General features: G+C 69.0%; 61 protein-coding genes, 1 pseudogene and 1 riboswitch (1 of these 63 only partly in view). Of the genes and pseudogenes, 30 read left to right on the forward strand and 32 right to left on the reverse strand.

The features are described from left to right. Positions 1–128: 128 nt before the first annotated feature. The 6 genes from ABD357_RS11615 to hisN all read right to left on the reverse strand — a co-directional run bounded on the left by ABD357_RS11615 (position 129) and on the right by hisN (position 4,945). A complete protein-coding gene (locus ABD357_RS11615) occupies positions 129–1,259 on the reverse strand; it encodes an ABC transporter substrate-binding protein (RefSeq protein WP_344389569.1) in 1,131 nt (376 codons plus the stop codon). Beyond that, a complete protein-coding gene (locus ABD357_RS11620) occupies positions 1,256–2,128 on the reverse strand; it encodes an ABC transporter permease (RefSeq protein WP_344389570.1) in 873 nt (290 codons plus the stop codon). The genes ABD357_RS11615 and ABD357_RS11620 overlap by 4 nt, the downstream gene beginning before the upstream one ends. Beyond that, positions 2,125–2,892, reverse strand: a complete 768-nt coding sequence (locus tag ABD357_RS11625; RefSeq protein ID WP_344389571.1) for an ABC transporter ATP-binding protein — start codon at positions 2,890–2,892, stop codon at positions 2,125–2,127. Before ABD357_RS11625 ends, ABD357_RS11620 begins: the two co-directional genes overlap by 4 nt. A gap of 140 nt (positions 2,893–3,032) precedes the next feature. Beyond that, a complete protein-coding gene (locus ABD357_RS11630; protein WP_344389572.1) occupies positions 3,033–3,449 on the reverse strand; it encodes a Fur family transcriptional regulator in 417 nt (138 codons plus the stop codon). A gap of 140 nt (positions 3,450–3,589) precedes the next feature. Further along, on the reverse strand, positions 3,590–3,982 hold the full coding sequence (locus ABD357_RS11635) for a CBS domain-containing protein (protein WP_344389573.1): 393 nt from the start codon (positions 3,980–3,982) through the stop codon (positions 3,590–3,592). 162 nt (positions 3,983–4,144) lie between these two features. Further along, on the reverse strand, positions 4,145–4,945 hold the full coding sequence (gene hisN, locus ABD357_RS11640; RefSeq protein ID WP_344389574.1) for a histidinol-phosphatase: 801 nt from the start codon (positions 4,943–4,945) through the stop codon (positions 4,145–4,147). A gap of 199 nt (positions 4,946–5,144) precedes the next feature. Between hisN and ABD357_RS11645 the strand changes: the two genes are divergently transcribed. After that, positions 5,145–5,756 (forward strand): TetR/AcrR family transcriptional regulator, encoded by a 612-nt coding sequence (locus ABD357_RS11645; protein WP_344389575.1) that lies wholly within the window; start codon positions 5,145–5,147, stop codon positions 5,754–5,756. A gap of 257 nt (positions 5,757–6,013) precedes the next feature. Here the strand turns inward: ABD357_RS11645 and ABD357_RS11650 are convergent, their stop codons facing one another. From ABD357_RS11650 to ABD357_RS11665, 4 genes are all read right to left on the reverse strand, one after another. Beyond that, on the reverse strand, positions 6,014–6,337 hold the full coding sequence (locus ABD357_RS11650; protein WP_344389577.1) for a DMT family transporter: 324 nt from the start codon (positions 6,335–6,337) through the stop codon (positions 6,014–6,016). Between the two features lie 121 nt (positions 6,338–6,458). Next, positions 6,459–7,469 (reverse strand): ribosome small subunit-dependent GTPase A, encoded by a 1,011-nt coding sequence (gene rsgA, locus ABD357_RS11655; RefSeq protein ID WP_344389578.1) that lies wholly within the window; start codon positions 7,467–7,469, stop codon positions 6,459–6,461. A 16-nt stretch (positions 7,470–7,485) separates the two neighbouring features. After that, positions 7,486–8,802, reverse strand: coding sequence for a 3-phosphoshikimate 1-carboxyvinyltransferase (aroA, locus tag ABD357_RS11660; protein WP_344389579.1), 1,317 nt, complete (start codon positions 8,800–8,802; stop codon positions 7,486–7,488). Positions 8,803–8,884: 82 nt separating this feature from the next. Then, complete coding sequence (locus ABD357_RS11665; protein ID WP_344389580.1) at positions 8,885–9,607, reverse strand: M50 family metallopeptidase; 723 nt, start codon at positions 9,605–9,607, stop codon at positions 8,885–8,887. Between the two features lie 50 nt (positions 9,608–9,657). On the opposite strand from ABD357_RS11665, the gene ABD357_RS11670 reads away from it, so the two are divergent. The 4 genes from ABD357_RS11670 (at position 9,658) to rsrA (ending at position 12,487) form a co-directional block, all read left to right on the forward strand. Then, entirely contained in the window at positions 9,658–10,473 is an 816-nt protein-coding gene (locus ABD357_RS11670; protein WP_344389581.1) for an SOS response-associated peptidase, read from the forward strand. A gap of 1 nt (position 10,474) precedes the next feature. Then, positions 10,475–11,119 (forward strand): alpha/beta hydrolase family protein, encoded by a 645-nt coding sequence (locus ABD357_RS11675; protein WP_344389583.1) that lies wholly within the window; start codon positions 10,475–10,477, stop codon positions 11,117–11,119. 385 nt (positions 11,120–11,504) lie between these two features. Then, positions 11,505–12,188 (forward strand): RNA polymerase sigma factor SigR, encoded by a 684-nt coding sequence (gene sigR, locus ABD357_RS11680; RefSeq protein WP_344389585.1) that lies wholly within the window; start codon positions 11,505–11,507, stop codon positions 12,186–12,188. Further along, on the forward strand, positions 12,185–12,487 hold the full coding sequence (gene rsrA, locus ABD357_RS11685; protein WP_344389587.1) for a mycothiol system anti-sigma-R factor: 303 nt from the start codon (positions 12,185–12,187) through the stop codon (positions 12,485–12,487). The genes sigR and rsrA overlap by 4 nt, the downstream gene beginning before the upstream one ends. A gap of 96 nt (positions 12,488–12,583) precedes the next feature. Here rsrA and ABD357_RS11690 read toward each other — a convergent pair whose 3' ends face one another. Then, on the reverse strand, positions 12,584–12,949 hold the full coding sequence (locus tag ABD357_RS11690; protein WP_344389589.1) for a hypothetical protein: 366 nt from the start codon (positions 12,947–12,949) through the stop codon (positions 12,584–12,586). Between the two features lie 152 nt (positions 12,950–13,101). Between ABD357_RS11690 and ABD357_RS11695 the strand changes: the two genes are divergently transcribed. The 8 genes from ABD357_RS11695 to ABD357_RS11730 all read left to right on the forward strand — a co-directional run bounded on the left by ABD357_RS11695 (position 13,102) and on the right by ABD357_RS11730 (position 19,936). Further along, positions 13,102–13,476 carry a hypothetical protein gene (locus ABD357_RS11695; RefSeq protein ID WP_344389590.1) on the forward strand — a complete coding sequence of 125 codons (375 nt, stop codon included), beginning with the start codon at positions 13,102–13,104 and terminating at the stop codon, positions 13,474–13,476. After that, on the forward strand, positions 13,473–14,312 hold the full coding sequence (locus ABD357_RS11700) for a hypothetical protein (RefSeq protein WP_344389591.1): 840 nt from the start codon (positions 13,473–13,475) through the stop codon (positions 14,310–14,312). The genes ABD357_RS11695 and ABD357_RS11700 overlap by 4 nt, the downstream gene beginning before the upstream one ends. Then, positions 14,312–14,671, forward strand: a complete 360-nt coding sequence (locus ABD357_RS11705) for a hypothetical protein (protein ID WP_344389592.1) — start codon at positions 14,312–14,314, stop codon at positions 14,669–14,671. The genes ABD357_RS11700 and ABD357_RS11705 overlap by 1 nt, the downstream gene beginning before the upstream one ends. A 136-nt stretch (positions 14,672–14,807) precedes the next feature. Continuing rightward, on the forward strand, positions 14,808–15,197 hold the full coding sequence (locus tag ABD357_RS11710; protein WP_344389594.1) for a roadblock/LC7 domain-containing protein: 390 nt from the start codon (positions 14,808–14,810) through the stop codon (positions 15,195–15,197). A 146-nt stretch (positions 15,198–15,343) separates the two neighbouring features. After that, positions 15,344–16,324, forward strand: coding sequence for a tetratricopeptide repeat protein (locus tag ABD357_RS11715; RefSeq protein WP_344389596.1), 981 nt, complete (start codon positions 15,344–15,346; stop codon positions 16,322–16,324). Between the two features lie 127 nt (positions 16,325–16,451). Further along, positions 16,452–17,102 carry a peptide deformylase gene (gene def / locus ABD357_RS11720; RefSeq protein WP_344389598.1) on the forward strand — a complete coding sequence of 217 codons (651 nt, stop codon included), beginning with the start codon at positions 16,452–16,454 and terminating at the stop codon, positions 17,100–17,102. 378 nt (positions 17,103–17,480) lie between these two features. Further along, on the forward strand, positions 17,481–18,566 hold the full coding sequence (gene cyc1, locus ABD357_RS11725; protein ID WP_344389600.1) for an epi-isozizaene synthase: 1,086 nt from the start codon (positions 17,481–17,483) through the stop codon (positions 18,564–18,566). Beyond that, positions 18,563–19,936, forward strand: a complete 1,374-nt coding sequence (locus tag ABD357_RS11730) for a bifunctional albaflavenone monooxygenase/terpene synthase (RefSeq protein ID WP_344389602.1) — start codon at positions 18,563–18,565, stop codon at positions 19,934–19,936. The genes cyc1 and ABD357_RS11730 overlap by 4 nt, the downstream gene beginning before the upstream one ends. 27 nt (positions 19,937–19,963) lie before the next feature. On the opposite strand, the gene ABD357_RS11735 is transcribed toward ABD357_RS11730, so the two are convergent. Continuing rightward, positions 19,964–20,941, reverse strand: coding sequence for a helix-turn-helix domain-containing protein (locus ABD357_RS11735; RefSeq protein ID WP_344389604.1), 978 nt, complete (start codon positions 20,939–20,941; stop codon positions 19,964–19,966). Between the two features lie 94 nt (positions 20,942–21,035). Here ABD357_RS11735 and ABD357_RS11740 point away from each other — a divergent pair, with 94 nt between their 5' ends. After that, positions 21,036–21,272, forward strand: a complete 237-nt coding sequence (locus ABD357_RS11740) for a hypothetical protein (RefSeq protein WP_344389605.1) — start codon at positions 21,036–21,038, stop codon at positions 21,270–21,272. Here ABD357_RS11740 and ABD357_RS11745 read toward each other — a convergent pair. From ABD357_RS11745 to ABD357_RS11785, 9 genes are all read right to left on the reverse strand, one after another. Next, positions 21,185–22,141, reverse strand: coding sequence for a ribonucleotide-diphosphate reductase subunit beta (locus ABD357_RS11745; RefSeq protein ID WP_344389759.1), 957 nt, complete (start codon positions 22,139–22,141; stop codon positions 21,185–21,187). The genes ABD357_RS11740 and ABD357_RS11745 overlap by 88 nt on opposite strands. 62 nt (positions 22,142–22,203) lie before the next feature. Continuing rightward, positions 22,204–24,612: a ribonucleoside-diphosphate reductase subunit alpha gene (locus tag ABD357_RS11750; RefSeq protein ID WP_344389606.1), complete on the reverse strand. Its 2,409-nt coding sequence runs from the start codon at positions 24,610–24,612 to the stop codon at positions 22,204–22,206. A 144-nt stretch (positions 24,613–24,756) separates the two neighbouring features. After that, positions 24,757–24,897: riboswitch (cobalamin riboswitch) on the reverse strand. 89 nt (positions 24,898–24,986) lie between these two features. Continuing rightward, positions 24,987–25,493 carry a GNAT family N-acetyltransferase gene (locus ABD357_RS11755; RefSeq protein ID WP_344389608.1) on the reverse strand — a complete coding sequence of 169 codons (507 nt, stop codon included), beginning with the start codon at positions 25,491–25,493 and terminating at the stop codon, positions 24,987–24,989. A 73-nt stretch (positions 25,494–25,566) separates the two neighbouring features. Further along, positions 25,567–26,556 (reverse strand): nucleoside hydrolase, encoded by a 990-nt coding sequence (locus ABD357_RS11760; protein ID WP_344389610.1) that lies wholly within the window; start codon positions 26,554–26,556, stop codon positions 25,567–25,569. A gap of 268 nt (positions 26,557–26,824) precedes the next feature. Next, positions 26,825–28,459: a monocarboxylate uptake permease MctP gene (gene mctP / locus ABD357_RS11765; protein WP_344389612.1), complete on the reverse strand. Its 1,635-nt coding sequence runs from the start codon at positions 28,457–28,459 to the stop codon at positions 26,825–26,827. Next, positions 28,456–28,764 carry a DUF3311 domain-containing protein gene (locus ABD357_RS11770; protein ID WP_344389614.1) on the reverse strand — a complete coding sequence of 103 codons (309 nt, stop codon included), beginning with the start codon at positions 28,762–28,764 and terminating at the stop codon, positions 28,456–28,458. The genes mctP and ABD357_RS11770 overlap by 4 nt, the downstream gene beginning before the upstream one ends. Positions 28,765–28,908: 144 nt before the next feature. Then, positions 28,909–29,109: a CstA-like transporter-associated (seleno)protein gene (locus ABD357_RS11775; RefSeq protein ID WP_189320768.1), complete on the reverse strand. Its 201-nt coding sequence runs from the start codon at positions 29,107–29,109 to the stop codon at positions 28,909–28,911. Next, the gene (locus ABD357_RS11780; RefSeq protein WP_344389618.1) at positions 29,081–31,219 is read right to left on the reverse strand and encodes a carbon starvation CstA family protein; all 2,139 of its coding nucleotides are present in this window, start codon (positions 31,217–31,219) and stop codon (positions 29,081–29,083) included. Before ABD357_RS11780 ends, ABD357_RS11775 begins: the two co-directional genes overlap by 29 nt. A gap of 191 nt (positions 31,220–31,410) precedes the next feature. Continuing rightward, entirely contained in the window at positions 31,411–32,175 is a 765-nt protein-coding gene (locus ABD357_RS11785) for a GntR family transcriptional regulator (protein WP_344389620.1), read from the reverse strand. A 342-nt stretch (positions 32,176–32,517) separates the two neighbouring features. Between ABD357_RS11785 and ABD357_RS11790 the strand changes: the two genes are divergently transcribed. From ABD357_RS11790 to ABD357_RS11815, 6 genes are all read left to right on the forward strand, one after another. Beyond that, a complete protein-coding gene (locus tag ABD357_RS11790; RefSeq protein ID WP_344389622.1) occupies positions 32,518–33,819 on the forward strand; it encodes a sugar ABC transporter substrate-binding protein in 1,302 nt (433 codons plus the stop codon). Positions 33,820–33,906: 87 nt separating this feature from the next. Beyond that, positions 33,907–34,899: a carbohydrate ABC transporter permease gene (locus tag ABD357_RS11795; protein ID WP_344389624.1), complete on the forward strand. Its 993-nt coding sequence runs from the start codon at positions 33,907–33,909 to the stop codon at positions 34,897–34,899. Continuing rightward, positions 34,896–35,807, forward strand: a complete 912-nt coding sequence (locus ABD357_RS11800; protein WP_344389626.1) for a carbohydrate ABC transporter permease — start codon at positions 34,896–34,898, stop codon at positions 35,805–35,807. The genes ABD357_RS11795 and ABD357_RS11800 overlap by 4 nt, the downstream gene beginning before the upstream one ends. Before the next feature lie 8 nt (positions 35,808–35,815). Continuing rightward, complete coding sequence (locus ABD357_RS11805; RefSeq protein ID WP_344389628.1) at positions 35,816–37,357, forward strand: glycoside hydrolase family 3 protein; 1,542 nt, start codon at positions 35,816–35,818, stop codon at positions 37,355–37,357. A gap of 66 nt (positions 37,358–37,423) precedes the next feature. Then, positions 37,424–37,672: a helix-turn-helix transcriptional regulator gene (locus ABD357_RS11810; protein WP_344389630.1), complete on the forward strand. Its 249-nt coding sequence runs from the start codon at positions 37,424–37,426 to the stop codon at positions 37,670–37,672. Then, positions 37,669–38,214: a hypothetical protein gene (locus tag ABD357_RS11815; protein WP_344389632.1), complete on the forward strand. Its 546-nt coding sequence runs from the start codon at positions 37,669–37,671 to the stop codon at positions 38,212–38,214. Before ABD357_RS11810 ends, ABD357_RS11815 begins: the two co-directional genes overlap by 4 nt. Here the strand turns inward: ABD357_RS11815 and nagB are convergent. Next, the gene (nagB, locus tag ABD357_RS11820; RefSeq protein WP_344389634.1) at positions 38,211–38,996 is read right to left on the reverse strand and encodes a glucosamine-6-phosphate deaminase; all 786 of its coding nucleotides are present in this window, start codon (positions 38,994–38,996) and stop codon (positions 38,211–38,213) included. The two genes, ABD357_RS11815 and nagB, sit on opposite strands and share 4 nt — an antisense overlap. A gap of 523 nt (positions 38,997–39,519) precedes the next feature. On the opposite strand from nagB, the gene ABD357_RS11825 reads away from it, so the two are divergent. Next, the gene (locus ABD357_RS11825) at positions 39,520–40,983 is read left to right on the forward strand and encodes a sensor histidine kinase (RefSeq protein ID WP_344389761.1); all 1,464 of its coding nucleotides are present in this window, start codon (positions 39,520–39,522) and stop codon (positions 40,981–40,983) included. Between the two features lie 164 nt (positions 40,984–41,147). On the opposite strand, the gene ABD357_RS11830 is transcribed toward ABD357_RS11825, so the two are convergent. Continuing rightward, positions 41,148–41,405, reverse strand: a complete 258-nt coding sequence (locus ABD357_RS11830; protein WP_016639615.1) for a WhiB family transcriptional regulator — start codon at positions 41,403–41,405, stop codon at positions 41,148–41,150. Between the two features lie 316 nt (positions 41,406–41,721). Then, positions 41,722–42,690 carry a diacylglycerol/lipid kinase family protein gene (locus tag ABD357_RS11835; protein ID WP_344389636.1) on the reverse strand — a complete coding sequence of 323 codons (969 nt, stop codon included), beginning with the start codon at positions 42,688–42,690 and terminating at the stop codon, positions 41,722–41,724. 90 nt (positions 42,691–42,780) lie between these two features. Here ABD357_RS11835 and ABD357_RS11840 point away from each other — a divergent pair, with 90 nt between their 5' ends. Further along, positions 42,781–43,230, forward strand: a complete 450-nt coding sequence (locus tag ABD357_RS11840) for a hypothetical protein (protein ID WP_344389638.1) — start codon at positions 42,781–42,783, stop codon at positions 43,228–43,230. A gap of 166 nt (positions 43,231–43,396) precedes the next feature. Here the strand turns inward: ABD357_RS11840 and ABD357_RS11845 are convergent, their stop codons facing one another. The 3 genes from ABD357_RS11845 to ABD357_RS11855 form a co-directional block, all read right to left on the reverse strand. Beyond that, on the reverse strand, positions 43,397–44,476 hold the full coding sequence (locus ABD357_RS11845) for an RNA polymerase sigma factor SigF (RefSeq protein WP_425584819.1): 1,080 nt from the start codon (positions 44,474–44,476) through the stop codon (positions 43,397–43,399). Positions 44,477–44,493: 17 nt separating this feature from the next. After that, the gene (locus tag ABD357_RS11850; RefSeq protein ID WP_033320057.1) at positions 44,494–44,907 is read right to left on the reverse strand and encodes an ATP-binding protein; all 414 of its coding nucleotides are present in this window, start codon (positions 44,905–44,907) and stop codon (positions 44,494–44,496) included. 253 nt (positions 44,908–45,160) lie between these two features. Beyond that, complete coding sequence (locus tag ABD357_RS11855; protein WP_344389643.1) at positions 45,161–45,421, reverse strand: UBP-type zinc finger domain-containing protein; 261 nt, start codon at positions 45,419–45,421, stop codon at positions 45,161–45,163. Between the two features lie 61 nt (positions 45,422–45,482). Here ABD357_RS11855 and ABD357_RS11860 point away from each other — a divergent pair, with 61 nt between their 5' ends. After that, positions 45,483–47,081 carry a Na+/H+ antiporter gene (locus ABD357_RS11860; RefSeq protein ID WP_344389645.1) on the forward strand — a complete coding sequence of 533 codons (1,599 nt, stop codon included), beginning with the start codon at positions 45,483–45,485 and terminating at the stop codon, positions 47,079–47,081. Between the two features lie 13 nt (positions 47,082–47,094). On the opposite strand, the gene ABD357_RS11865 is transcribed toward ABD357_RS11860, so the two are convergent. The 3 genes from ABD357_RS11865 to ABD357_RS11875 form a co-directional block, all read right to left on the reverse strand. Next, on the reverse strand, positions 47,095–48,003 hold the full coding sequence (locus tag ABD357_RS11865) for a 1-aminocyclopropane-1-carboxylate deaminase/D-cysteine desulfhydrase (protein WP_344389647.1): 909 nt from the start codon (positions 48,001–48,003) through the stop codon (positions 47,095–47,097). Positions 48,004–48,014: 11 nt separating this feature from the next. Continuing rightward, on the reverse strand, positions 48,015–48,605 hold the full coding sequence (locus tag ABD357_RS11870; protein WP_344389649.1) for an N-acetylmuramoyl-L-alanine amidase: 591 nt from the start codon (positions 48,603–48,605) through the stop codon (positions 48,015–48,017). A gap of 171 nt (positions 48,606–48,776) precedes the next feature. Next, positions 48,777–49,010, reverse strand: coding sequence for a hypothetical protein (locus tag ABD357_RS11875; RefSeq protein ID WP_344389650.1), 234 nt, complete (start codon positions 49,008–49,010; stop codon positions 48,777–48,779). Positions 49,011–49,252: 242 nt separating this feature from the next. Between ABD357_RS11875 and ABD357_RS11880 the strand changes: the two genes are divergently transcribed. After that, positions 49,253–49,864, forward strand: a complete 612-nt coding sequence (locus tag ABD357_RS11880) for a GNAT family N-acetyltransferase (protein ID WP_344389652.1) — start codon at positions 49,253–49,255, stop codon at positions 49,862–49,864. A 25-nt stretch (positions 49,865–49,889) separates the two neighbouring features. Here ABD357_RS11880 and ABD357_RS11885 read toward each other — a convergent pair whose 3' ends face one another. Beyond that, positions 49,890–50,123 carry a hypothetical protein gene (locus ABD357_RS11885; protein WP_344389654.1) on the reverse strand — a complete coding sequence of 78 codons (234 nt, stop codon included), beginning with the start codon at positions 50,121–50,123 and terminating at the stop codon, positions 49,890–49,892. A 40-nt stretch (positions 50,124–50,163) separates the two neighbouring features. On the opposite strand from ABD357_RS11885, the pseudogene ABD357_RS11890 reads away from it, so the two are divergent. The 5 genes and pseudogenes from ABD357_RS11890 to ABD357_RS11910 all read left to right on the forward strand — a co-directional run. Then, positions 50,164–50,502 (forward strand): annotated as a pseudogene (locus ABD357_RS11890) (dihydrofolate reductase family protein); the annotation flags it as partial. A gap of 54 nt (positions 50,503–50,556) precedes the next feature. Next, a complete protein-coding gene (locus tag ABD357_RS11895; protein ID WP_344389655.1) occupies positions 50,557–50,778 on the forward strand; it encodes a hypothetical protein in 222 nt (73 codons plus the stop codon). Between the two features lie 116 nt (positions 50,779–50,894). Further along, positions 50,895–51,308 carry a YciI family protein gene (locus ABD357_RS11900; RefSeq protein WP_344389657.1) on the forward strand — a complete coding sequence of 138 codons (414 nt, stop codon included), beginning with the start codon at positions 50,895–50,897 and terminating at the stop codon, positions 51,306–51,308. Between the two features lie 13 nt (positions 51,309–51,321). Then, positions 51,322–52,554: an RNA polymerase sigma factor gene (locus ABD357_RS11905; RefSeq protein WP_344389658.1), complete on the forward strand. Its 1,233-nt coding sequence runs from the start codon at positions 51,322–51,324 to the stop codon at positions 52,552–52,554. Between the two features lie 10 nt (positions 52,555–52,564). Next, positions 52,565–52,900 (forward strand): DUF952 domain-containing protein, encoded by a 336-nt coding sequence (locus ABD357_RS11910; RefSeq protein WP_344389659.1) that lies wholly within the window; start codon positions 52,565–52,567, stop codon positions 52,898–52,900. A 7-nt stretch (positions 52,901–52,907) separates the two neighbouring features. Here ABD357_RS11910 and ABD357_RS11915 read toward each other — a convergent pair whose 3' ends face one another. After that, complete coding sequence (locus tag ABD357_RS11915) at positions 52,908–53,651, reverse strand: VOC family protein (RefSeq protein WP_344389762.1); 744 nt, start codon at positions 53,649–53,651, stop codon at positions 52,908–52,910. Positions 53,652–53,936: 285 nt separating this feature from the next. Here ABD357_RS11915 and ABD357_RS11920 point away from each other — a divergent pair, with 285 nt between their 5' ends. Beyond that, a protein-coding gene (locus tag ABD357_RS11920; RefSeq protein ID WP_344389660.1) for a gas vesicle protein GvpO crosses the window boundary here: on the forward strand, positions 53,937–54,003 show its beginning. Its footprint extends 320 nt past the window's final position; only the first 67 of its 387 coding nucleotides appear in the window; it begins with the start codon at positions 53,937–53,939; its stop codon lies beyond the right edge, outside the window.

The following is a 54,003-nucleotide window of genomic DNA, read 5'->3' on the forward strand; positions in this document are numbered from 1 at the left end:
TGGCAACGGTTGAGATCAGCTGGATGAACCGCCGGATGCGTGGCCCGCATGTCCGGTGGTGTGAGAGGAGGGACGGGCGACCCGTCCCTCCTACTCGATTTGTGATGGCGCTCTACGACCGGGTGTATTCACGGCCGGTGGCCCACCGCCTCCCCGTACAGCGCACGGTCGACCAGCCGGGACTCCGGAAGCGGATCGCCGTCCGAGACGCCCGCCGCGCGGTACGCGGACTGGAGGCGGTTCGTCGTCCCCGCGCGGATCTCCCAGTCGATGCGGAGGGAGGGCGTCGACTCCAGGACCGTACGGTCCGTCTTCATGAGCTTGGCCAGCTCGGCCACGAAGGCAGGGTCCTTCTTGTAGTCGTCGGCGAAGTAGGTGTTGATGGTGCGGATGTACGCCCGCAGCAGCGCAACCCCGGCGTCCACATCGTCCGTCAGCAGGTTCGGGCCGAACAACATGCCGCCCAGGGGCTCGCCGGCCGGCTGGCCGCCGAGGAAGGCGTAGCGGTCGTCGCCGTCGACCTTGCGCCAGACAGGGTCGAGAAGCCAGGCGGAGTCGACACCTCCGTTCTGGAGGGCAGTCAGGACGTCGGCCGAGCCGAGCGCCTGGAACCGGACCTTGTCGAGGCCGCCGCCGTGCTTCTTCAGGGCCTGGTTCATCGGATACGCGATGACCGACCCCTTGCCGATCATCGTGCCGAGCTTGCGGTCGGCCATGGGAACGCGCGACGCGCTCTCGCCGTCCTCCAGCCGCACCCACAGGCCGCTCTTCGACTTCGGGTCGGGCGAGAAGTTCCCGGCGACCCACTTGATGTCGAAGCCGCTGTTGACGCCATTGATCACGGCGGCCTCGGGAGCGGCCCACTGGGCGTCGATGTCGCCCTTCGCGAGCAGCGGCAGCGCGTCCGGCGTCGGCAGCACCCTCAACGTGACGTCGAGGCCTTCCTTCTTGAACTCGCCCTTTGCCAGGGCCACTTGAAGCGGAGCCACGTACTCCGCGCTGAGTGTGCCGGTTGCGATCGTCAGCTTCCGGCGCTCGGTCAAGGGCTGTGGGGCCGGGGTGCCCTTGGCGCAGCGCGCGGGGGTACGGTCCGCCGCCAGGTCGGCCGGATCCGTCCAGCTCCCCTCCCCGCAGCCGGACACCGCCTTGATGGTGCGAGGCTCGGACGCCCCAGCACCCTCCCCGGAGTCCTGGGCGGCGCACCCCGACGCAACCAGCAGCGCACCCGCCACCAGGGCACCTTGCACCGAACGCCTCATGACTGCCCCCTTCCCCGGTCGCGCGGCGCCCACGGAGTGAGCAACCGCCCCAGAATCCGCACCAGTTCGGAAAAGACGACGCCGAGTACGGCGACGCAGACGATCCCGACGAACATCACGTCGTTCTGGAAGAGCGCCCGCGAGTCGAAGATCAGATGGCCCAGACCGTTCGCCGCGGCGATCTGCTCCGAGGCGACGATGACCAGCACCGCCACCCCCGCCGCGATCCGGGCGCCCACCAGGACCGCGGGCAGTGAGGCCGGCAGCAGCACATGCCGGAACATCTGCCAGGACGAGGCCCCGAAGACCTGTCCCGCGTCGCGATACCCGGCCGGTATCGACATCACGGCCGACATCGTGGAGATCCACACGAAGAAGAAGACGGTGGCCGCCACCAGCGCCACCTGCGGGCCCTCGCCGAGCCCGAACATGTTCAGGAAGATCGGAAGCAGGGCCAGCTTCGGTACGACGTACAGCGCGTCCAGAAGCGGCTCGAGTGCCGCGCGTACGAGGGAGAGCGAGCCCATCAGCAGGCCCAGCGCGTAGCCCGAGGCCGTGCCGATCGCGTACCCGGCCAGTACGCGCTTGAGAGTGGCCCACACGTCCGGCCACAGGTCGCCGGCCGCAGCGCGGTCCCAGCCGTCGGCCAGGATCGTGGTGGGGGCCGGGTAGACGCGGTCGTCGATCCAGGCCTGGGCGGCGGCCAGCTGCCACAGCAGGACCAGCACCAGGGGCACAGCGACGGCGAGGGACAGCTCCAGGGTGCGGCGTCTGCGGTGGGTGCGTACGGGGTGCAGCTCGCGTGGGCCCGGGCGGCGGACCAGTACGGGTGACGAATCGGTACGCTCCTTGCGTACGGCCGTGTTCATGCGGGCACCGCCTCCGGACGCAGCAGCTGCCACAACTCGCTCTTCAGGGCGGTGAATTCGGGAGCCGAGCGGACCTCGCCGGAGCGCGGGCGCGGGAACGGCGGGCGGCGTTCGGCGATGAACCGGCCCGGGCGCGCGGACATCACCAGGACGCGGTCGCCGAGGAAGATCGCCTCTTCCAGGCTGTGCGTGATGAAGAGGGTGGTCGTGCGGGTCGTCTGGGTGAGCTCCAGGAGCTCGTCCTGGAGGATCATGCGCAGCTGGGCGTCGAGCGCGGCGAACGGCTCGTCCATCAGCAGGATTTCGGGCTCCACGGCCAGCGCGCGGGCGATCGCCACGCGCTGGCGCATGCCGCCGGAGAGCGTGGCGGGGTACGCGGAGGCGAAGTCCGCGAGGCCGAGGCGCGCGAGCCAGTCGCGGGCCCGGGCGTTCGCCTCGCGGCGCGGGAGGCGCTGGATGTCCAGGCCGAAGCGGACGTTCGCGAGGACGCTCTTCCAGTCGTAGATGCCGTAGTCCTGGAAGATCATGGCGGCCGGGCGGGAGCTGGTGGTGCGGATCGCCAACTCGCCCGTGCTGGGGCGCAACAGACCTGAGGCGATCCGCAGGAGCGTGGACTTTCCGCAGCCGGACGGGCCGACGATGCAGACGAACTCGCCGGGAGCGACGGTCAGGTCCAGCGGGCCCAGGGCGTCCACGGCGCCGGGGCCCCGGCCGAAGGTCCGGCTCAGATCAGTGGCTTGGAGTTTGGGGTGCGGCTCTCCCACGGTGTCTCCTCGCGGAGTGCGGTACGGACTGGTGGGCGCCGTCGACGATATGACGGCCCGTCAGATTCGGGAAGTCCGCGCGCAGCAGAAAGCCCCGGCTCCCATGGGGTGCCGGGGCTTCGAGGAGTCGTGTCTGCGGATCAGGCCGCCGCGCAGTTCGGGCACACGCCCCGGTATGTCACCTCGACGGCCGAGACCGAGAATCCGAAGCGCTCGGAGTCGGGGAGGTCGGCAAGGGGGTTGCCGCTCGGGTGGACGTCGCGGATCGCGCCGCACTGGGCGCAGACCAGGTGGTGGTGCGGACGGTGCGCGTTCGGGTCGTACCGCTTGGCGCGTTTGTCCGTGGCGACTTCCATCACCTCGCCGAGTGAGACCAGCTCACCCAGCGTGTTGTAGACGGTCGCGCGGGAGATCTCGGGCAGCTTGGCGACGGCGCGCGCATGGACCTCGTCGGCCGTCAGGTGGACGTGGTCGCCGTCGAGGACCTCGGCCACGACGCGGCGCTGCGCGGTCATGCGCCAGCCACGTCCGCGCAGTCGTTCCAACAGGTCACTCATAAAGCGCAGTCTAACAGCAGTTGAGGCCAATCCCGAACGGGTGTGATTTTGGAGCTCTACTGGACTTGGACTTTATCCAGGGTAGGAGTGGAGGCGGGCCGGGCCGGTCCCCCTTGCGCGGGTCCGGCCCGCCCTGCCGCTCAGGCCGGTGCGTGCTGCCGCAGCGGAGCCCAGCAGCGGATGATGTCGCGGACCGAGACGATGCCGATGGGCTCGCCCTGGTCGAGGACGATCAGGTGCCGGAAGCCGCCGTGCGCCATGGCGTGCGCCGCCTCCTCCAGCGTCCAGGACGGCGCGGCGAACACGACGTCGGTGGTGGTGTGGGCGTGGGCCCGCTCGGCGTCCGGGCTCTGGCCCAGGCCGACGGAGTTGAGGATGTCGCGCTCGGTGAGAATGCCGAGCCCGCTGTCGTCGGGGTCGAGGACCACGGCTGCGCCGATACGTCGTGCGGACATCAGCGCGGCGGCCTGCCGGAGGGTGTGATCGGGTCCGATGGTGAGGACCACCGTGCTCATGGCGTCACGGACGAGCATGGATGGAGCCACCTCCTACGAATCCGGCTTGAGAGCGGATTCACATGTTCACAAGTGGGGGGACTCTCAGAGTCGCAGTTAAAGGGGGAGTCAACAAGAGGGCGGGTACGAGCGCTTTGGGGTGCGCTGTCCTCCGGTTAGCGCCGGTGGTCTCAGTCGGCCTCAGTAGCGGTGGTTGAGATAGCCCAGCAGCTCGTCGTGCAGGAGGCCGTTCGACGCGGCGGCGTTCCCGCTGTGCGGGCCCGGGCGGCCGTCGAGGCCGGTGAAGCTGCCGCCCGCCTCGGTCACGATGATCGCGTTCGCCGCCATGTCCCACAGCGACAGCTCGGGCTCCGCGCAGATGTCGACCGAGCCCTCGGCGACCATCATGTACGGCCAGAAGTCGCCGTACGCGCGCGTGCGCCACACCTCGCGGGTCAGGTCCAGGAAGCCGTCCAGCAGGCTCCGCTCCTCCCAGCCGCCCAGCGAGGAGTACGCGAAGGAGGCGTCCGACATGCGCGAGACCCGCGAGACATGCAACCGGGACGCAGAGGTCAGACTGCGCCCGCTGAACGCGCCGTGCCCCTTCGCGGCCCACCAGCGGCGGCCGAGCGCGGGCGCGGAGACCACGCCGACGACGGGCTGGTAGCCGCCCTCGCTCGCCTCCATCAGTGCGATCAGGGTGGCCCATACCGGCACCCCGCGTACGTAGTTCTTGGTGCCGTCGATCGGGTCGATCACCCAGCGGCGGGGGCCCGTGCCCTCGACGCCGTACTCCTCGCCGAGGACCGCGTCCCGCGGGCGGGCCCGCTGGAGGTGGCCGCGGATCAGCTCCTCGGCGGCCTTGTCGGCCTCGCTCACCGGCGTCAGGTCCGGCTTGGTCTCGACCTTGAGGTCGAGCGCCTTGAAGCGGTCCATGGTCGCGGCGTCGGCGGCGTCCGCCAGGACGTGGGCGAGGCGCAGGTCATCGCGGTAGTCGGGCATGGCTGCACCGTATCTGCCCCGTTCGGCCGGGGGCCATACCGTCCGGGTGGTCCCTACAGGACCTCCCCTGCCGGATCGGTGATCACTTCCTCCGCGCATGGCGGCGACGTACGCCCCCTTGATGCCGCCGCGAACCCTTGACAGTGGCCCCATGCGCGTCAACTCTGAGCGGCAGAGCCGATCGCCCAGGGAGGCGACGATGCCTGCAGCACGCGAATCCCTCCTCGACGCCGCTTATACGTCGCTCGCGCGCCGTCCGTGGTCCGCGGTGCGGATGGTCGATGTGGCCGCCGTGGCCGGGGTCTCCCGGCAGACCCTGTACAACGAGTTCGGCAGCAAGGAAGGGCTCGCACGGGCCCTCGTACGTCGGGAGGCCGACGCCTACCTCGCGGGCGTGGAGCGCGCTCTGGTCAGCCATGGCGAGCCGCGCGAGCGGTTGGCGGCGATCGCGGAGTGGACCGCTTCGGCGGCTCGCGGGAACCCCTTGGTGCGGGCCGTGCTCACCGGGTGCTGGAGCGAGCGGCTGCCGTCGCCGACGCTGTCCGCGGTGCCGTCCTCCTCCGCCGTGCCGGCGCAGCGGCGGGCCGACGGGCCGCTGCCGTCGCCGGGGGACTTCGTGCAGGTGGTGCGCGACCGGGCGGTTGCGGCGCTCACGGCTGTGGGGGCTACGAAGTCGGAGACGGCGGAGTTGGCGCGGGCCTGTGAGCTGGTGGTGCGGCTGGGGTTGTCGTGCGTGGTGGCTCCCGCCGGGGAAGGAGGGACCGTGGGGCTGGTCCGGGACGCCTTAGCCACTGTGCGGGTGGTGAGTTGACGCGGTTGCGCACCGCTGGACGCGCTGGTTAGAAGCGGTCGCGCTCCGCTGAAGCGCCGGTTCGAAGCTGCGGGTTCGTTGTGGCTGGTCGCTCCCCACTCTCGGCTTCTCTCCCACTCTCGGCTTCGCTCGAGCGGGGGACCCCCATGAGCGGGGGACCCCCATCGCGGCGGAGCCGCATATGTCACAGCCCCGCGCCCCTGAAGGAGCGCTGCCGGAGCCGCAAATCGATACGGCTCGCGCCCCTTATGGAGCGCTCAGTGCGCCGAGCCCGACAGCTGTAGTCCGATCACTCCCACGATCACCAGCGTGATCGAGACGATCTTCAAGGTGGAGACCAGGTCGCCCAGGAAGACCATGCCGTAGATCGCGGTGCCGGCCGCGCCGATGCCCGTCCAGACTGCGTACGCGGGGCCGACGTCGAGCTTCTTCAGAGCGAGGGTGAGGAGACCGAAGCTGCCCAGGGCGAAGATGCAGAAGGCGATCGTCGGCCAGAGTCTGGTGAAACCGTGCGAGAGCTTCAGACAGACGGCGAAGCCGGTCTCCAAGAGTCCGGCGACCACAACCAGCAGCCACGCCATGTGATGCCCTCCCACGTTCCGTGACCGCTTCGTCTGGCTTGGGTCCCGCTTGGTGCGATTATGCCTTTACCGTCGTGGCGCCGATGCAAACAAAACTGAGGTCACCGGCGATCAGTTGCCATCAGTCGCCCTCGCGCCGCTCACGCGTGGCGAGCAGCCTGCGCAGCGAGTACAGCCGGGCCGGATCCGCGTGGCCGTCGGCCACCCACTCGTCCAGCGCGCAGTCCGGCTCGTCGTGGCTGCACGCGCGCGGGCAGCCCTCGGTGCCCGGCTCCAGGTCGGGGAACGCGTGGATGACCCGGGACGGGTCCACGTGATGCAGCCCGAAGGACCGTACGCCGGGAGTGTCGATCAACCAGCCGTCATCCTCGGGCAACGGCAGCGCGAGCGCCGACGTCGTCGTGTGCCGTCCGCGTCCCGTCACCGCGTTGACCACCCCCGTCGAGCGTCGTCGCTCCTTGGCCACGAGCGCGTTGACCAGCGTCGTCTTGCCGACGCCCGAGTGCCCGACGAACGCCGTGACCTTGCCGTCCAACTGCTTGCGCACCCGGTCCACGGCCTCCCCGCTCTCCAGTTCCGCACGGCTGGTCACGACATACGGAACACCCAACGCCCCGTACAGCTCAAGGAGTTCGTCCGGCGGGGCGAGGTCCGACTTGGTGAGCACGAGCAGCGGGTCGAGTCCGCCGTCGTACGCGGCGACCAGGCAGCGGTCGATCAGGCGCGGGCGCGGCTCCGGGTCGGCGAGGGCGGTGACGATGGCCAGCTGGTCGGCGTTGGCCACGACGACGCGCTCGTACGGATCGTCGTCGTCGGCCGTGCGCCGCAGGACCGAGGTGCGCGGCTCGATGCGGACGATGCGGGCCAGGGTGTCCTTCTTGCCGGTGAGGTCGCCGACGATGGCCACCCGGTCACCGACGATCGCTGCCTTGCGGCCCAGTTCGCGGGCCTTCATGGCGTACACCACCCGGTCCTCGACGAGACACGTCAGCCGGCCCCGGTCGACGGTGAGGACCATGCCCTCGGCGGCGTCCTCGTGCTTGGGCCGGATGTTCGTACGCGGCCTGCTGCCCTTGCGGCCGGGGCGGGTGCGGATGTCGTCCTCGTCGGTGTGCTTGCCGTAGCGGCGCATGCTCCGTGTCCGCCCGTCAGTTCCCGAGCATTCCGGTCCACAGGTCGGGGAAGTCCGGCAGGGTCTTCGCCGTCGTCGCCACGTTCTCGATCTGTACGTCCGGCACGGCGAGACCGATGACGGCCCCCGCGGTGGCCATGCGGTGGTCGTCGTAGGTGTGGAAGACCCCGCCGTGCAGCGGACGCGGGCGGATGTGCAGTCCGTCGGCGGTCTCGGTGACGTCGCCGCCCAGCTCGTTGATCTCCTTGGTGAGCGCGGCAAGCCGGTCCGTCTCGTGCAGGCGCAGATGGGCCACGCCCCGGAGGGTGGACGGCGAGTCGGCGAGGGCCGCCACCGCCGCGATGCCGGGGGTCAGCTCGCCGACCTCGCCGAGATCCACCTCGATGCCGTGGATCGCGCCGGAGCCGCTGAACTCCAGGCCCCGGTCGGTCAGTTCGCAGGAACCGCCCATCTCGGTGAAGATCTCCCGCAGCCTGTCACCGGGCTGGGTGGTGTGCACGGGCCAGTCCGGGACGACGACCCGGCCGCCGGTGACCAGGGCCGCCGCGAGGAACGGCTGGGCGTTCGACAGGTCGGGCTCGACCGTCAGATCGCGGCCGAGCAGCGCGCCGGGCGTGACCCGCCAGACGTTCGGCTCGCCGCCCGACTCCGGGGTGTCCACCTGGGCGCCGACCGACCGCAGCATGTCGACGGTCATCCGGATGTGCGGCATGGAGGGCAGCGTCGAGCCGGTGTGCCGTACCTCGACGCCCTGGTTGAAGCGTGGCCCGGACAGCAGCAGCGCGCTCACGAACTGGCTGGACGAGGACGCGTCGATCTCCACCGGCCCGCCCTCCAGTGCCCCGCCGCCGTGCACGGTCAGCGGCAGCGCGCCGCGCCCGTCGTCGTCGATACGGGCACCCAGGGCGCGCAGGGCGTCGATCACGCCGTGCAGGGGGCGCTCGTACGAACGCGGGTCGCCGTCGAAGCGGATGGGGCCGTCGGCGAGTGTGGCGACCGGCGGCAGGAAGCGCATCACCGTGCCGGCGTTGCCGACGTCGACCGTGGCCGGGCCGTGCAGGCCCGAGGGGATGACACGCCAGGCCTCGCCGGAGCCGTCCGGCCCAACGCCCTCCTCGATGCCGACGCCCATGGCACGCAGGGCGTCGGCCATCAGCACGGTGTCGCGGGAGCGCAGGGGGCGGCGCAGCCAGCCGGGCTCGGCCGCGAGGGCGGCCAGCACCAGGGCCCGGTTGGTGACCGACTTGGACCCGGGCACGTGGACCGTCGCGTCGACGGCTCCGCTCGCGTGCGGGGCGGGCCAGAGGGCGGTGTTCGCAGGGTTCGGGGCCATGGCCCCACTCTAGTAGTCGGCCGTGGTTCGAGTGCGGGAGCGTTGTGGCTGGTCGCGCCCCATGGGGAGGGCGCGCCGTGCTTCAGACCTGCAGAAGCCACCCGCCCCCGCCTATCAGCGAGCACAGCGACACCGCGTGGAACAGGAACAGCCACATACCGGCCGGGACATGGGTCAGCCGGGACAGCTGGTCCGCGTCCGAGTCCCCCGCGCCGCCCCGGCTGCGCTTGGCCTGTAGCTCGAACGCGGGACGGACCCCGCCCAGCAGCAGGAACCAGACCACCGCGTACGCGAACGCCGCCTGCACCTGAGGGCCCGTCAACCAGGACACCACCACGAACGTGCCGCCGGTGAGGAGCACCGTGAGCGCGCCGTACGCGTTGCGGATCATCACCAGCATCGCCACGAGGAGCAGCGTGGCCAGCCACAGGAGCGCGGTGATGTGGCCCGCGGCGAGGAGCGCGGCGCCGCCGAGGCCCAGCAGCGGGGGAGCGGTGTAGCCGGCCGCCGCGGTGAGGATCATGCCGAGACCGGTCGGCTTGCCGCGGCTGACCGTGAGGCCGCTGGTGTCGGAGTGCAGCCGTATACCGCTGAGGCTGCGGCCGGTGAGCAGCGCGATCAGACCGTGGCCGCCCTCGTGGGCGATGGTGATGGCGTTGCGCGAGAGCCGCCACAGGCCGTGCGGGACGATCACGGCGAGAGCGGCGACCAGGGTGGCGACGACCACCCAGATGTCGGGGTCGGGCTGGCTGCCGAAAACCTCGTCCCAGAGGGTGGCCAGCGAGGTGGCTGCGATGGCTTCCATTGCGGCGGAGGTCTCCTCTTGGTGGCGCCAAGTCTGGCAGTGTGGCACGTATGTGCGGACGTTATGCGTCGAGTCGTAGGCCTGAGGATCTCGCAGGAATCTTTGAAGTCGAGAAGTGGGAGCCGGAGGAACAGTTCGAAGCCGACTACAACGTGGCTCCCACCAAGGACGTCTACGCGGTACTCGACCGTCCTCTTAAGGACGTCGAAGACCCGAAGCCGGTTCGCCAGCTGCGCCGGCTCAAGTGGGGCCTGGTGCCGTCCTGGTCGAAGACGCCCGAAGGCGGCGCCCGGATGATCAACGCCCGTGCGGAGACCGTCCACGAGAAGCCCTCGTACCGGCGGGCCTTCTCCTCCCGGCGCTGCATCATCCCCGCCGACGGCTACTACGAGTGGGTGACCGGCAAGGCCGAGCGCGATCTGGAGGCCGAGGGCAAGAAGAAACGGCCGCGCAAGCAGCCGTACTTCGTACTGCCCGCCGATGGTTCCGTCTTCGCGATGGCCGGGCTGTACGAGTTCTGGCGGGACAAGACGCTGCCCGACGACCATCCGCACTCCTGGTGGGTGACCTGCTCGGTCATCACGACCGAGGCGGAGAAGTCGCCCCTCGCGGTGGCCCCGGCCGACGGCCCGCACACCCTGGCCGACATCCATCCCCGTATGCCCTTGATGCTCACGCCCGACCGCTGGGACTCCTGGCTCGATCCGTCCCGCACGGACGCCGAGGACCTGCGCTCCCTGCTCGAGCCGCCTCCGCCGGGGCTGATGCGCGCGTACCCCGTCTCCACGGCGGTCAGCAACGTACGCAACAACGGCCCGGAGCTGCTGAAGGAGCTGGAGGCGCCCGAAGAGGGCACACTCTTTTGATGTGACGCAGAGCAACGCACTTGTAGAGCTTGTGGAGACGGACGCGGGTACGGCCCGCGTCACCTGGCACAGGGCGAAGCAGGCGCGGCTGGTGCTCGCCGCGAGCCACGGGGCCGGCGGCGGCATCGAGGCGCGGGATCTGAGCGCCCTCGCCGCCGAGCTGCCCGCGCACGGCGTGACCGTCGCCCTCGTCGAGCAGCCCTGGCGGGTGGCGGGCAAGAAGCTGGCGCCCGCGCCGAAGACGCTCGACGTGGGCTGGCGCGGGATCTGGCCGACGCTCGCCGGACCCGGTCTGCCGGTCGTGGCGGGCGGTCGCAGCGCGGGCGCCCGCGTGGCCTGTCGCACGGCGCTGGAACTGGGCGCCGCCGCCGTTCTCGCCCTCGGCTTCCCGCTCCACCCGCCGGGCAAGCCGGAGAAGTCGCGCGCCGACGAGCTGCTCGGGGCCGGTGTGCCCACGCTCGTGGTCCAGGGCGGCAACGACCCGTTCGGGAAGCCGGAGGAGTTCCCGGAAGGCGCTTACGACCTCGTGGAGGTGCCGTACGGAGATCACGGTTTCGCCGTGCCCAAGCGTGCCGAGATCGGTCAGGAGCAGGCGCTGGGGATCCTCACCGAGGGGGTCGTGAAGTGGCTTGCGTCACTCGCGTAGGCCTGGGTCACGGGGCGGGAATGATGCGGTAGCGACCTCTGTTGAGAGCGGCAGAAGTACTCACACCCAGTACTTGCCGTTCGTAGGAGAGGAAGTCCGCCGCATGGGTTCGACCATCTGCCCGCCCGCCTCCCACCACCACCCTGTGGACGGGCTGCGCCCGGCAGAGTCTGATTCGAACCGTCCCGGTGCAACTGACCTGGACTGGTCGGTCCTGCATGCGGCAAAGACCGGCCCCGTACGGGCGGCGGGCGTACCGAATCGGCGCGCTGCCCCGACCTCCGGACCCTCCGCCCCGACCTCCGGACCCTCCGCCCCGACCGCAGGTCGTCTATTCTCCGATTCGAGTGGGACCGGTTTCGGCTCCACGACATCGTTTGAGGAGGTGGGTCCGGTCACTGGGACCGACGCAGGGACCGAACACGGCCAGGCGGAGCAGCCCGAGGGCCAGGGCAGCGGTACGGAGTCGACCGCGGAGCGCAATGCGCGCTTCGAGCGGGACGCCATGGAGTTCCTCGACCAGATGTACTCGGCCGCGCTGCGTATGACGCGTAACCCGGCCGATGCCGAGGACCTGGTGCAGGAGACGTACGCGAAGGCGTACGCGTCCTTCCACCAGTTCCGCGAGGGCACCAACCTGAAGGCGTGGCTGTACCGGATCCTCACGAACACGTTCATCAACTCGTACCGCAAGAAGCAGCGCGAACCCCAGCGCAGTGCGGCCGAGGAGATCGAGGACTGGCAGCTGGCGCGCGCCGAGTCGCACATGTCGACCGGTCTGCGCTCCGCCGAGTCGCAGGCGCTCGACCACCTGCCCGACTCGGACGTCAAGGAAGCGCTCCAGGCGATCCCCGAGGAGTTCCGCATCGCCGTGTATCTGGCGGACGTTGAGGGCTTTGCGTACAAGGAGATCGCGGACATCATGGGGACACCCATCGGTACGGTGATGTCCCGCCTGCACCGGGGCCGCCGTCAACTGCGCGGCATGCTGGAGGACTACGCCCGTGAGCGCGGGCTGGTCCCGGCCGGTGCCGGGGAGTCGAACGAAGCGAAAGGCTCGGGCTCATGAGCTGCGGAGACCCGCACGAGACGGACTGCAGTGAGGTACTCGATCATCTCTACGAGTTCCTCGACAGTGAGATGCCGGACGCCGATCGCGTCAAGTACAAGCAGCACTTCCGGGAGTGCTCGCCGTGCCTGGAGAAGTACGGGCTCGAAGAGGCCGTGAAGAAGCTGGTCAAGCGGTGCTGCGGCCATGACGACGTGCCGACCGATCTGCGGTCGAAGGTCCTGGGCCGTATCGACATGATCCGCTCCGGCCAGACCGTGCCCGAGCACGACGTGACGGTGACCCCGCAGGAGACCTGAGCTCCTGCGCGACGTACATGCATGACGTACATACGCGTACACCGTGACCCTGGTGGGATCACGGTGTACGTCAGCGGGCCCGGTCCAGGTGCCTGTTCAGACCTCCAGGACGCTCTCGATCCGCTTCAGGCCGTGCCGGGCCAGCGCCAGGTTGCTGCGGGTCCGGTCGAGTGCCATATAGAGGAAGAGCGTCCCCTTGCTGCTGGTGAGCGGCCGGATCAGGTGGTACTGCTTGCCCAGCGTGATCAGGATGTCCTCGATCACGTCGTCGATGTCCAGCGAGGCCAGGGTGCGCATCTTGGCCCGTACGACTTCGGTGTTGCCGGCCGCCGCGAGTTCCAGGTCGAGGCCCTGGCCGCCGCCGAGCGTGCCGAGCGACATGCCGCTTTCGTAGTCGACGAGGGCCGCGCCGAGGGCGCCCTCCAACGTCATGGCTTCCTTGAGCGCGGTGTCGATGTTCATGCTCTTGCCCCAATTCCTCGGTGCCGCTGACCGGTCGATGTCCGGCCATCTACGATCGGATGCAAGCGATTGTGGGTCGCAAGCGGTCAACTTTTTGGCTGGTTATGAAGTTGACGTTCAAAGTACTGTGTGACCCAGGGAGGTGGGGGGGAATGGGGGAAACGAGTACGGCGCTTCAGGCTTCCCTGGACCGGCTCCTCGATTCCCCGGGGGTCACCGGCGTCGCTCTCGTCGACGCGGTCACCGGCCTGACCTACGGCGCCGCAGGAGACATCGCCGAGGCGGGAGAGGGGCCCGAGGTTTGCGAACTCGCCGCCCTCATCGCCGAACGGCTGGGCGCGGCAGGCGCAGAGGGCGAGTTGGAGAGCGTCGTCACCACCAGCACAAAACGTCATCAGGTGCTGTTCTCCGTGGCGCGACCGGGGGGCGATCCGCTGATACTGGCGGCCGGCCTCGACCGGGACCGGGCCAATATGGCACTGGCCCTGCGCACTCTCGGCGACCGGGCCGCAGAGGTACTGGCGTGACGGCGCTCACGCCACGCAATGTGCCCGCGCTGCTGCTGCGGCTCCGCGAAGAGAGCTTCAGCGGAACGGTGCGCGTGTCCGGCTTGCCGGGAGGATCGATTCACCTGCGGAACGGGCTGGTGGGCGCCATCGAGACGCCCGGGGCGCCGACCGTCACATCGGCGCTGCTCACCTCTGGGCGGATCAGTGACGAGGACTGGCTGGCCGCGTGCGCCGCCGAGCCCGACGCTGACCGGCTGGGCGGACACCTGGTGGCCGAGGGCCTGACCGGCGCCGCCGAACTCGAAGTCGTCTGCACCGCAGCCGTGTTCGACGCGGCGTTCGCCATGGCGCTGAGCCCGCCGGGCAGTTGGGAGCTGAGCGACCGTGAGTCCGCGCTCGTCGCGGAGCCGGGCGTCGAGCCACGGCAGCTGACCGAGGAGACCTCGCGGCGCATGGCACTGCTGTCACGTCTGTGGGGACCGCCGGGCGAGCTGACACGTGTCCGGCCCGCTCCGGTCGCCGGGGCCGGGCCCCGTGGCTCCGACGGGTGGCTCGCGCGCCGGCACCGGGACGTCCTGGCCGGCGTCAACGGACGTCGTACGCCACGGGACATCGCCTTCGCGCTGGGCCGCGGACTGTACGCGGTCATGCTGGACCTGATCCGTATGGAGGCACTGAACCTCGTCCAGTGGGAGACCAGGACCACCGCCGACGGTCGGCCGAGCACCGCGCCTCGTGTGCCGCAGGCCGACACGATCACCGCCGTACGGGCACCCGAGGCTGCGCCGCTGCCGAAGCGCAGACCCGGCGGCGCGCCCCCCGCGCAGGACGTCGGACCGAAGAAGGGAGGGTAGTGAGCACCGACGACGACCGAGCGGCACAGCCCCGGGAACGCGAAGAAGCCGCGCCCCCACAGGAGCACGAGCACGACCACGTACACGTGTACGTACACGAGCAAGAGCGCGAACGGGAGAGCGCCAAGACGGGCGCCCGTCCTCCGCCGGATGCCGAACCCGGTTCTCCGCCCGTGCGCACACCACCGTTGCCCGTACGCCGACCGCTGCCCCGACGCGATGCCGCACCGGTCGGGCCCGCACTCCCGCCCGCTCTCTTTTCGATGCTCTCGGCCGAGGAACTGGCCGCCGAGGCGCCCTCGGCCGAAACGCTGCGGCGCGTCCGCCGGGCGCTGCGGGACATTCCGGATATCGGCTGAATTCTCCGGCTGATTCCTCCGCCGGAGTCCACCGGCTGCTTCCTTCGACTGACTTCTCCGGCCGACTCCGTCAAGCCCGTCGAGCCCCATCGAACATATCGGCACCGCATATGCCAGGACCCAAGGAGCACCAGCCATGACCGAGAACCCACCGCCCGATTCCCTGACCGGCATTCTGGCCTCGCTGCGTGAACGGGTGATGGGGGTGTCCGAGAGCGTCCTGTCCACCGTGGACGGCCTCCTCGTCGTCGCGGACACCGACACCGTTCATCCCGAGTCCGTCGCCGCCCTCGCCGCCGCGACCCTCGGTGTGGGGCGTCGCATGGCCGACACCGCCGGTGTCGGTGTGCTCCGCGAGGTGGTGGCCCGATGCGGTTCGGGTCACGTCATCGTCGTCGCCGTCGGCGACCGTGCCCTGCTCACGGTCAAGGGCGACGACGGCCTCGATCTCGCCGCGTTCCAGCGCGAGTCACCGGCCACAGTTGAACAGCTGACCAAGGCGCTCGCCTCCGACGTGGCGCATTGAGCGGTCTGACCCCGGTCCAGGCTGGGTAACCCCTGGGTAATGAGCGCCCGTCCGGCCGTACGTGGTTGGATGCGAGGAAGAGGACAACAGGGGGCACAGTCCAGCCCGAGGCTGCACGCTCTTCGACGAACTGGCAGGCGGGAATCGTGAGGATCTTCGGCAAGGGACGGCACCGGCCCTCCGCCTCATGGCGGCAGGCCACCGACCGCGCGTTCACGCTGATCGGCGACGGCCGGTACGAGGACGCGGGGGCGCTTCTCACGCGTGCGGCGGACCTGGAGCCCTGGCTGTCCGAGTCCTGGTTCAACCTCGCCCTGCTGCACAAGTTCCGGCACGACTGGGAGCAGGCGCGGGCCGCAGGCCTGAGGGCCGTGGCGCTGCTCGACCGGGCGACCGGGGCGCCCGACTGGTGGAACGTGGGCATCGCGGCCACCGGCCTGCAGGACTGGCCCCTCGCCCGCCGGGCCTGGCAGGCGTACGGGCTGAAGGTGCCCGGCGGCGCCACCGCCTCCGGAGAGCCCGTCGGCATGGAGCTGGGCAGCGCGGCCGTACGGCTGTCGCCCGAAGGCGAGGCCGAGGTCGTATGGGGACGCCGGCTGGACCCGGCCCGGATCGAGGTGCTGTCCATTCCGCTGCCGTCCTCCGGGCGGCGCTGGGGCGAGGTCGTACTGCACGACGGCGTACCGCACGGCGAGCGGACCACCGCCGCCGGGCATGCGTATCCCGTGTTCGACGAGATCGAGCTGTGGGCGCCTTCGCCGGTCCCCACCTGGGTCGTACTCCTGGAAGCGGAGACCGAGGACGACAGGGACGCCCTGGAGCGGCTCGCGGCCGACGCCGGGTTCGCCGCCGAGGACTGGTCGTCCTCCGTGCGGCTGCTGTGCCGTATGTGCTCGGAGTCCCGTATGCCGTCCGACGAGGGTGACGGCGAGCATCTCGACCCGCACGACCACAGTGAGCCGGGGCATCCCGGTCCGCTCGGCCATCGCACCGACGGGCAGCTGTGGATGCCGGAGCGGGAGTGTGGGCTCGCGGCGCCCGCCTCGCTGGTGCGGGGCCTGCTCGACGGGTGGGTCGCGGACAGCCCGGACACCCGGGACTGGCGGGATCTCGAAGAGGTCTGTTAGACGTTGCGAAGACGGTTGTCGGCCGCGGACCGTCGTTGGCTGGTCGCGCCCCATCGGGGCACGGATGGGCGCCGTAGGCTGTACCCGCAACTTTTTCTTGAGGATCCCAGGAAGGCATACGTCGGTCATGGCGCAGCAGGACACCGATCAGCAGCACGCGGGCGTGCTCCCCGTGGACGACGACGGCTTCGTCATCGACACCGAGGACTGCGAGGAGCGCGAGGCGGCGTACCGCGAGCGCGGCACCTCGCGGCCCATCACGGTCGTCGGGAACCCCGTGCTGCACAAGGAGTGCAGGGACGTCACCGACTTCGGCGACGAGCTGGCCCAGCTGGTCGACGACATGTTCGCCAGCCAGCGCACCGCCGAGGGGGTGGGCCTGGCCGCCAACCAGATCGGCGTCGACCTGAAGGTCTTCGTCTACGACTGCGGGGACGACGAGGGCAAGCGCCACGTCGGTGTGGTCTGCAACCCGAAGCTGGTGGACCTGCCCGCCGACAAGCGCAGCCTGGACGACGGCAGCGAAGGCTGCCTGTCCGTGCCGACCGCGTACGCGCCGCTCGCCCGTCCCGACTACGCCGAGGTCACCGGGCAGGACGAGAAGGGCAACCCGATCAAGGTGCGCGGCACGGGCTACTTCGCACGCTGCCTCCAGCACGAGACGGACCACCTGTACGGCTACCTCTACATCGACCGTCTCTCCAAGCGCGAACGCAAGGAGGCGCTGCGGCAGATGGCCGAGAACGAACCGCGCTACCCGGTCGTGGCCAACGACTGACCTCCGCGCCCGCTGCCGGTCCGGTGCCGCCCGCCCTGTGAACGGCGGCCGAACGGCGACTGAACCGCCGGGACAGAAAACGACAGTTGGGGCCCGCGTGTCCCCCCACACATCACCGCGAACCACGCCTGGTCGGAAACCCCTCCCGACCAGGCGTCGTTCGTGTGTCCGTCGGACGTTCGATCCCTTTTGTTCTTCATAGAACCAAAATGAGTCACGCAAGAGGGCGTTCTCGGCACCATGGGGTAGTGAGGGGAGCGGATCTGTTCCCTAACAGTCGGTTGTGGTGCTTCATGGAAGGGCGGGGATACGCAAACGACACATGCCCAGCAGAGCGAGAGGGGCATATGTCAACAGGCGGCTGAGAGGGGTTTGTTCGTGCCTGCTTTCTCACGAAGCACCGCAACAACGCACACCCGGGTCGCGGTTCCACCGGCGCTTACTCTTCCGGTGATCGAGACCGAGTTTCCCCGGCAACTCCACCCGTATTGGCCCAGGCTTCAGGAGAACACCCGGGCCTGGCTACTGGAAAAGCGCCTGATGTCGCCCGACAAGGTCGCGGCTTACGCCGATGAGCTGTGCTACACGGACCTGATGGCCGGCTACTACATCGGTGCGCCGGACGACGTACTCCAGGCGATCGCGGACTACAGCGCGTGGTTCTTCGTCTGGGACGACCGGCACGACCGTGACGTGATCCATAAAAGGCCGTTGGCGTGGCGACGCCTCAAGCACCAACTGCACGCGGCTCTCGACTCCCCCCAGGATCATCTGCACCACCAGGACCCCCTGGTCGCGGGGTTCGCGGACAGCATGGTGCGGTTGTACTCGTACCTGAGCAGGAGATGGAACGCCCGCTTCGCACGGCATTTCCACGCCGTCATCGAGGCGTACGACCGGGAATTCCACAACCGTACATCGGGAATCGTCCCCACCGTCGAGGACTATCTCGCACTGCGGCGGCTGACCTTCGCGCACTGGATCTGGCTCGATCTGTTGGAACCGAGCGCGGAGTACGAACTCCCGAACGCCGTACTGAAGAATCCCACATACCGGCGGGCCGCCCTTCTGTGCCAGGATTTCGCCGCCTGGTACAACGATCTGTGCTCACTCCCCAAAGAAATAGCGGGAGATGAGCTCCATAATCTCGGAATCAGCCTCATCCACCATGAAGGGCTGACACTGGCAGAGGCCGTCACGGAAGTGCGCCGGCGAGTCCAGGACACCATCACCGAATTTCTCCTCGTGGAACAGGAGGTATTGCTGTACGCCAACCGGATCGACAACGGATCCCCGAGCGGCGCCGCATTAGCGGCCGCCGTACGAGCGTGTCTGTTCAATATGCGGAACTGGTTCAGCTCCGTCTACTGGTTCCACCACGAGTCCGGCCGGTACCGGGTCGACAGCTGGGACGACCGCTCCACACCCCCCTACGTCAACAATGAAGCGGCAGGTGAGAAATGACCGTCGAGTCCGCACAACCCGAGGCGACCGAGGCCGCCTCGAAGCCGCTCGAACCCGAATTCGCCGGGGGCGCACTGCCCGTTCTCGGCCACAGCTGGAAGATGGTGCGCGACCCGGTGGGCTTCCTCACCCGGCTGCGCGAGCACGGCGACATCGTCCGGATCAGGCTGGGGCCGAAGACGGTGTACGCCATCAACAGTCCGGAACACACCGGAGCCCTGGGCCTGAGCCCCGACTTCGGGATCGGCGGACCCCTGTGGGACACCGTGGAGGTGCTCCTCGGCAAGGGAGTCGTGACCAGCAACGGCGCCACCCACCGGCGCCAGCGGCGGACGATCCAGCCTCCGCTGCGCATGGAGGCGATCCAGCGGTACGAGTCGGTGATGGTCGAGGAGGCGCGTGCGCTGGCCGAGCGCTGGCGACCCGGTGACACGGTCGACGTCACGGCGGAAGCCTTCCGTATCGCCATCCGCATCATGGCCCGCTGCCTCTTACGGACCGACAACATCGACGAGCTTTCCGACCGGCTGAACGCCGCACTCCACATCGTGATCACGCGGCTGTTCCGGCGGATGTGCCTGTCGTTCGGGCCGTTCTACCGGCTGCCGTTCCCCTCCCACCGCGAATTCGACCGCGCACTGGCCGAAATGCACCGACTGACCGACGAACTCATCGCCGAGCGCCGCCGCGTCCCCATGGACGGCCCCGACGATTTACTGTCGGTCCTGTTCGAGGCGAAGGACGAGAATGGCGAGCCGATCAGCGAGCAGGAGTTGCACGACCAAGTCATCTCGTTTCTCACGGCGAGCAGTGAAACGACCGGTGTTCAGTTGATGTGGATCTTGGACCTGCTCACCGAACACCCGGAACACGCGGAGCGACTGCGCGAAGAAGTCGAATCCGTCGTGGGCGACCGGACGATCACGCTTGGCGACGTCAGGAAGCTCACGCACACCAACAATGTCATCACCGAGGCGCTCCGGCTGCGCCCGGCGGTATGGATACTGACCCGGCGGGCATTCGCCGAAACCGAACTCGGTGGGTATCGCATTCCGGCCGGTGCGGATGTCGTCTACAGCCCGATGGCCGTCCAGCGCGATCCGCGGTCGTACGAGCGGCATCTGGAGTTCGATCCCGACCGCTGGCTTCCGGAGCGCGCCAAGGACGTCCCGAAGTACGCGATGGTTCCGTTCAGTGTGGGCAATCGCAAGTGCCCAGGCGACCACTTCTCGATGGCCGAACTCGCCGTCATTCTGGCGACGGTGATCCCGAAGTGGCGCTTCGAGTTCCTGCCCGAGGCGGATCGCTCGACCCATATCGGCCTCACGCTCAAGCCCACCCGGCTCCTGCTGAAGGCCATACCGCGCTGAACCGCGAACCGCACCGCGGGCGCACGTTCAGGCGACCTCGGGCTCGTCCCGCGGGCCCCTGAACGTGCGCCGGTACGCCTGCGGAGTCGTCCCCAGCGACCGTACGAACTGATGGCGCAGCGCGGCTGCGGTCCCGAACCCCGTACGGCCCGCGATCGCGTCCATCGTCTCGTCCGTCGCCTCCAGCAACTGCTGGGCCAGCAGCACCCGTTGACGCAGCAGCCAGCGGTACGGAGTGGTGCCGGTCTCCTGCTGGAAACGGCGCGCAAAGGTGCGCGGGGACATGTGCGCACGGGCGGCGAGCTGCTCGACGGTCATCTCCTCGTCGAGGTGACGCTCCATCCACACCAGTACCGCGCCGACCGTGTCGCACCGGGACAACGGCAGCGGGCGCTCCACGAACTGGGCCTGCCCGCCGTCACGGTGCGGCGGCACGACCATCCGCCGGGCGATCTTGTTGGCCACCTCCGGCCCCTGCTCCTTTCGGACGATGTGCAGACAGGCGTCGATACCGGCGGCGGTGCCGGCCGAGGTGATCACCGGGTCCTCGTCGACGTACAGCACATCGGGTTCGACGGTCGCCCGCGGATAGCGGTGAGAGAGCTCGTGCGCGTGCCGCCAGTGCACCGTGCAGCGCCGCCCGTCGAGCAGCCCGGCCGCGCCGAGCACGAAGACGCCGGAGCAGACGCTGAGCACGCGCGCCCCGCGGCCTGTGGCCCGGCGCAGGGAGTCGAGCAGCCCGGGCGGGTACTCGCGACCGATGAAGTCGCTTCCGGCCGGTACGGCGATCAGGTCGGCCTCTTCGAGCCGGTCGAGCCCGTACGGAGTGGAGACCGTGAACCCGGGGACATGGGTGCGCAGCGACGGGCCCTCCGCCGAGACGACCGCGAAGTCGTACACGGGCAGGCCCTCGTCGCTGCGGTCGAGGCCGAACACCTCGCAGACGACACCGAGTTCAAAGGGATGCACACCGTCGAGCAGGACCGCGGCCACGTTGTTGAGCATGCTGCCAGTATGTCTGAAGCGTTGGCAGGAAATCGAGGGTGTGCGGCAGTCCTGCCACTGACGGTAAGGAGCAATCGGCGCGACAGTGGTGTCCATGGATACGACACGCATGGAAGCACTCATCGGAATGGTCACCGTCCTCGGGATCCTGGCCCTGCTCGTCCTCCCCGCCGTCATCGGAGTCGTGCGCGACCGGCGCATCGACCGTCAGCTCAGGGAGGCCGAGCAGGCTTCAGCCGGGGATCAGAAGTCCTCGTCGAAGTCGACGGTGCCCTCCACCGCCATCTGGTACGCCGAAGACCGCCGCTCGAAGAAGTTGGTCAGCTCCTGAACGCCCTGCAACTCCATGAAGGAGAAGGGGTTTTCGGAGCCGTACACCGGAGCGAAGCCGAGCCGCGTCAGCCGCTGGTCGGCCACGCACTCCAGGTACTGCCGCATCGAGTCGGTGTTCATGCCCGGGAGACCGTCACCGCACAGGTCGCGCGCGAACAGCAGCTCGGCCTCGACGGCCTCCCGGAGCATGTCGGTGACCTGCTGCCGAAGCGCGTCGTCGAAGAGCTCCGGTTCCTCCTTGCGGACGGTGTCGACCACGTCGAAGGCGAAGCTCATGTGCATCGTTTCGTCTCGGAACACCCAGTTGGTGCCGGTGGCCAGGCCGTGCAGCAGGCCGCGGTTGCGGAACCAGTAGACGTATGCGAAGGCACCGTAGAAGAAGAGCCCTTCGATGCATGCGGCGAAGCAGATGAGATTGAGCAGGAAACGGCGGCGGTCGGCCTGGGACTCCAGCCGGTCGATCTGCTCAACCGAGTCCATCCACTTGAAGCAGAACGCGGCCTTCTCGCGGATGGACGGGATGTTCTCGACCGCGTCGAACGCGGCGGCGCGGTCCTCCGGGTCGGGGAGATAGGTGTCGAGCAGCGTCAAGTAGAACTGGACGTGCACGGCCTCCTCGAAGAGCTGACGGCTCAAATAGAGCCGCGCCTCGGGGGAGTTGATGTGCTTGTAGAGCGTGAGCACCAGGTTGTTCGCGACGATCGAGTCGCCGGTCGCGAAGAACGCGACCAGGCGGCCGATGAGGTGCTGCTCGCCGGGGGACAATTTCGCGAGGTCTGTCACGTCCGAGTGGAGGTCGACCTCCTCCACGGTCCAGGTGTTCTTGATCGCGTCCCGGTAGCGCTCGTAGAAGTCGGGATAGCGCATGGGGCGCAGGGTCAGCTCGAAGCCCGGGTCGAGGAGATTCTGGGTTCTGTCGGTGCTGGTCGTCACTGGCAGGCCTCGCAGGACTCGGGGTTTTCCAGGGAGCAGGCAACGGTGTCGGCGTCGGGGCCGGGGGCCTGCTGTACGGGGATGGGGGCAGCCGCGGCCGCGGAGGAACCGGCCGCGCGGGCGATGCGGGTCGCCGGGCGGGAGCGCAGGTAGTACGTCGTCTTCAGGCCCGACTTCCAGGCGTACGCGTACATCGAGGAGAGCTTGCCGATGGTCGGTGTCTCCATGAAGAGGTTCACGGACTGGGACTGGTCCAGGAACGGGGTGCGGGCGGCGGCCATGTCGATCAGGCCGCGCTGCGGGATCTCCCACGCCGTGCGGTAGAGCCGTCGTACGTCCTCGGGGATCCAGGCGAAGTCCTGCACCGAGCCGTTCGCGTCGCGCAGCGCCTCGCGGGTGCGTGCGTCCCAGACGCCCAGCTCCTTCAGCTCGTTGACCAGGTACGAGTTGACCTGGAGGAACTCGCCCGACAGGGTCTCGCGCTTGAAGAGGTTGGAAACCTGCGGCTCGATGCACTCGTAGACGCCGGCGATGGAGGCGATCGTGGCGGTGGGCGCGATGGCGAGGAGGAGGGAGTTGCGCAGGCCGGTGGCGGCGATGCGCTGCCGGAGGGCCGACCAGCGCTCGGGCCAGGTGAGTTCGACGTCGTAGTGGTCGGGGTGCAGAACGCCCCGGGCCGTACGGGTCTTCTCCCAGGCCGGAAGCGGGCCGCTGCGTTCGGCGAGGTCGGCGGAGGCCTCGTACGCGGCGAGCATGATGCGCTCGGCGATCTTCGTGGAGAGCTGCTTTGCTTCCGGTGAGTCGAAGGGCAGGCGCAGCTTGAAGAAGACGTCCTGGAGCCCCATCGCGCCGAGGCCCACCGGCCGCCACTTCGCGTTCGACCGGCCCGCCTGTTCGGTCGGGTAGAAGTTGATGTCGACGACGCGGTCGAGGAAGGCGACGGCGGTACGGACGGTGGCGTCGAGCCGTTCCCAGTCGATATCACCGGTCGATGTGTCGACAAAGGAACCCAAATTGACGGACCCCAGGTTGCAGACCGCGGTCTCCCCGTCGTCCGTCACCTCCAGGATCTCCGTGCAGAGGTTGGAGGAGTGGACCGTGTGGCCCGGCAGCGCGGTCTGGTTGGCGGTGCGGTTGGCGGTGTCCTTGAAGGTCATCCAGCCGTTGCCGGTCTGGGCGAGGGTGCGCATCATGCGGCCGTACAGATCACGGGCCGGGACGGTCTTCTTGGCGAGACCGTCCGCCTCCGCCTTGCGGTAGGCCGCGTCGAACTCCTCACCCCACAGGTCGACCAGCTCGGGCACGTCGGAGGGAGAGAAGAGGGACCACGCGCCGTCCTCGTCGACCCGGCGCATGAACTCGTCCGGGATCCAGTGCGCGAGGTTGAGGTTGTGGGTGCGGCGGGCGTCCTCGCCGGTGTTGTCGCGCAGCTCCAGGAACTCCTCGATGTCGGAGTGCCAGGTCTCCAGGTAGACGGCCGCGGCACCCTTGCGCCGGCCACCCTGGTTCACGGCGGCGACCGAGGCGTCGAGGGTCTTCAGGAACGGCACGATGCCGTTGGAGTGCCCGTTCGTACCGCGGATCAGCGCACCGCGGGAACGGATCCGGGAGTACGCGACGCCGATGCCGCCCGCGTGCTTCGAGAGCCGGGCGACCTGGTGGTAGCGCTCGTAGATGGAGTCCAGCTCGTCCTTCGGGGAGTCGAGGAGGTAGCAGGACGACATCTGGGGGTGCCGCGTACCGGAGTTGAACAGGGTGGGGGAGGAGGGCAGGTAGTCGAGGCGGCTCATCAGCCGGTAGAGCGCGGCGACTTCGTCCACGGAACGGGTGGTGTCGTCATCGGCCAGTCCGCTCGCCACGCGCAGCAAAAAGTGCTGGGGCGTTTCGATGACGTACCGGGTGATCGGGTGTCGCAACAGGTACCGGCTGTGGAGCGTACGCAGCCCGAAGTACCCGAAGCGGTCGTTGCCTTCGGGGTCGATGAGGCTGTCGAGGCGAGCCGCATGGATCCGTGCGAACTCGGCTGTGCGGTCGGCGATCAGGCCCTCGCGGTGCCCTGCCGCGACCGACTCGGAGAATGACCGCACGTCCTGCGAGGCGGCCTCGGCCGCGATGCTGATGTTCAGCAGCCGGGCGGCCAGCTTCGAATAGGCGGGGTCCTCGGAGATCAGGCCCGCGGCCGCCTCGGTGGCCAGCTCGCGCAGCTCCGCCCCGTCCGCATGGGCGGACCGGCCGCGCAGCGCAGCGGCAGCGACCCGGCCGGGGTCGGTGTCGGGGAGATCGGCGGTGAGGTCGGTCAGGGTCCGCAGCAACGCGGTCCCTGGTGTGTCGGTCTCGGCCTCGGCCCTGTCCTGCTGGTCCTGTGTCGCTTTCGCTGAGACCGGATCGGCCGGCGCGATGGTCACGTGGGGCTCTCCCTCGCTCGGTAAGGGGCCTGCGGGGAGAGGGTGGTTCGGGGTACACGGGCGTACGCGCTCTGCGGCAGCGGGACGCCGCGTCCACCGGCCCACTCCGCGAGGCCCGGACGTCATGGTCGCCCGGGCCGGATCGGCCTGGGCGCGCTGTCGGCAGGTCCTCGGACTGACGCTCGCGCACGCCCCGTCCCGAGGACGGACATGCACAAGTACACCGTTGCGGGACAGTTCCGGATTCGCACCGGATTCCCCTGCGGCGACAGCGAGCATGAGCATACATCTTGTGTTGGGCTTGGGAAGCGCACCCCACATGTTGTGTTGCGTGGTGGGCTCAGGCTGAAGAGCCGCGTGAACAGTGACGGCCTCTACAGCTCCAACTCGTAGGTCAGCAGTCTGATGTCGTCGAGGTGCGGGATCGGGTTCCAGTCGCGTTCCGGAGTGCGGGTGAAGCCGAGACGTTCGTAGATGCGATGGGCTGAGTGCATGGTGCGCTGCGTCGACAGGACGATGCGTACGCAGCCTTCGGTGGCCCGTGCGCGATCTGTGCAGGCGCGTACGAGCGCCTCTCCGACACCCCGGCCGCGGGCCTCCGGGGCGACGGCGAGCATCCGTATCTCGGCCTCACCGGGTTCCGCGATGTCGGCCATCGGTCCGCCGGAGGGTACGAACGTCACGCCGCCCAGCACGCGGTCGTGCTCGACGGCGACCAGCACCACGGCCGCGGCGGCCCGCTTGCCGACGTCTCGCAGCTCGCCCAGGTACTCGTCGCTTTCTCCGAAGTCGAGCAGGCCGTCCCCGAGATAGGCCTGTGCGGTGATCTCACCGAGGGTCTCGTACTCCTCCGGGGCTGCCCGCCTGATCGCGATGTCCATGCGGTGCAGTGTGCATCAGGTGTACGACAACGGCCCTGCGGTTTTCCCCGTACTGGATCTCAGCACGGGGGCCTCAGCCCACCCCTGGCCATTGCGGCAGCGTAGCCACGAAGTCCTTCACGAAGTCACGGGGTCCCGGGCCGAGGGCGACGCGGCCCGTGACGGCCCTGCGGGAGGTGAGGACGGGGGAGTCTGCGTAGTAGACCTGCTGTGCGGCTGAGGGGATGAACACGGTCTTGCCGCGGGTCAGTTCGCTCGCGGACTCGACGATGACCGCGCCCTCCGCGACGGTGATGAACGACTCGTCCGCGCACACGCCCACCGCGAGCGGATCGTGCAGCGGGCAGGCGTCGCCCCCGCCGTGGCGGCGGTAGGCGTCCATGTAGACCCGCAGCAGGCGGGCCGCCAGCGCCGTGCCCGCGCCCGCCGCTTCCACGGCGGCGAGGTCGGCGGGCCGGAAGAGCCAGCGGAGCGAGGCGTCCAGGTCGACCATCGTGAACGGGATGCCGGAGGACATGACCACCTCGGCGGCGTCCGGGTCGGCCCAGATGTTGAACTCGGCGACCGGGGTGACGTTCCCGGGCACCTGCGCGGCGCCGCCCATGAACACGAGCTTCTTGACGCGGTGGGCGAACGCCGGGTCCTCCAGGAGTGCGATCGCCACGTTCGTGAGCGGGCCCGTGGCGCACACGGTGAGCTCGCCCTCGTAATCCCGGGAGAGCCGGAGGAGGGCCTGCGCCGAGGACTCCGGCAGGTGGGCGGCCGTGGAGTCGGGCAGCGTCTCGTTGCCGAGGCCCGCCTTGCCGTGGAAGGCGGACGCGGACGTGTACGGGAGGCGGGTCAGGGGGCGGCCCGTGCCGCGGTGCACGGGTACGTCGGCGTCGATGCGCATTGCCCGGGTCAGGGCGCGGGCGTTGAGGTAGGTCTGCTCGGCGGGGAGGTTGCCTCCCACGGAGGTGTAGGCCTTCAGGTCCCACAGCCCCGTACCGAGGAGGTACTGCAGGGCCAGGGCGTCGTCTATGCCGGGGTCGCTGTCGAGGACGATCGGTGAACGAAGGGTCACGCTGACCAGCGTAGCCGCGGGCGGTCGTGCCGCCAGGGGGCTCCGCCCCCGCCGCCCCTACCCGTTCCCGTCCCCCAGGGGCTCCGCCCCCGGACCCCCGGTCCTCAAACGCCGGACGGGCTGATTTTCAGCCCGTCCGGCGTTTGAGGACGAGGCCGTTCAGGCCGATGGGGGTCTGGGGGCGCAGCCCCCAGCGGGGTGCGGGGCCGGCCCCGGGATGGGACGGGTAGGGGCGGCGGGGGCGAAACACTCCCCCCGCCCCGGCCCCCTAGTGCCCCGCCCCAGCCGTAGCCGTAGCCGGCGGCAACTCCACCTGCACTCCCGCGTCACCCGCATCCGCCGTGTAGTCACCGGGAGCCGTCTCGTCGATGCCGTCGGGCGCCTTCGTCGCCCTCAGCACGAAGGTCAGGATCACCGTCACCACCACGTTCAGTACGAACGCCGTCAGGCCGATGTAGCCCATCTCTCCGAGCCCAGGAATCTCCGCGTTGGAGCCACCGAAGTGCTTCTGGGTCGGGGAGGCGACCCCGTATGCGGCGACCGTGCCGTAGACCATGCCGACCGCCCAGCCGGCGAGCAGCGCCCAGCGGTGGAACCAGCGGGTGAACAGGCCTCCGACCAGGGCCGGGAAGGTCTGGAGGATCCAGATGCCGCCCAGGAGCTGGAAGTTGATCGCGACCGTCTTGTCCATGGTCAGGACGAAGGCCAGCGCGCCCACCTTCACCAGCAGCGAGACCAGCTTGGAGACCTTCGTCTCCTGGGCCGGAGTCGCATCGGGCTTGATGAAGTCCTTGTAGATGTTGCGGGTGAAGAGGTTCGCCGCCGCGATGGACATGATCGCCGCCGGTACGAGAGCGCCGATGCCGATCGCCGCGAACGCCACGCCCGCGAACCAGTCGGGGAACATCGTCTCGAAGAGCTGAGGGATCGCCAACTGCCCGTTCTCCACCTTGATTCCGGCCGCGATCGCCATGAAGCCGAGCAGCGCGAGCAGACCCAGCATCAGGGAGTACAGCGGCAGGATCGTGGTGTTGCGGCGGATCACCTCACGGCTGCGCGAGGAGAGCGTCGCCGTGATCGAGTGCGGGTACATGAACAGCGCGAGCGCGGAGCCCAACGCCAGCGTGGCGTACGTCCATTGGCCCGCCTCGGCCGGGACCAGCACACCGCGCGGCGCCCCCGTCGCCTCGTTGGTCTGGCTGAACGCGTCGCCCGCCGCGGCGAAGATGTCGTCGAAACCGCCCAGCTTGATCGGGATGTAGATGATGGCCACCGCGATCACGATGTAGATCAGGGTGTCCTTCACGAACGCGATGAGGGCCGGGGCGCGGAGACCCGACGAATACGTGTACGCCGCCAGTACGCCGAAGGCGATGAGCAGCGGCAGGTCCTTGATGAACCAGTTCGTGTTCTCGCCGCCGCCGACGCCCATCACGTCCAGCACCGCCTGGATGCCGACGAGTTGGAGCGCGATGTACGGCATCGTGGCGAGGATGCCGGTCACGGCCACCGCCAGCGACAGGCTCTTCGAGCCGAACCGCCCGCGTACGAAGTCCGAGGTCGTCACGTAGCCGTGCTTGTGCGACACCGACCAGAGCCGCGGCAGGAAGGTGAAGATCAGTGGGTAGATGAGGATGGTGTACGGCACGGCGAAGAAGCCGGCCGCGCCCGCCGCGTAGATCGCCGCCGGGACCGCCACGAACGTATAGGCGGTGTAGAGGTCGCCGCCGAGCAGGAACCAGGTGACCCAGGTACCGAACGACCGCCCGCCCAGGCCCCATTCGTCGAGGCTGTGCTCGTTCTCGGCCCTGCGCCAGCGCGAGGCCAGGAAGCCCATGACCGTGACGGCCAGGAAGAAGAAGATGAAGACGGCGAGCGCGACGCCGTTCACGCCGTCCTTCATGCCGACGCACCCCCGTTCTGGGAGGCCTCGGACCGGTCGGCCTTGCGGGCGCGCTGGTCACGCTGCCACAGCTGGTACGCGATCATCGTGAGCGCCGTGGAGATGAGCACCCAGAGCATCTGGTACCAGTAGAAGAACGGGATGCCGATGAAGGACGGGTCGACCTTCGCGTACGAGCCCACCCAGAGCATCGCCACGAACGGCGCGAAGAGGCAGAGACCGATCACCACACGCACCGGTGTGACCACCGGTCGCTTCACTTCCGACGCTCTTGGCGCATCCGGCGCGTCTGTCGCTTCTGGCATATCGCGGCTCCGTCCCCTCACTGATCACCTGTGCAAGCGCAGGAAATCTAAAGGACAGTTCCGCTTTATGGAACCCCCGTCCGGAATGCGGAAGTAGTTGTGCGCATTCAGTGGCGACCCTGTGTGATCAGCCGTCTCGCGTGATCAGCAGCAGCGGAACCCCTGCCTGGGATCCGACTCCTGACGCTCCGTTCGCTCCCGCTCGAACTCGCGACGGGAGGGTACGAGCGCATCCGGGTGTGCCGTACGGACGTGGGTGACATAGCGGTCGTACGCGGACTCGTCGGTCAACTCCCGTACGTACCACCGCACGGACCTAAGAACCCGGAGCAGCCCCGACAGCATCGTGTTCCTCCTCCTTCTCCTGACGGGTCGGGATCAGCCCGGCCGGCGCCACGATCTTCGACTCCACGTACGGCGCTTCGCTGAGCGTGGACAGCGCGGGGCGGCGTACATGCCTGATGCATACCCTGGCCGCGTCCACGATCACGATCACGATGAGCAGTGCGAGGACCGCCGAAAGGATGCCGTCCACGGTGGAGTTGGTGACCACGGTGCGCATGTCGTCCATGTTCTTGGCCGGTGCGAGCACCTCACCGCGATCGATGGCGTCCTGGTAGACCGAGCGCTGCTTGAAGAAGCCGACGCGCGGATCGCTGGAGAACACCTTCTGCCAGCTCGCCGTCAGCGTCACCGTGGCGTCCCAGGCGAGCGGGATCCCGGTGACCCAGGCCCACTTGAGGCGCCCGGACTTCACCAGCAGCGTCGTGCAGACGGCCAGTGCGACCGCCGCGAGCAGTTGGTTGGAGATGCCGAAGATCGGGAACAGCTGGTTGATGCCGCCGAGCGGTTCATGGACGCCCACCCACAGGAAGTAGCCCCACAGACCGCAGACGATGCCGCTGGTGATGACGAGACCGGGCTTCCAGCTCACGTTCTTGAAGGGTTTGTAGAGGTTTCCGAGCGTGTCCTGGAGCATGAAGCGGCCCACGCGCGTGCCGGCGTCGAGGGCGGTGAGGATGAACAGCGCCTCGAACATGATCGCGAAGTGGTACCAGAACGCGCGCAGACTGTCCCCGGTGATCTGGGAGAAGATGTCCGAGATACCGATCGCGAGTGTGGGCGCACCGCCGGTCCGCGACAGCAGGGACGCCTCCTCGACGTTCCGCGCCGCCGCCGCCAGGTCCTCCGGGGATATCTGGTAGCCCCAACTCCCCACCACCTGCGAGGCGTTCTGCACCGAGTCCCCGATGACACCGGCCGGGGCGTTCATCGCGAAGTACAGACCCGGGTCGATGATCGACGCCGCGATCAGCGCCATGACCGCGACCGAGGACTCCATGAGCATGGAGCCGTACCCGATCATCCGTACCTGCGTCTCCTTCTGGATCATCTTCGGCGTCGTACCCGAGGAGATGAGGGAGTGGAAGCCGGACAGCGCCCCGCAGGCGATGGTGATGAAGACGAACGGGAAGAGCGAGCCCGCGAAGACCGGACCGTCACCGCGTGAGGCGAAGTCCGTGACCGCGTCCATCTTCAGCGTCGGCAGGGCGATCACGACGCCGAGCGCGAGCAGGAAGATGGTGCCGATCTTCATGAACGTGGAGAGGTAGTCGCGCGGCGCCAGCAGCATCCACACGGGCAGGATCGAGGCGATGAAGCCGTACGCCACCAGCCAGATCACGAGGGTCGAGGGCGCCAGTGTGAAGGTGTCGGCCCAGGACGACTCCGCGACCCAACGTCCGGCCACCAGTGCGAGCAGCAGCAGCGCGATGCCGATCAGCGAGACCTCGCTGACCCGTCCTGGCCTCAGGACCCGCAGATAGAAGCCCATCAGCAGGGCGATCGGGATCGTCATCGCGATGGAGAAGGTGCCCCAGGGCGACTCGGCGAGGGCGTTGACGATGACCAGGGCCAGCACACCGAGCAGGATGATCATGATGGCGAAGGCGGCGAGCAGGGCGGCCGCGCCGCCGAACGGACCGATCTCTTCGCGTGCCATCTGCCCGAGCGACCTGCCGTCGCGGCGCGTCGAGAAGAAGAGGACGACCATGTCCTGTACGGCGCCGGCGAAGATCACGCCGACGATGATCCAGATGGTGCCGGGCAAGTAGCCCATCTGCGCGGCCAGTACGGGCCCCACCAGCGGGCCCGCGCCGGCGATCGCCGCGAAATGATGGCCGAGCAGCACGCGCCTGTCGGTCGGATGGAAGTCGATGCCGTTGTTGAGCCGCTCGGCGGGCGTGGCGCGGGTCTTGTCGACCTTGAGGACCTTGTTCGCGATGAACTTCGAGTAGAAGCGATAGGCGATGGCGTACGAGCCGAGAGCCGCCGCCACCATCCAGGCGGCCGACACCTCCTCGCCCCGCGACAGCGCCAGTACGGCCCAGCCCGCCGCGCCCACCAGCGCGACGAGCGTCCAGATGACGATGGATCGAGTGTTCGCAGTGCGCACCGGGTCGTCCTCCCGTCCATGCGATGACGGGGGGACCGTAAAGCAGGAACAGGAGTTGCGCTACACCGCGTGCGCTACTACTCCTGAGGCCGCTTCAGCCGTGCCACGCTGCATTGTCCCGGGGGCTGTGACATTGGCGGCTCCGCCGCGGGCCCCCGGACCCCCAGCCGACACCGCGTTACCCCGGGCTTCTACTCTGCGGGGCGTTTCAGACGGGCGACAAACTTGTACCGGTCCCCCCGGTACACCGACCGCACCCACTCCACCGGCTGGCCGTCCTTGTCCAGCGAGTGCCGCGACAGCATCAGCATGGGCAGGCCCACGTCCGTGCCGAGCAGGCCGGCCTCGCGCGGGGTGGCCAGGGAGGTCTCGATGGTCTCCTCGGCCTCGGCGAGACGGACGTCGTACACCTCGGCCAACGCCGTATACAGCGACGTGTACTTGACGAGGGACCTGCGCAGCGCCGGGAAACGCTTCGCGGACAGGTGCGTCGTCTCGATCGCCATCGGCTCGCCGTTGGCCATGCGCAGCCGCTCGATGCGCAGGACCCGGCCGCCCGCCGAGATGTCGAGCAGCCCGGCGAGGGTGTCGTCGGCGGTGACGTAGCCGATGTCCAGGAGCTGCGAGGTGGGTTCGAGCCCTTGGGCCCTCATGTCCTCGGTGTACGAGGTGAGTTGGAGCGCCTGGGAGACCTTCGGCTTGGCGACGAAGGTGCCCTTGCCCTGGATGCGTTCGAGCCGCCCTTCGACGACGAGTTCCTGGAGGGCCTGGCGGACGGTGGTGCGCGAGGTGTCGAACTCGGCGGCCAGAGTGCGCTCGGGGGGTACGGACGTTCCGGGCGGCAGCGTCTCCGTCATGTCGAGCAGGTGCTTCTTGAGGCGGTAGTACTTGGGCACACGCGCGGTACGGATGGGGGACCCACCCTCGTTCTCCGCACTGCTGACGTCGGTGCTCATCCTCTGCCTTCCCGGCTCCTGGTGCCGATGCGGCCGACGTACCCGTCGGCACGGCTCACATCGTGGCACGGCCTGTCGTGCGAGTGTCCCTCGTACGCTCCGTGATCTCCCCTGTATATCTTTCGCCGTTCCCTCTGGTCTAGTCCACCACCTTGAAGTGGTCCACCCGGTTCCAGGGAACTCACCTGCTCTTTTTGCCACTTTCCTGCTTAAAGGTTCTTGAATATGTAGTTCTCGTAACGGACGTCCGGACGGGCCTGCTCTCCATTGACACCCTCCTAGGTCTAGGCCAATCTTCCGCTACTGGTCTACACCACTGGTGGCCAGGCGAGGAGGGGTGACATGAAGCGCAAGCTCATCGCGGCCGTCGGTGTCGCGGGAATGATGGTCTCCATCGCGGCGTGCGGAGGCGGCGGCAGCAAGGCGGCCGAGGATCCCAAGGACCGCAAGGGCGAGTTGACGGTCTGGCTGATGGTGGACGCCCAGACGAGCTGGCCGGAGCTGGTCAAGCAGGCCAATACCGAGTTCAGCGAGAAGTACCCGGGCGTCAAGGTCAACGTCCAGTACCAGCAGTGGGGCGACAAGACCAAGAAGCTCGACGCCGCCCTGTCCGGCGACAAGTTCCCCGACGTGGTCGAGCTCGGCAACACCGAGACCATGACGTACATCCTCAACGGGGCCCTCGGCGAGATCGACGAGAAGAAGTACGACAACTCCGACACCTGGATCGACGGCCTGAAGGACACCTGCTCCTACGAGGGCAAGATGTACTGCGTGCCTTACTACGCCGGTGCGCGTGTGGCCATCTACAACAAGGACATGTTCAAGGCCGCAACCGGCAAGGACACGATCCCCGAGACCGAGGCCGACCTGACCGAGGCGCTCGGAAAGCTCGAGACCAAGTACGGCAAGAAGGACAAGGCGTTCTCGCCGCTCTATCTGCCGGGACGCTACTGGTACGCCGCCATGTCGTACGTCGCCGCCTACGGCGGCCAGATCGCCGAGTACGACGAGAGCGGCAAGAAGTGGAAGGCCACGCTCTCCTCGCCCGAGGCGCAGCAGGGCATCCAGCACTACGTCGACCTGGTCAAGAAGTACAACAACGGCGACCAGACCAAGGATGAGCAGGACCACGCCAACGTCATGGCCAACCAGAAGACGGCCCTGATCTACGGCAACGGCTGGGAGTCCGGCAGCGTCATCGACCCGGCGGCCAACGGCAACCCCAAGCTGAAGGACAAGATCGTCACCGCCGGCATGCCCGGCCCGAACGGCAAGGCGCTGCCCAGCTTCATCGGCGGCTCCGACCTGGCCACCGTATCCAAGTCCGAGAACCAGGACCTGGCACAGGACTGGATCTCGATCTTCACCAGCGAGAAGTCGGAGGCCGCGCTCGCCGAGAAGGACATCCTGCCGAACAACACCAAGCAGCTGGAGCCGCTGAAGACGAAGCCGGAGACGGCTCCGATCGCGAACGCTGTGCCGGACGCCTGGTTCACGCCCATCGCGCCGGGCTGGGCCGCGGTCGAGAAGAAGGAAACGCTCGAGCTGATGCTGCTCGACATCCTCAAGGGCACGTCGGTCGAGGAGGCCACCAAGGCCGCCGACGCGGAGATCGACGAGCTGATCAACGAGGCCTCCTGACGCCTTGATCAGTCGGGGACGGCGGGCCAACCCCCGGGCCCGCCGTCCCCGCACCCCGGTTACCGGTTCGAACGGAAGGCCAGCACAGTGAGTGCCGCCGAAACGAAAGCACCCGCCCCTCCGGTGTCCGTCCCGCCGCCCGCGCACCACGACACCCCGCGGGCGGCGGCCGGGAGAGCGCCGAGGAGGCGAGCGGGCGCCTATCTGCCGTACGCCCTGATAGCCCCGACCGTCGTGGCGATCGCGGCGGTGTTCCTCTGGCCGCTCGTCAAGACGGTGATCATGTCCTTCCAGGACGTGGGCCGCCGGGAGCTCTGGACGGGCCAGGCCGCCGAGTGGGTCGGCTTCGAGCAGTTCACCAACATCCTCGGCGACGGCGAGTTCTGGGACGTCGTGTGGCGCACGGTGCTGTTCATGGTCGCCTGCGTCGTGGCCACCATGGGCGTGGGGCTGCTCCTCGCCCAGGCCATGCAGCGCATGAGCACATGGATCCGGCTCGCCCTGACCGCGGCGCTGGTCGCCGCCTGGTCCATGCCGCTGCTCGTGGCGACCTCGATCTTCCGCTGGTTCGCCGACTCCGACTACGGCGTCGTCAACATGGTGCTGACGAAGTATCTGGGGCTCGACTTCCGCGGCCACAACTGGTGGATCGACCCCAAGCAGGGCTTTCTGATCATCGCCGCCGTCGTCATCTGGGGCGCCATCCCGTTCGTCACCATCACCCTCTACGCCGCCCTCACCCAGGTGCCCAGGGAACTCGAGGAAGCGGCGGCGCTGGACGGCGCGGGCGCGTTCGGCGTGTTCCGCTACGTCACCTGGCCCGTCATCAAGCCGGTCTTCCAGATGGTCGCCACGCTCTCGGTGATCTGGGACTTCAACGTCTTCGGCCAGGTCTTCCTGATGCGCGGCAACGAGCCGGAGCCCGAGTACAGCCTCCTGGGCATCTACTCGTTCGAGAAGGCCTTCGAGTCCAACTCCTTCAGCCAGGGCGCGGCCATCTCCCTGATCACGGTGCTGCTGCTCTCCGGCGTGGCCGTGTACTACCTGCGCCAACTGCTCAAGATCGGAGAGGTCGAGTGAGCGCCACGACGTCCACGCGCCCCGGGCCGCCCGCCCGCCCGGCACCGCCCCGCCCGGGGCGCCGTCCGGCACCCCGCCCGGATCGCAAGAAGAAGAGCCGGCACGTCTACAACCTCGTCGGCGTCGTCGCCCTGCTCGTCATGGCCTTCCCGGTCTACTGGCTGGTGGTCAGCGCACTGCGGCCCAACCACGAGATCCGCAGCTACGACCAGACCCTGTGGCCGTCCTCGATCACCTTCGACAACTTCAAGCGGGCGATCGACGCTCCGAACTTCGGCTCGGCGATCCAGTCCAGTCTGATCATCTGCGTCACCGCCGTGGTCGGGGCGATGCTGCTGTCGACTATCGCCGCGTTCGCGATCGGACGGTTCCACTTCACCGGCCGCAAGGCGTTCATGATCACGCTTCTGGTGATCCAGCTGCTGCCGCCGACCGCGATGCTCATCCCCATCTACATCCAGCTCAACGGCCTGGGCGCGCTCAACGAGTACTGGGGCGTCATCGTCATCTACCTGGTCTCCGCGCTGCCCTTCGCCACCTGGATGATCCGCGGCTTCGTCATCAACATCCCCAAGGAGCTCGAGGAGTCGGCGATGGTCGACGGCTGCAGCCGGATGGGCGCCTTCTGGCGCGTCATCTTCCCCCTGCTCGCTCCGGGCCTCGCCGCGGCCTCGATCTTCTCGCTCATCAACGCGTGGAACGAGTACCTGCTCGCCTACGTGGTGCTCCAGGACAACGACAAGTACACCCTGAACGTGTGGCTGATGAACTTCACCACGTCCCGAGGCGTCGACTACGGCGCGCTGATGGCCGCCTCGACACTCATCGCCCTCCCGGTCGTCGTCTTCTTCATGTTCGTCCAGAAGAAGATGGCCTCCGGCCTCACCTCCGGCGCCGTGAAGGGATAACGCCACCGATGACGACACTCACCGATGGAACCTCCACCCTGACCCGCGATGCCCTCGCCGTCCTGCAGCCGGGCTTCACCGGAACCTCGGCTCCCTCCTGGCTGCTGCGGCGGCTGGGGGAGGGACTGGCCTCGGTCGGCCTCTTCGGCCGGAACATCGCCTCGCCCGACCAACTCGCCTCCCTGACCGCCCAGTTGCGCGCTGAGCGCGACGACGTGCTGGTCGCCATCGACGAGGAGGGCGGTGACGTCACGCGCCTGGAGGTGCGTACGGGATCGTCGTTCCCTGGCAACCACGCGCTGGGCGCGGTGGACGACGTCGCGCTGACCCGGCAGGTCGCCGCCGAACTCGGCCGCCGCCTGGCCGCCTGCGGCGTCAACCTCAACTGGGCCCCGTCCGCCGACATCAACTCAGACCCCGGCAACCCGGTCATCGGCGTACGCTCCTTCGGCGCCGACGCGTCCCTGGTCGCCCGGCACACGGCCGCGTACGTCGGTGGCCTCCAGTCCGCCGGAGTCGCCGCCTGCGCCAAGCACTTCCCGGGCCACGGCGACACGGCGGTCGACTCGCACCACGCACTGCCGCGCATCGACGCGGAGCTGTCGGTTCTGCAGGCCCGGGAGCTGGCCCCGTTCCGCGCGGCCATCGAGGCGGGCACACGCGCGGTGATGACCGCGCACATCCTGGTCCCGGCGCTGGACCCGGACCGCCCCGCGACCCTGTCGCCCCGCATCCTGACCGGGCTGCTGCGCGAGGAACTGGGCTACGACGGTCTGATCGTCACCGACGGCATGGAAATGCAGGCCGTCTCCGGCACGTACGGCATCGAACGGGGCAGCGTTCTCGCGATCGCCGCGGGCGCCGACGCCATCTGTGTGGGCGGGGGGCTCGCGGACGACGAGACGGTGCTGCGGCTGCGGGACGCGCTGGTCGCGGCCGTGCGCTCGGGTGAGCTGGCCGAGGAACGCCTGGCGGACGCGGCGGCGCGCGTACGAGCGCTGGCGGCCTGGACGGCTTCGGCGGCGGAGCGGGATTCCGGGCAGGGAGCGGCTTCGGAGCCCGGGTCGTTGTCCGCGTCGGCCGGGCGCTCCGGCCGGGCGCCCCGTGCCGACGTCGGCCTGGTCGCGGCGCGGCGTGCGCTGACAGTCACGCGTGCGGAGCACTTCGTGCCCCTCGCGGGGGCGCCGTACGTCGCCGCCTTCACCCCCGTCGCCAACTTCGCCGTGGGCGACGAGACCCCCTGGGGCGTCGCCGCCGAACTGCGCCGCCTGCTGCCGGGCACGGAGACGGGGAGCTTCGCGAGGGACCGGGCCGGAACCGAAGCACTGGCAGCCGCCGGCCCACGCCGCATCGTCGCCGTGGTCCGCGACGAACACCGCCACCCCTGGATGGCCTCTGCTCTCGACACCCTGCTTGCCGCCCGCCCCGACACCATCGTGGTCGAAATGGGCGTCCCCCAAGCCACCCCCCGCGGCGCCCTGCACATCGCCACCCACGGCGCGGCCCGCGTCTGCGGCCGGGCGGCGGCCGAGGTGATCGCCGGTTTGTAGGCGGGTGGCACGGCGAGCCGTCGAAGCTGGTTGCAAGGCCGCTTCCGAATGTAGTACTTCTTATACATGAGCGAGCAGGTGCACAACAGATTGGCCATGGTGCGCGCCGAACGGAAGGTGTCGCGCCAGAGCCTGGCCGAGGCAGTGGGAGCCCATTACCAGACCATCGGCTACATCGAGCGAGGGCAGTACAACCCGAGCCTCGACCTGGCACTGAAGATCTCGAAGTTCTTCGATCTCCCGGTCGAGGCCCTGTTCTCCCTCGAGCCGTTCCGGCCGCTCACGGACGAGGTCTACGGGAGGAAACAGCCATGACGACGACGCGAATGAGCCGCTACGACCGGCGCATGATGCGGCTCATGAACGACGGTCGCGGCCAGGCCTGGTACGCCACGGCGGCGCGCCGACGCCTGGCCGTCGCCGCGCACCTCACGCTCACCGTGGCCATCGGCGCACTGATGACCCACTTCTTCCTCACCAAGGGCGAGCCGCTGTGGCCCGTAGCCGCGATGGCGGTGCTCCTGCTGCCCTGGATGGTCGCGACAGGGGTCATCAACGGCGCCACCAAGGGCCTACTGGAGCTGCGCGAACACGTACTGGACGAGCGGCAGTCGGCGGAACGCAGCCGCGTCCTGGCCCGGGCCCACCGCATGACGACCCTGCTCCTGGCCGCGACGGCGGCCGCCCTGCTGATCACGGGCGGCGTCGACGGCAACGCCCCGAAGGCCTACGCCGCACCCCTCCTCATCGCCGTTCTCGTCGTCCACTGGGTCATGCCGCTGTGGGTGGCCGGCCTGCGGGCCCAGGACGAGCCGGCCGATGACGAGACCCTGGAAGCGGGGGCGCTCGGCCGCTAGATGCCCTGCCACTCCGGCTTGTTGGCGTAGGTGTGCCGGAAGTAGTCCGCCAGCTTCAGCTTCGACGCGGCGGCCTCGTCGACCACGACGGTCGCATGCGGGTGGAGCTGGAGCGCGGACGCGGGGCACACCGCGGCGACCGGCCCCTCCACCGTCGCCGCGACCGCGTCCGCCTTGCCCTCGCCGGTGGCGAGCAGCACCAGGTGCCGGGCCTCCAGGATGGTGCCGATGCCCTGCGTGATCACGTGGTGCGGCACCTGCTCGATGTCGCCGCCGAAGAAGCGCGCGTTGTCGATACGGGTCTGCTCGGTCAGCGTCTTGATCCGCGTGCGGGAGGCCAGCGACGAACACGGCTCGTTGAACCCTATGTGCCCGTCGGTACCGATCCCGAGCAGCTGAAGGTCCACGCCCCCGGCGTCCGTGAGCGCCTTGTCGTACGCTTCGCACGCCCCCTGCACGTCCTCAGCCGTGCCGTCCGGCCCCGTGAACTGGTCCATCCCGACCCCGAGCGGCTCCAGCACCTCACGCCGCAGCACCGAGCGGTACGACTCCGGATGCTCGGCCGGCAGTCCCACGTACTCGTCGAGCTGTGCGATCCGAGCCCGCGAGACATCCACGGCCCCGGCGCGCGCCTTCGCCGTCAGCGCCTCGTAAACGGGCAACGGAGTTGAGCCGGTGGCCACCCCGAGCAGGGCGTCGGGCTTGCGACGGAGAAGGTCCGCCATGGCCTCGGCGATGAGTTCGCCACCTGCCGCGGCGTCCGGAACTATGACAACTTCCACGCTGGGCCTGCCGTTCTGGAGTATCTGAGCGAGATCTGGGGGAGGGGACTCAACGACACATGTGGTTTAGACCAATCTAGCAGAACTGCAATCCGCTCCCGCTCCCGAGCCGTCCAGGGTTAGGGTGCGTGGTGGATACTGAGCGCGAGGTTGTTGGATAAAGAGACAACAACAAACATCCGTCAACTCGTAGACATGGCGGAGTGGTCTAGTCCACAATTGCAGCGAGCAAAGCTTGAAAGCGCAACGGAACGATCAAGCAGTCTGACCGACCAAGCCTCCGTCTTCCCCGCACAGGAAGACGGACCGAGGAACCGGGGCTCTCTGCCCTGACTGCACCGGCTCCTCATCCTTCGGCCGACCGGGACCGCACACCCCACGGCCGTTGCTGCTCCGGGCTGCGGTGCCGGGAGGGTTGAGGGTCCCTCTCAGGCGCCGCGGCCCGCGGGTGCTTCCGGGGGCGTGCGGTTGCCGATTGCGGGGCTTGTCGTACACGACGGGTACGCTCGCACTCGTGCCCTCCATGAACGACCTCGTCCGCCAGCACACCGCCCTCGGTGACTCCGATCTCGAGTGGCTCCACCTGCTGGTCTCGGAGTGGCAGCTTCTCTCCGATCTCTCCTTCGCCGACCTCGTCCTGTGGGTCCCCACGCGCGACGGCACCCGCTATGTCTCGATCGCCCAGATGCGCCCCAACACCGGCCCCACCTCGTACCAGGACGACATGGTCGGCCACCTCGTCCCCCGCGGCCGCCGCCCCATGCTGGACGCCGCCCACGACGAGGGCCGGATCGTGCGCGAGGGCGACCCGGAGTGGCGCGAGGAGGTCCCCGTACGGGTCGAGTCCATCCCCGTACGCAGGGAGGGCCGCGTCCTGGGCGTCATCGCCCGCAACACCAACCTGCTCACCGTGCGCACCCCTTCACGGCTCGAACTCACCTATCTTCAGAGCGCGTCCGACCTCGCCCAGATGATCGCTGCGGGCTCCTTCCCGTTCCCGGACCAGCAGGTCGACATGGACGCCTCGCCCCGGGTGGGCGACGGCCTGATCCGGCTGGACGCGGACGGCCTCGTCCAGTACGCCTCGCCGAACGCGCTGTCCGCGTACCACCGCCTCGGCCTCGCCGCCGACCTCGTCGGCCACCACCTCGGCAAGACCACCGCCGAACTGGCCCCGTCCCGCGGCCCGGTGGACGAGGCGCTGGCCAAGGTCGCCAGCGGCTGGGCGCCCCGCGAGTTCGAGATCGAGAGCGACGACGGTGTGATCCAGCTCCGCGCGATTCCGCTCAAACCCAAGGGCACGCGGGTCGGTTCACTCGTACTCCTGCGGGATGTCACCGAACTCCGCCGCCGCGAGCGTGAGTTGATCACCAAGGACGCGACCATCCGGGAGATCCACCACCGGGTGAAGAACAACCTCCAGACGGTCGCGGCCCTGCTGCGGCTCCAAGCCCGCCGCATCGACTCCGACAAGGGCCGCGAAGCCCTCGAAGAGGCCGTACGCCGCGTCGGATCGATCGCGATCGTGCACGAGACGCTCTCTCAGAACCTCGACGAGCGCGTGGAGTTCGACGAAATCGCCGACCGCGTCCTGGCCATGGTGGCCGAGATCTCCCCGGGCAAGGTCACGGGCCGGCGCACCGGCCGCTTCGGCATACTCGACGCCGAGGTCGCGACCCCCCTCTCCATGGTCCTCACGGAGGTCCTGCAGAACGCGCTCGAGCACGGCTTCCGCGAGGGCGACCGCGGCACCGTAGAGGTCTCGGCGGTCCGCGGTGGCACCACCAAGCAGACCCGCCTCCTGGTCACCGTCCAGGACGACGGCATCGGCCTCCCACCAGGCTTCGACCCCCAGCGCTCGGGCAACCTCGGCCTGCAGATCGTACGAACCCTGGTGGAGGGCGAGTTGGGCGGGACATTCGACATGGTCCCGGCCCCTGAGCGCGGCACGCGCGTGATCCTGGACATCCCGGTCCGGGCACACTGAGCGCCCGAAACCTGCACAGCGATGAGCCCCGGATCACTCTGTGATCCGGGGCTCATCGCTTATGCGCTTGCGCATTGGCGGGTACTGCGCGCTGCGGCTCGGGAGGCGGGAGATGCGTACTCGCCGTACGCGCCGCCAAGCTCAGGCTGTTGCGGGGCGGGTTGTCAGGCGGAGGCCTGACGGGCCCGGTTGCGGGCGGCGCGGCGCTTCATGGCGCGGCGCTCGTCCTCGCTGAGACCACCCCAGACGCCGGAGTCCTGGCCGGACTCGAGCGCCCACTGCAGGCACTGCTCCATGACGGGGCAGCGGCGGCAGACGGCCTTGGCTTCCTCGATCTGCAGCAGCGCAGGACCGGTGTTGCCGATGGGGAAGAAGAGCTCGGGGTCTTCCTCGCGGCAAACGGCGTTGTGACGCCAGTCCATGGCTGCTACCTCTCCTTGGTATTACATGCAAGTGCTTGTGAATGTGAACGCTTTCACGAATCCCTCAACAAGTGAAGGGCCGACCGCCAGGCGGACTGGCGTGGTCCTTGATGTGAGGAGGGGTTCTGGCTCTCTGTGGGGCCGATTTTGCGGGCCGTCCCGAGCGCCACGTAGAGACTCGCAAACCTCAGCGGCGGATACAACCCCTTCTGGAAAGTTTTTTTTGATTCCTCGGTGTCGACTAGGTCACAGCCGTACTTCCATGGGGTGGACCCTGGCCTAAACGTTCGAGTGAAAGGACTTTAGCCTCTTCTGCTCACACAATCACACGCAGTGCACGGCGAACGCCTGTGAACGTCACGCTCGTACGCAGTCCCAGATGGTCGCCGTCCATCTGAAGGGGGAGTGGCACCTTCGAATGCAAGGTGAAGTCCGTCAGATCGTGCAAGGAGAAGGCGTGCTTGCCATGGGGGCCCCGCTCGGGGGACGAAGTGAGCAACTGCGTGGCATATCGGGCGACGGCTGCCGTGGACATCCGGCTGAGACCCAATACGTCGAGGCCGGTTTCGAACGAGGCCTTAGGTGATGCATACACCGGGCGATTGCCCAGATACGTCCAAGGCGAGGTGTTGCAGACAATGGACATCACCAGATCGGTCACCGGATCCTCACCGGCTCTCTCCATGGTGATCACGCCGTGTCGGCGACGGGGCTCGTCCAGGAACTGGCGTACCGCCTGGCGCAGATAGAGGGCGTGTGTGGAGCGCTTGCCGCGCTCTCGCTGCTGCTCGACCCGGCCTATCACGCCCGCGTCGAAGCCGAAGCCCGCGCAGAACGTGAACCAGCGGGAGGGGACCGCCTCGTCCTCGGTGCCCGGAGTGCCGGCCGCGATACCGAGGCCGACCGTGCGTTCCCGGTCCTCGCGCAGCGCGTCGAGCAGGGCGCCCGTGGCCTCGACCGGCTCGTTGGGCAGGCCCAGGGCGCGGGCGAAGACGTTGGTGGAGCCGCCGGGGACCACGGCGAGGCGGGGCAGGCGGTCGGGGTCGGGGCCGTGGTGCAGCAGGCCGTTCACGACCTCGTTGACCGTGCCGTCGCCGCCGAGGGCCACGATCAGTTCGATGTCCTTGCTTTCCGCCGCCTGCCGGCCGAGGTCCTTGGCGTGCCCGCGGTACTCGGTGGTGACCGCCTCGAGTTTCATCTCGCTCGCCAGGGCGTGGATCAAGACGTCACGCGTGCGTGCGCTGGTGGTAGTAGCTGCCGGATTGACCACGAGAAGTGCACGCATGCGATGCAGCGTACCTACCTGGGGGTAGTCGGCCCATACCGAGGGGGGATCAGCCGCTGAGGGAAGGGAGCCGAGGGCTACCCTTCAGGGGTGAGCTCTGCGAAGACCCCCACCCCGGACGCACCCGAGACGGGCCCCCGCCCCAGGCGGCTGACCGCCGCGGCGGCGCTGGCCGCACTTGAGGGCCTCGCCCTGGTCGCGGCGGGCGCCTACATCCTGGTGATGGGGCTGGCCGGTGACCCGGACGACCGGCAGCAGGCCGTCACGGGCGGGGTCACGCTCGTCGTGCTCGCGCTGCTGCCGCTGCTGGCCGCGCGCGGGCTGCTCAGGCAGCGCAGCTGGAGCCGGGGGCCCGCGATCATCACGCAGATCATGGCGCTGCCGGTGGCCTGGACTCTTCTCCAGGCCGACAGCCTGGCCATCCCGGGCGGTATCGCCCTGGCCGTCGTCGCGGTCGCGGCGCTGGTGCTCCTGCTGAACCCGGAGACGACCCGGGCCCTCGGGATCCGCGGACCCGGGAACATGCAGGACCAGAAGTAACCGGCGCATTCAAGCTCGTACGAGATCAGGCTCGTATCGCCCTTACTGAGCGGACTTGCCGAAGTCCGGTGAGCCATCGCGCCCCTTCAGGGGCGCGGGGAACTGCGCGCCCAGCCACGACGGACCCGCAGATGCCGACCCGCCTGACCAGCGGAGCGCTTGGCGCCTACTCCTCGACGAGCAGCTTCTCCCGCAGCTGGGCCAGTGTCCTGGCCAGGAGGCGGGAGACGTGCATCTGGGAGATGCCGACCTCCTGGGCGATCTGCGACTGGGTCATGTTGGCGAAGAAGCGCAGCAGCAGGATCCGCTTCTCGCGCGGCGGCAGATCCTCCAGGAGCGGCTTCAGGGACTCGCGGTACTCGACGCCCTCCAGAGCCTCGTCCTCGGCGCCGAGGGTGTCGGCGACCGCCGGGGACTCGTCGTCCGTGTCGGGGACGTCCAGCGAGAGCGTGGAGTACGCGTTGGCCGACTCCAGGCCCTCCAGGACCTCCTCCTCCGAGATGGCCAGCTTCTCGGCCAGCTCGTGCACGGTGGGGGAGCGGCCGTGCTGCTGCGAGAGCTCCGCGGTGGCCGTGGTGAGCGCCAGCCGCAGCTCCTGGAGCCGGCGCGGGACGCGCACCGCCCAGCCCTTGTCGCGGAAGTGCCGCTTGATCTCGCCGACCACCGTCGGCGTCGCGTACGTGGAGAACTCGACGCCGCGCTCCGGGTCGAAGCGGTCGACCGACTTGATCAGGCCGATGGTGGCGACCTGCGTGAGGTCGTCCAGCGGCTCGCCGCGGTTGCGGAAGCGGCGCGCGAGATGCTCGACGAGCGGGAGATGCATCCGGACCAGTTGGTTGCGCAGCTCCGCGTACTCCGGGCTGCCGTCCGGCAGCTTGCGCAGCTCGACGAACTTGGCCCGCGCCCCGCTGCGGTCCTGGGGGTCGTGCCGTACGTGCTGTACGCCCGAGGCGCCCTCGGTGCCGTTGCCCGAGTGTCGCTCGTGCTGCTCGTGCTGCTCGCTCATAGTCCCGCCCGTCACCCGCAGCCGCCCTTCCGGGGGCGCTCCCCCAGACTCCGTCCCGGGAGATCCCCCTGGAACCCCGATCAGAGGCGCCCCGGCCGCCGAGGAGTCGTCCTCCGGATGCGGCCGGGCCTGCTGCTCGGGGATGCCGTCGACACCCTCCGCCGCCATGCGTAGGGGCCCGCTCAGGCCGCCGCCGCCCTCAGCGGGAAGTTCTCGTGTGCCGCGCTCTTCGTCCCGCACCGGCCCGTCCCCGTTCCTCACGCCGGCCCGGGTCCCGCGCCGCGCTGTTTGTAGAGGCTGATCGAAACGGTCTTGTCGTCGGCGACCGAGGAGGACACCTTGCCCGCGAGGGCCGACAGCACGGTCCAGGCGAACGTGTCCCGCGAAGGGGCATGGCCGTCGGTGGTCGGGGCCGAGACCGTCACCTCCAGCGAGTCGTCGATCAGGCGGAAGACACAACTGAGCACCGAGCCGGGCACGGCCTGCTGCAGCAGGATCGCGCAGGCCTCGTCGACCGCGATGCGCAGGTCCTCGATCTCGTCGAGGGTGAAGTCCAAACGCGCCGCGAGGCCGGCCGTGGCCGTACGCAGCACCGACAGGTAGGCACCCGCAGCCGGCAGCCGGACTTCCACGAAGTCCTGGGTCGCGGGCTCGCCTGCGATCTGGGACACCCTCACCTCCAAGGTGGTACAAGCTCTTTCGGGGGGCCGAGGGTCGCCCCTCGGGGTAACGCGCTACGTGGTTCAGCGGTGACGCTACCGCGCTCTCAGGTTTTCTGTCCCCGGGACCCCAACCCCGCTGTTGTCACTCATAGTAAACATAGTTATACGCACAGTGGCTAGGGGGTCTGCGGGCCCAATTGGGAAGAGCGTGCGCCGGGTTGACGTACCCAGGCGTCAGACCGTCGAATCTTACGGATCCGGGTCACGCGATGACGTGGTCGACGAAGCACCATCGCCAGCTCTCACCGGGCTCGAGTGAGCGCATCATCGGGTGTCCTGTCTCCTTGTGGTGCTCTGTCGCGTGCCGCATCGGCGACGTGTCGCAGCAGCCTACGTGACCGCAGTCCAGGCACAGCCGGAGCTGCACCGGGTGCGTGCCCGCGGCACGGCACTCGACGCAGGTCTCGCTGAGCGGTCCGGGTTCCGGACGCGGCAGCGACGCGGTGTGCGTGCACTGTTTCATGATTGCCAGGTTACGACGGGCGCGGCGAAAACAGCCCAGGAACGAAGGCGGACCGAAACCGATGCATGTGATGCCCCTGCTCCTGCTGATCGCGGGCAGTGCCGCGGTCGCCGGTGCTGCCCGTCGCACCCCGGTCCCCCCGCCCCTGCTGCTCGTCACGGTGGGCCTGGCCGTCTCGTACGTCCCCTGGGTGCCCGAGTACGCCCTCGACCCCGACGTGGTGCTGCCGCTGCTGCTGCCCCCGCTGCTGTACACGGCGGCCACGGACAGCTCGTATCTCGATCTTCGGGCGCACATACGGCCCGTCGCGCTGCTGTCGGTGGGGTACGTGCTGTTCGCGACACTCGTCGTCGGCTGGGCCGCGTATCTGATCGTGCCCGACTTGCCGCTCACGGCCGCCCTGGTGCTCGGTGCGGTGGTGGCGCCGCCGGACGCGGTGGCGGCGACGGCGGTCGCCCGCCGGGTCGGGCTGCCCTCGCGGCTCACCACGATCCTGCAGGGCGAGTCCCTGGTGAACGACGCGACCGCGATCACCGCCTTCAAGGTGGCGCTCGCCGCCGCCGTCGGGGAGGGCGCGACCTGGGCGGGGGGTATTGGAGAGTTCCTGCTCGCGGCGCTCGGCGGCATCGGGATCGGGCTTCTTCTGATGGTGCCGATCCACTGGCTGCGTACTCACCTGAAGGAGGCGCTGCTGCAGAACAGTCTCTCCTTGCTGATCCCCTTCTTCGCGTACGCGGTCGCCGAGCAGGTGCACGCCTCCGGAGTGCTCGCCGTGGTCGTCGTCGCCCTCTATCTAGGGCACCGGTCCTGGCAGGTCGATTTCGCCACCCGGCTCCAGGAGGAGGCGGTGTGGAAGATGGTCGCGTTCATCCTGGAGTCGGCGGTGTTCGCGCTGATCGGTCTGCAACTGCCGATCGTTCTGAAGGGGCTTGGGGAGTACGAGGGTGCCAGGGCCGTCTGGTACGCGGTAGCCGTCTTCCTGGTGGTCGTCGCTGCCCGCTTCGTGTGGGTGTATCCCGCGACGTTCCTGCCGCGCATGCTGTCCCGCCGGATCCGGGAGCGGGAGGAGGACCCCACCTGGAAGGGGCCGTTCATCGTCGGCTGGGCCGGGATGCGGGGTGTCGTCTCGCTCGCCATCGCGTTCTCGATCCCGCTGACGATGCACGGCGGCGAGGAGTTTCCCGGCCGGAATCTCATCCTCTTCCTGACCTTCACGACGGTCATCGGGACGCTGGTCGTGCAGGGGCTCTCGCTGCCCCCGCTGATCAGCATGCTGAAGCTGCCCGGGCGCGACGCACAGGCGGAGACGCTCGCGGAGGCGAACGCCCAGGCGCAGGCCTCCCGGGCCGCCGATCGGCGCCTGGACGAACTCCTCGCGGACGAACGCAACGCCCTGCCGCTCCCGCTCGCCGAGCGCCTCCGCTCGGTTCTGGAGCGGCGCCGCAACGCCGTGTGGGAGCGGCTCGGCTCGGTGAACCCGGTGACCGGGGAGACCGTGGACGACACCTATCGCCGCCTGTCGCGCGAGATGATCGGCGCCGAGCGGGAGGTGTTCGTGAAGCTGCGCGACGCTCGCTACATCGACGACGAGATGCTGCGGACGCTGCTGCGGCGGCTTGACCTTGAGGAGGCGGCTGCCTACCGGGAGTCGGCGAGCTGAGGGCGGTGGCCGGTTACGGGGTGAACGGCGCCCCCGTGATCACGGCCGCGAGGGTCGTCCCGCGCGGGAAGGCCCCTTCCTCCGTGAGCATCAGAATCCCGTACAGCATCTTCGCGACATAGAGGCGCTCGACGGGCAGGCCGTGGCGCTGCTCGAAGTCGGCGGCGAAGGCGTCGAGTCCGGGGCTGGTGCGGGCGTAACCGCCGCAGTGGAAGCGGTCGTCGAGGGACCAGTCGCCGCGCGGCCCGCCGAAGGCCCGGTGCTGGAGGGTGCGTATCTCCGCGTCGAGGAAGCCGCCTTTGAGGACGGGGATGCCCAGGACGCGCTGACCGCGGCCGAGTCCCGCGGCCAGGCCCGCGAGTGTGCCGCCCGTGCCGCAGGCGAGCGCGATGACGTCGGCGTGGCCGCGCAGCTCCTCGCCGAGGGCCGTACAGCCGTGTACAGCAAGGGAGTTGCTGCCGCCCTCGGGGACCACGTACGCGTCCTCGGCGCCCGCCCCCCGGAGGATGGCGGCCAGCGTTTCCGGCTCGGTCTTGTGACGGTAAGTCGATCTGTCGATGAAGTGCAGCCGCATGCCGTCGGCCGCGCACCGGGCGAGGGAGGGGTTCAAGGGGCGTTCGGCCAGCTCCTGGCCGCGGATCACACCAAGGGTGGGCAGGCCCAGGAGGCGGCCGGCGGCGGCGGTCGCGCGCAGGTGGTTCGAGTAGGCGCCGCCGAAGGTGAGGACCGCACGGCCCGCCGCGGCGCTCAGGTTCGGGGCCAGCTTGCGCCACTTGTTGCCCACCAGGTCCGGGTGGATCAGGTCGTCCCGCTTGAGCAGCAGCCGTATGCCGTGCCGCGCGAAGCGCTCGTCCACGACGTCCCGCAGCGGCGACGGCAGCCGCGGCCGCAGATTGGCGGGGTCGAGCGCTTCGGGGGTCACTGGGGTGCTCGTCAGTTCAGGCGGTCGCGGATGCGTGCGCGCATGGAGGCCATGGTGAAGCCGCGGGGGTCGACCTTGCCCGGCTGCCATTCGAGGTGGCCGATCACCGAGCGTTCATTCCAGCGATGGTGACGGCAGACCGCCGCCGCGGCCCGCTCGATCGCCTCCAGCTGGGCCGCGGGCCAGGGGTCCTCGCCGTCGCCGAGATTCTCGCACTCGAAGCCGTAGAAATGGCGGTTGCCGTCGGTGTTCGCCTCGTTGTCCCGCGGTAGGCCCCTCTCGGCGATGACCGCGCGCAGTACGTCGTCGTCGCCGAGCCCGGCGTGGTTGGCGCGGCCGTAGCCGACGAGGTGGACTCGGCCGTCCTTGGTGATGACGCCGTGGCACAGCGGTCCTGGCAGGCTGCTGTAGCCGTCGCGGCAGATCTCGACCGTCCGCCTGCTGCCCCGGGTCACCGTGTGGTGGATCATCACGCCGTGGACCGGGCCCCAGGGGCCCTTGTGATTGCGGTTGTGATGTTCCCAGTCGCCTACTTCGACGACGGTGCAGCCTTCGTCCCGCAGTCGCTCCAGGAATCTGCCCGCGGACATGGGTGAGGCCATGACCGCCTCCTTACATGGGGGGCGCGACGGCCACCCATCGCGACCGCCTCGTACCGCCGCTTTTACCCGGAACTCCACGTCGGGGACCACTTGTTCGCACGGCGTACGAGCCTATTCGGTCAGCTTGACCGCCGCTCGACGGTCCCTGGCCGGCGGTACGGGCGGTTTGCGTCAGGAGCGCAGTACTCCGTCGCCGTGCGTCGCGATGTGGCTCTCCAGGGCCTGGAGGGCGCGCTGCGTCGCGTCGGGGGAGCCGGTGCCGTGCCGCTCGGCGTAGTAGGCCGCGCCGAGACTCTTGAGCAGATCGCCGCCCGCCCGCTGGGCCTGCACTTCATCGATCTTCTGCTTGCCCTGTGTGAGGCCGCGCTGTGCTTGTTCCTTGGCGCGGTCCAGGAAGCCTGCCATTGCTGTCTCCTCGTCGTTCGTCCGTCGCTGGTCCAACGCCCGGCCCGATCTTGGTGTTCCCGGCCGGAAATGTCCGTGAACACGGTCGGCGGAGGCCCGGCCGGCAAGTCGTACGATGTGCCCCTTTATCGAAGATCCAACCCTGCTGATTCCAGTGACCCGTTCGAGTGAGGGCGTCGATACGGTTCACATAGGCTGCAACTGCCGAGTGGCGACGGGCAGTTGAGGCGGAGGTACAGGTCATGGGCGTGGCGATTCGCAGAGCCGGGGAAGGCGATCGGGAGGCTGTTACGCGGCTCCTGGACGACGCTTTTCAGAACGACCCGGTGAGCAGCTGGGTCTTCCCCGACGCGGAGGACCGCCGTCGTAGGCATCCCCTGTTGATGGGAGCCTTCCTCGGCATCGTGCTGGAAGAGGGCTACGTGGATGTCACCGAGGACGGCTCGGCCTGTGCGCTGTGGCTGCCGGTGCCCGCTGAGGCTCACGAGGAGGGGGAGGACGAAGACGGGGAGGAGGCCGGGAAGGTGCGCGAGGCCGTCGATCCGGACAACGAACGGATCGACCAGATCGGCCAGTTGACGGCCCAGGTGCACCCGGCGGGCACGGCCCACGAGTACCTGTGGATGATCGGCGTGGCTCCGGGGCGGCAGAACGAGGGCCTTGGTACGGCGCTCATCCAGCACGTACTCGACCGATGCGACCGCGAGCACCTGGGGGCGTACCTCGAGGCGAGCAGCGACCGCAGCCGCGCCCTGTACGAACGCCTCGGCTTCACGTTCATGGGCCGCACGGTCGACCTGCCCGACGGTCCGCACATGTGGCCCATGTGGCGCGATCCGGCCCCGCGCTCCTGACGGATCACGCCCGGAACGTCCACCCTCAGGGCTGCTCGGACCCGGCGTCGGACGCCGGCACGATCCGTTCCACCAGGCCGTCCGGCACGCTCACTCCGGGGAGTACGCCCTCCAGTACTCCCGGCAGTGTCAGGTGCTCCACGATCAGACCGAGCATGGCGAGATACAGCACCGTCACGATCTCGTCGCCGCCGGGGAGCCCGGCCTCGGCATCCACCGCGCGGAACGTCAGCCCGCGCGCCCCCTCGCGCGCCAGCACCTCCACACCGGCGTCGACCAGGGCGCTCCGGGTTCCTCACCATCCGGAAGCCTCCTCGACCCACGGCCGCCGGGCAACGGGCATCGACGACCTGGAGAACAAGAAGTTCGACACGATCATCCAGGGCGCCGGTCCAGCAACGACCTGGCCCTGGCGATCGGTGTCACCAGCCCTCGGGATCTACCTCTGCGGCGGCTCGAAGATCGCGGGCGAGCTGATCGACGAGGTGGACGAACTCGTCATCAAGACGTATCCGCTGGTCCTCGGCTCTGGTATGCCGATGTTCGGCTCCGCCTTCGCGCTCACCGAGTTCACGCTCGACACGGTGCGCACCTTCAAGAACGGCGTCCTCGTGCGGACGTACCAGCGCAAGAGCTGACACGGGCACGTCGCTCATCTGTCGGCCCGGGCCATCCCGCAATATCCTGGGGACATGGCCAGTGATGAGTACGTCTGTCCCGTTTGCGGCCACCCCGTCGAGCAGGTCGTGCGCCGGCACAAGACCCTGGGCGTGTTCGTGCCCCTGTGGCGTCCCGGCCCGTGCAAGAACCCCGAGTGCCATGCGTACGAGGCGGTGGAAGAGGCCCAGTCGGGGCCCGTCCTCACGACGGAGTCCGCACCGGCGGTCGACAGGGCCAAGGAGCGGGACTCCTGACGCTCCTCCCGCGAGCCTGAAAAACTTCCGCGAGCGTGTAGAGAAGCGCGGGCCGGCTCCGACGTCCCCTGTGAGAACCGCCCACCACGGGCGGCCCGAGCCGAAGGAGCCGAATCATGAAGTACCTGGTGATGGTGCAGGGCACGCAGGCGGACTATGAGGCCCAGGCGGGCAGGCCCACCGCCGGTGCCCCGGTCTGGAGCAAGGAGGACATTCAGGCCATGTACGCGCACATGGGGGCGATCAACAACGACCTCGCCGAGACCGGTGAGTTCATCGACGCCCAGGGGCTCGTCGAGCCGGCCCGGACACGCCTGGTCGGCAAGGGCCCGGACGGCAAGCCCGTGATCACCGACGGGCCGTACGGCGAGACCAAGGAAGTGATCGCCGGCTACTGGCTCCTGGAGTGCGCGAGCCTGGAGCGGGTCACGGAGATCGCCGAGCGCGTCATCCAGTGCCCCGTCCCCGAGGGCGCGAACGAATACCCCGTCGTCATCCGGCCGCTCTTCGACGGCGGAGGCGATTGTTGAGCAGGGGAGACGTTTGAGACGTACGACCGAGACCGAGGACCTGCTGCGCCTGCACGCGCCGCAGGTCCTCGGCGCGCTCGTCCGCCGGTACGGGCACTTCGACGCCGCCGAGGACGCCGTACAGGAGGCGCTGCTGGCCGCGGCCGGGCAGTGGCCGGAGTCGGGGGTGCCGGACAACCCGCGGGGCTGGCTGATCAAGGTCGCCTCGCGGCGGCTCACGGACGCGCTGCGCAGTGATCAGGCGCGGCGGCTGCGGGAGGAGAAGGCGGCGGCGCTCACCCCGCGCGACGCCTTCACCGCACCGCCGCCCGGGCCCGAGCGCGCGCCCTCCGAGGACGACACGCTGACCCTGCTTTTCCTCTGCTGTCACCCGGATCTGCCGCCGCCCGCCCAGATCGCACTGACGCTGCGGGCCGTCGGCGGTCTGACGACGGCCGAGATCGCCCGCGCACATCTGGTGCCCGAGACGACGATGGCGCAGCGGATCAGCCGCGCCAAGCAGAAGGTGAAGGGCACGCGTTTCGGCCGCCCCGAGAACTGGGAGGAGCGGCTGCCCGCGGTCCTGCACGTCCTGTACCTGATCTTCAACGAGGGATACACGGCCACATCCGGGGCGGCGCTCCAGCGGGCCGAACTCGCGGGCGAGGCCATCCGGCTGGCCCGTACGGTGCACCGCCTGCTGCCCGGCGACTGCGAGGTCACCGGCCTGCTCGCCCTGATGCTCCTCACCGACGCGCGTCGCACCGCGCGCACCGGGCCGCACGGCGAACTGATCCCCCTCGACGAGCAGGACCGCGGGCTGTGGGACAAGGCGGCGATCGAGGAGGGCGTGGCCCTGGTGACCCGGGCGCTGTCCCAACGCCGCCCGGGGCCCTACCAGTTGAGAGCCGCGATCGCCGCAGTCCACGACGAGGCGGACTCGCCCGACAGCACCGACTGGCCCGAGATCCTCGGCCTCTACGACATCCTTGTCCACCTTGTCCCCAGCCCTGTCGAACGCCTCAACCGTGCCGTGGCCGTCGCCATGGTCCACGGACCGATGGCCGGCCTGGACGAACTGGCTTCCTTGGAAGGCGAGTTGGCATCAGGCCATCGTCTGGACGCGGTCCGCGCCCATCTCCTGGAGCGCGCCGGTGACCCGGCCGCCGCCCGCGCCGCCTACGAGTCGGCCGCCGCCAAGACCCTGAGCCTCCCCGAACAGCGCTACCTCCAGGCGCGTGCGGCCCGCCTCGGGGACATCACTTAGCGTGTCGCTCATGCCTGAGCTTCTGCACATCACCGAACGCTCCCTCTGGGACGCGGTCCGCGAGACCGGCACGTACGAGATGTCGACGCGTGGCCGCACCCTCCAGGAGGAGGGCTTCATCCACTGCTCGACCCGCGCCCAACTCCCGCGCACAGCCGCTTTCTTGTACGGCTCGTACGAGGGCCCGGACGATCTTGTGGTCCTGGTCATCGATCCTGAACGGCTCGACGCGCCGGTGAAGTACGAGGCTCCGGAGCCGGGCGGCGAGGAGTTCCCGCACATCTACGGGCCGATATCGGCAGCCGCGGTGATCGCGGTGGAGGTCTGGGATGCGGGCGTGAGCTGAGGAGCGCCTACGCGAGCAGACGTCCCGTCGAGGGGTCCCGTGCGGTCAAGCAGTACGTGCCGCCCGCCGGGTCGCGCATCACCGTCCAACGGGCGCCGCGGTTCACGAACGTGGCGCCCAACTGCTCGTGCCAGGTGCGGGTCGCCTCGGTGTCCGAACAGGACAGGTCGAGGTGGGCGGAGGTGGGGCGCTCCTCGTCGAGACGCTGGAGGAGGATGCGCACGGGGAGGCCGGGCGACTCGACGATGTGGAACTCCGGGCGGGAGCCCGGGTGCGCGTCCCAGCCGGTGAGCGCGGGCCAGAAGACGAGGTCACGGTCGTACGCCGAAGGAGCCAGGTCGACGCATACCTGGTCGAGGCGGCTCATCGAGCCGTCGGGGCCCTCGGCCGCCGCCGGCCGGGCCGACTCGCCGTGCCAGGGCACCACGCAGAACAACTGGCCGCCGGGGGAGCGGAGTACGGCCCAGCCCGGGTGGTCGGAAACCATCTCAGCCCCGAGCCGCAACGCCGACTCCACCAGCGCGGGAACGTCTTCGGGACACAGGTCCAGATGTGCGCCTCCGCCGCCCGAGGCGACGCCTTGCGCTTTTACGCAGGCATCCCCATCGCCCGGAAGCAAGGTCACGAACTCGCCCTGCTCGCCCCTGGGCGGGGACAGGCGTGTCCTGGTGACCGCCGTCCAGAAGTCACAGGCCCGGCCGAAGGCTTCGGCGGGGCGGTCGACGAAGGCATACGTCCAGCGGATGGTCATCGGGCGATCGTAGGTCAGGGCGCCCGCCGTCCTCACGAGCTGCCGTCGCCGTGAGCCGCCGTCCCCGTGAGTCATTGGCAAGGTTCCTGGCCGGAGGGAGAGACGGAGCGAGAAGACGGTGCCGCGGGCGACCTCCAGGTCGATCCCGTCGAGGACCACATGCTCGCCGTATGCCTTGCGCAGTCCGCTCACCGCGGTCGCGGAGGGCGGTGTGCTGTTCGACTCTCACAGGATCTTCGGCGGATTCTCTCCCCACATGGGCGGCGGAGTTGGCACGGTAGGGGCATGACAAGCACCGCATCGGACGACCCGGACGCACCGAAGACCCCCACGACGAAGCGCGCCACGAAAA

Origin of the sequence: Streptomyces vastus (assembly GCF_039532825.1) — a bacterium.
In the GTDB taxonomy this organism is placed as follows: domain Bacteria; phylum Actinomycetota; class Actinomycetes; order Streptomycetales; family Streptomycetaceae; genus Streptomyces; species Streptomyces vastus.

Excerpts from the sequence above, each read along its gene's own strand:
- ABD357_RS11810 (WP_344389630.1), top strand. The coding sequence starts at position 37,424 with ATGAGCGAGCAGGTGCACAACAGATTGGCCATGGTGCGCGCCGAACGG.
- ABD357_RS11900 (WP_344389657.1), top strand. The coding sequence starts at position 50,895 with ATGAAGTACCTGGTGATGGTGCAGGGCACGCAGGCGGACTATGAGGCC.
- ABD357_RS11790 (WP_344389622.1), top strand. The coding sequence starts at position 32,518 with ATGAAGCGCAAGCTCATCGCGGCCGTCGGTGTCGCGGGAATGATGGTC.
- hisN (WP_344389574.1), bottom strand. The coding sequence starts at position 4,945 with ATGCCCGACTACCGCGATGACCTGCGCCTCGCCCACGTCCTGGCGGAC.
- ABD357_RS11670 (WP_344389581.1), top strand. The coding sequence starts at position 9,658 with ATGTGCGGACGTTATGCGTCGAGTCGTAGGCCTGAGGATCTCGCAGGA.
- ABD357_RS11740 (WP_344389605.1), top strand. The coding sequence starts at position 21,036 with ATGGATACGACACGCATGGAAGCACTCATCGGAATGGTCACCGTCCTC.
- ABD357_RS11630 (WP_344389572.1), bottom strand. The coding sequence starts at position 3,449 with ATGAGTGACCTGTTGGAACGACTGCGCGGACGTGGCTGGCGCATGACC.
- ABD357_RS11695 (WP_344389590.1), top strand. The coding sequence starts at position 13,102 with ATGGGGGAAACGAGTACGGCGCTTCAGGCTTCCCTGGACCGGCTCCTC.
- ABD357_RS11915 (WP_344389762.1), bottom strand. The coding sequence starts at position 53,651 with ATGACCATCCGCTGGACGTATGCCTTCGTCGACCGCCCCGCCGAAGCC.
- ABD357_RS11825 (WP_344389761.1), top strand. The coding sequence starts at position 39,520 with ATGAACGACCTCGTCCGCCAGCACACCGCCCTCGGTGACTCCGATCTC.
- def (WP_344389598.1), top strand. The coding sequence starts at position 16,452 with ATGGCGCAGCAGGACACCGATCAGCAGCACGCGGGCGTGCTCCCCGTG.
- ABD357_RS11620 (WP_344389570.1), bottom strand. The coding sequence starts at position 2,128 with ATGAACACGGCCGTACGCAAGGAGCGTACCGATTCGTCACCCGTACTG.
- ABD357_RS11785 (WP_344389620.1), bottom strand. The coding sequence starts at position 32,175 with ATGAGCACCGACGTCAGCAGTGCGGAGAACGAGGGTGGGTCCCCCATC.
- ABD357_RS11805 (WP_344389628.1), top strand. The coding sequence starts at position 35,816 with ATGACGACACTCACCGATGGAACCTCCACCCTGACCCGCGATGCCCTC.
- ABD357_RS11745 (WP_344389759.1), bottom strand. The coding sequence starts at position 22,141 with ATGCGCTATCCCGACTTCTACGAGCGCTACCGGGACGCGATCAAGAAC.
- ABD357_RS11870 (WP_344389649.1), bottom strand. The coding sequence starts at position 48,605 with ATGGCCTCACCCATGTCCGCGGGCAGATTCCTGGAGCGACTGCGGGAC.
- aroA (WP_344389579.1), bottom strand. The coding sequence starts at position 8,802 with ATGGCCCCGAACCCTGCGAACACCGCCCTCTGGCCCGCCCCGCACGCG.
- ABD357_RS11755 (WP_344389608.1), bottom strand. The coding sequence starts at position 25,493 with ATGGACATCGCGATCAGGCGGGCAGCCCCGGAGGAGTACGAGACCCTC.
- ABD357_RS11650 (WP_344389577.1), bottom strand. The coding sequence starts at position 6,337 with ATGGCGTGGCTGCTGGTTGTGGTCGCCGGACTCTTGGAGACCGGCTTC.
- mctP (WP_344389612.1), bottom strand. The coding sequence starts at position 28,459 with ATGAAGGACGGCGTGAACGGCGTCGCGCTCGCCGTCTTCATCTTCTTC.
- ABD357_RS11775 (WP_189320768.1), bottom strand. The coding sequence starts at position 29,109 with ATGCTGTCGGGGCTGCTCCGGGTTCTTAGGTCCGTGCGGTGGTACGTA.
- ABD357_RS11615 (WP_344389569.1), bottom strand. The coding sequence starts at position 1,259 with ATGAGGCGTTCGGTGCAAGGTGCCCTGGTGGCGGGTGCGCTGCTGGTT.
- rsrA (WP_344389587.1), top strand. The coding sequence starts at position 12,185 with ATGAGCTGCGGAGACCCGCACGAGACGGACTGCAGTGAGGTACTCGAT.
- ABD357_RS11835 (WP_344389636.1), bottom strand. The coding sequence starts at position 42,690 with ATGCGTGCACTTCTCGTGGTCAATCCGGCAGCTACTACCACCAGCGCA.
- ABD357_RS11860 (WP_344389645.1), top strand. The coding sequence starts at position 45,483 with ATGCATGTGATGCCCCTGCTCCTGCTGATCGCGGGCAGTGCCGCGGTC.
- ABD357_RS11735 (WP_344389604.1), bottom strand. The coding sequence starts at position 20,941 with ATGCTCAACAACGTGGCCGCGGTCCTGCTCGACGGTGTGCATCCCTTT.
- ABD357_RS11635 (WP_344389573.1), bottom strand. The coding sequence starts at position 3,982 with ATGCTCGTCCGTGACGCCATGAGCACGGTGGTCCTCACCATCGGACCC.
- rsgA (WP_344389578.1), bottom strand. The coding sequence starts at position 7,469 with ATGCGCCGCTACGGCAAGCACACCGACGAGGACGACATCCGCACCCGC.
- ABD357_RS11770 (WP_344389614.1), bottom strand. The coding sequence starts at position 28,764 with ATGCCAGAAGCGACAGACGCGCCGGATGCGCCAAGAGCGTCGGAAGTG.
- ABD357_RS11895 (WP_344389655.1), top strand. The coding sequence starts at position 50,557 with ATGGCCAGTGATGAGTACGTCTGTCCCGTTTGCGGCCACCCCGTCGAG.
- ABD357_RS11830 (WP_016639615.1), bottom strand. The coding sequence starts at position 41,405 with ATGGACTGGCGTCACAACGCCGTTTGCCGCGAGGAAGACCCCGAGCTC.
- ABD357_RS11880 (WP_344389652.1), top strand. The coding sequence starts at position 49,253 with ATGGGCGTGGCGATTCGCAGAGCCGGGGAAGGCGATCGGGAGGCTGTT.
- ABD357_RS11815 (WP_344389632.1), top strand. The coding sequence starts at position 37,669 with ATGACGACGACGCGAATGAGCCGCTACGACCGGCGCATGATGCGGCTC.
- ABD357_RS11875 (WP_344389650.1), bottom strand. The coding sequence starts at position 49,010 with ATGGCAGGCTTCCTGGACCGCGCCAAGGAACAAGCACAGCGCGGCCTC.
- ABD357_RS11910 (WP_344389659.1), top strand. The coding sequence starts at position 52,565 with ATGCCTGAGCTTCTGCACATCACCGAACGCTCCCTCTGGGACGCGGTC.
- ABD357_RS11710 (WP_344389594.1), top strand. The coding sequence starts at position 14,808 with ATGACCGAGAACCCACCGCCCGATTCCCTGACCGGCATTCTGGCCTCG.
- ABD357_RS11855 (WP_344389643.1), bottom strand. The coding sequence starts at position 45,421 with ATGAAACAGTGCACGCACACCGCGTCGCTGCCGCGTCCGGAACCCGGA.
- ABD357_RS11690 (WP_344389589.1), bottom strand. The coding sequence starts at position 12,949 with ATGAACATCGACACCGCGCTCAAGGAAGCCATGACGTTGGAGGGCGCC.
- ABD357_RS11645 (WP_344389575.1), top strand. The coding sequence starts at position 5,145 with ATGCCTGCAGCACGCGAATCCCTCCTCGACGCCGCTTATACGTCGCTC.
- ABD357_RS11730 (WP_344389602.1), top strand. The coding sequence starts at position 18,563 with ATGACCGTCGAGTCCGCACAACCCGAGGCGACCGAGGCCGCCTCGAAG.
- ABD357_RS11665 (WP_344389580.1), bottom strand. The coding sequence starts at position 9,607 with ATGGAAGCCATCGCAGCCACCTCGCTGGCCACCCTCTGGGACGAGGTT.